Source organism: Rhizobium sp. SAFR-030 (assembly GCF_059415005.1).
This window is the reverse complement of the sequence record NZ_JBPFDO010000007.1, coordinates 56915-114252: the sequence shown is the minus strand read 5'-3', so window position 1 is coordinate 114252 and position 57338 is coordinate 56915. Positions and strand designations below refer to the sequence as shown.

The 57338-nt window shown below is 62.2% G+C and carries 51 protein-coding genes and 2 pseudogenes (2 of these 53 running past the window's edge); 26 read left to right on the top strand and 27 right to left on the bottom strand.

Annotated features, from left to right (window positions below; translation table 11 throughout):
• Both ACR65N_RS20270 and ACR65N_RS20265 read left to right on the top strand, forming a co-directional pair.
• Positions 1-471: the 3' end of an amino acid ABC transporter permease gene (locus ACR65N_RS20270; protein ID WP_440458472.1), read on the top strand. It extends 627 nt beyond the left edge of the window; the window shows 471 of its 1098 coding nt (coding positions 628-1098); the start codon falls outside the window, past its left edge; the stop codon is at positions 469-471.
• Positions 468-1214: an amino acid ABC transporter ATP-binding protein gene (locus tag ACR65N_RS20265; RefSeq protein WP_440458471.1), complete on the top strand. Its 747-nt coding sequence runs from the start codon at positions 468-470 to the stop codon at positions 1212-1214. Before ACR65N_RS20270 ends, ACR65N_RS20265 begins: the two co-directional genes overlap by 4 nt.
• A gap of 125 nt (positions 1215-1339) precedes the next feature.
• Here ACR65N_RS20265 and ACR65N_RS20260 read toward each other — a convergent pair whose 3' ends face one another.
• A complete protein-coding gene (locus ACR65N_RS20260; RefSeq protein ID WP_440458470.1) occupies positions 1340-3091 on the bottom strand; it encodes a hypothetical protein in 1752 nt (583 codons plus the stop codon).
• Between the two features lie 170 nt (positions 3092-3261).
• Here ACR65N_RS20260 and ACR65N_RS20255 point away from each other — a divergent pair, with 170 nt between their 5' ends.
• Both ACR65N_RS20255 and ACR65N_RS20250 read left to right on the top strand, forming a co-directional pair.
• The gene (locus ACR65N_RS20255; protein WP_430307859.1) at positions 3262-3993 is read left to right on the top strand and encodes an FkbM family methyltransferase; all 732 of its coding nucleotides are present in this window, start codon (positions 3262-3264) and stop codon (positions 3991-3993) included.
• Between the two features lie 81 nt (positions 3994-4074).
• Positions 4075-6309 carry an HAD-IIIC family phosphatase gene (locus ACR65N_RS20250; RefSeq protein WP_440458469.1) on the top strand — a complete coding sequence of 745 codons (2235 nt, stop codon included), beginning with the start codon at positions 4075-4077 and terminating at the stop codon, positions 6307-6309.
• Between the two features lie 61 nt (positions 6310-6370).
• On the opposite strand, the gene hydA is transcribed toward ACR65N_RS20250, so the two are convergent.
• The 5 genes from hydA to ACR65N_RS20225 form a co-directional block, all read right to left on the bottom strand.
• Complete coding sequence (gene hydA / locus ACR65N_RS20245; protein ID WP_440458468.1) at positions 6371-7786, bottom strand: dihydropyrimidinase; 1416 nt, start codon at positions 7784-7786, stop codon at positions 6371-6373.
• 28 nt (positions 7787-7814) lie between these two features.
• On the bottom strand, positions 7815-9080 hold the full coding sequence (locus ACR65N_RS20240; protein WP_440458467.1) for a cysteine desulfurase-like protein: 1266 nt from the start codon (positions 9078-9080) through the stop codon (positions 7815-7817).
• A gap of 28 nt (positions 9081-9108) precedes the next feature.
• Positions 9109-9855, bottom strand: coding sequence for an amino acid ABC transporter ATP-binding protein (locus ACR65N_RS20235; protein ID WP_440458466.1), 747 nt, complete (start codon positions 9853-9855; stop codon positions 9109-9111).
• Entirely contained in the window at positions 9855-10526 is a 672-nt protein-coding gene (locus tag ACR65N_RS20230) for an amino acid ABC transporter permease (RefSeq protein WP_440458465.1), read from the bottom strand. Before ACR65N_RS20230 ends, ACR65N_RS20235 begins: the two co-directional genes overlap by 1 nt.
• A gap of 63 nt (positions 10527-10589) precedes the next feature.
• Positions 10590-11387, bottom strand: coding sequence for an ABC transporter substrate-binding protein (locus ACR65N_RS20225; protein ID WP_440458464.1), 798 nt, complete (start codon positions 11385-11387; stop codon positions 10590-10592).
• A gap of 153 nt (positions 11388-11540) precedes the next feature.
• On the opposite strand from ACR65N_RS20225, the gene ACR65N_RS20220 reads away from it, so the two are divergent.
• From ACR65N_RS20220 to ACR65N_RS20185, 8 genes and pseudogenes are all read left to right on the top strand, one after another.
• On the top strand, positions 11541-12239 hold the full coding sequence (locus ACR65N_RS20220; protein ID WP_440458463.1) for a FadR/GntR family transcriptional regulator: 699 nt from the start codon (positions 11541-11543) through the stop codon (positions 12237-12239).
• Between the two features lie 351 nt (positions 12240-12590).
• Positions 12591-13946: an ABC transporter substrate-binding protein gene (locus tag ACR65N_RS20215; RefSeq protein ID WP_440458462.1), complete on the top strand. Its 1356-nt coding sequence runs from the start codon at positions 12591-12593 to the stop codon at positions 13944-13946.
• A 59-nt stretch (positions 13947-14005) separates the two neighbouring features.
• Complete coding sequence (locus ACR65N_RS20210; protein ID WP_440458461.1) at positions 14006-15328, top strand: carbohydrate ABC transporter permease; 1323 nt, start codon at positions 14006-14008, stop codon at positions 15326-15328.
• 9 nt (positions 15329-15337) lie between these two features.
• A complete protein-coding gene (locus ACR65N_RS20205; protein ID WP_440458460.1) occupies positions 15338-16162 on the top strand; it encodes a carbohydrate ABC transporter permease in 825 nt (274 codons plus the stop codon).
• Positions 16162-17217 (top strand): ABC transporter ATP-binding protein, encoded by a 1056-nt coding sequence (locus tag ACR65N_RS20200; RefSeq protein WP_440458459.1) that lies wholly within the window; start codon positions 16162-16164, stop codon positions 17215-17217. Before ACR65N_RS20205 ends, ACR65N_RS20200 begins: the two co-directional genes overlap by 1 nt.
• Before the next feature lie 14 nt (positions 17218-17231).
• A pseudogene (locus ACR65N_RS20195) lies at positions 17232-17975 on the top strand (glycerophosphodiester phosphodiesterase); the annotation flags it as partial.
• The gene (locus ACR65N_RS20190) at positions 17967-18980 is read left to right on the top strand and encodes a LacI family DNA-binding transcriptional regulator (RefSeq protein WP_440458564.1); all 1014 of its coding nucleotides are present in this window, start codon (positions 17967-17969) and stop codon (positions 18978-18980) included. The pseudogene ACR65N_RS20195 and the gene ACR65N_RS20190, both read left to right, overlap by 9 nt.
• Positions 18980-19825: an inositol monophosphatase family protein gene (locus tag ACR65N_RS20185; protein ID WP_440458458.1), complete on the top strand. Its 846-nt coding sequence runs from the start codon at positions 18980-18982 to the stop codon at positions 19823-19825. The genes ACR65N_RS20190 and ACR65N_RS20185 overlap by 1 nt, the downstream gene beginning before the upstream one ends.
• 1 nt (position 19826) lies before the next feature.
• On the opposite strand, the gene ACR65N_RS20180 is transcribed toward ACR65N_RS20185, so the two are convergent.
• The 9 genes from ACR65N_RS20180 to ACR65N_RS20140 form a co-directional block, all read right to left on the bottom strand.
• Positions 19827-20693 (bottom strand): glycerophosphodiester phosphodiesterase, encoded by an 867-nt coding sequence (locus tag ACR65N_RS20180; RefSeq protein WP_440458457.1) that lies wholly within the window; start codon positions 20691-20693, stop codon positions 19827-19829.
• Positions 20694-20791: 98 nt separating this feature from the next.
• Positions 20792-21115 (bottom strand): EthD domain-containing protein, encoded by a 324-nt coding sequence (locus ACR65N_RS20175; protein WP_440458456.1) that lies wholly within the window; start codon positions 21113-21115, stop codon positions 20792-20794.
• Between the two features lie 12 nt (positions 21116-21127).
• Positions 21128-22063 (bottom strand): 2-hydroxyacid dehydrogenase, encoded by a 936-nt coding sequence (locus ACR65N_RS20170; protein ID WP_440458455.1) that lies wholly within the window; start codon positions 22061-22063, stop codon positions 21128-21130.
• A gap of 29 nt (positions 22064-22092) precedes the next feature.
• Entirely contained in the window at positions 22093-22869 is a 777-nt protein-coding gene (locus tag ACR65N_RS20165; protein ID WP_440458454.1) for an amino acid ABC transporter ATP-binding protein, read from the bottom strand.
• A 29-nt stretch (positions 22870-22898) separates the two neighbouring features.
• Positions 22899-23699 carry a transporter substrate-binding domain-containing protein gene (locus tag ACR65N_RS20160; protein ID WP_430307844.1) on the bottom strand — a complete coding sequence of 267 codons (801 nt, stop codon included), beginning with the start codon at positions 23697-23699 and terminating at the stop codon, positions 22899-22901.
• 51 nt (positions 23700-23750) lie between these two features.
• Positions 23751-24407 (bottom strand): amino acid ABC transporter permease, encoded by a 657-nt coding sequence (locus ACR65N_RS20155; protein ID WP_440458563.1) that lies wholly within the window; start codon positions 24405-24407, stop codon positions 23751-23753.
• A gap of 15 nt (positions 24408-24422) precedes the next feature.
• Complete coding sequence (locus ACR65N_RS20150) at positions 24423-25091, bottom strand: amino acid ABC transporter permease (protein WP_430307843.1); 669 nt, start codon at positions 25089-25091, stop codon at positions 24423-24425.
• A 108-nt stretch (positions 25092-25199) separates the two neighbouring features.
• Positions 25200-26237 (bottom strand): LacI family DNA-binding transcriptional regulator, encoded by a 1038-nt coding sequence (locus ACR65N_RS20145; RefSeq protein WP_440458453.1) that lies wholly within the window; start codon positions 26235-26237, stop codon positions 25200-25202.
• 278 nt (positions 26238-26515) lie between these two features.
• On the bottom strand, positions 26516-27457 hold the full coding sequence (locus ACR65N_RS20140; protein ID WP_440458452.1) for a bile acid:sodium symporter family protein: 942 nt from the start codon (positions 27455-27457) through the stop codon (positions 26516-26518).
• Positions 27458-27685: 228 nt separating this feature from the next.
• On the opposite strand from ACR65N_RS20140, the gene mctS reads away from it, so the two are divergent.
• The 5 genes and pseudogenes from mctS to ACR65N_RS20115 all read left to right on the top strand — a co-directional run bounded on the left by mctS (position 27686) and on the right by ACR65N_RS20115 (position 33245).
• Positions 27686-29071: a two-component system sensor histidine kinase MctS gene (gene mctS / locus ACR65N_RS20135; RefSeq protein ID WP_440458451.1), complete on the top strand. Its 1386-nt coding sequence runs from the start codon at positions 27686-27688 to the stop codon at positions 29069-29071.
• On the top strand, positions 29071-29736 hold the full coding sequence (gene mctR / locus ACR65N_RS20130; RefSeq protein ID WP_440458450.1) for a two-component system response regulator MctR: 666 nt from the start codon (positions 29071-29073) through the stop codon (positions 29734-29736). Before mctS ends, mctR begins: the two co-directional genes overlap by 1 nt.
• A 99-nt stretch (positions 29737-29835) precedes the next feature.
• The gene (locus ACR65N_RS20125) at positions 29836-30384 is read left to right on the top strand and encodes a TRAP transporter small permease subunit (protein ID WP_430307838.1); all 549 of its coding nucleotides are present in this window, start codon (positions 29836-29838) and stop codon (positions 30382-30384) included.
• Positions 30385-30399: 15 nt separating this feature from the next.
• A pseudogene (locus ACR65N_RS20120) lies at positions 30400-32047 on the top strand (TRAP transporter large permease).
• A gap of 82 nt (positions 32048-32129) precedes the next feature.
• On the top strand, positions 32130-33245 hold the full coding sequence (locus ACR65N_RS20115; RefSeq protein ID WP_440458449.1) for a TRAP transporter substrate-binding protein: 1116 nt from the start codon (positions 32130-32132) through the stop codon (positions 33243-33245).
• 83 nt (positions 33246-33328) lie between these two features.
• Here ACR65N_RS20115 and ACR65N_RS20110 read toward each other — a convergent pair whose 3' ends face one another.
• Complete coding sequence (locus ACR65N_RS20110) at positions 33329-34204, bottom strand: aldo/keto reductase family oxidoreductase (RefSeq protein WP_440458448.1); 876 nt, start codon at positions 34202-34204, stop codon at positions 33329-33331.
• A 235-nt stretch (positions 34205-34439) separates the two neighbouring features.
• Here ACR65N_RS20110 and ACR65N_RS20105 point away from each other — a divergent pair, with 235 nt between their 5' ends.
• Both ACR65N_RS20105 and ACR65N_RS20100 read left to right on the top strand, forming a co-directional pair.
• A complete protein-coding gene (locus ACR65N_RS20105; RefSeq protein WP_440458447.1) occupies positions 34440-36062 on the top strand; it encodes an ABC-F family ATP-binding cassette domain-containing protein in 1623 nt (540 codons plus the stop codon).
• Positions 36063-36125: 63 nt separating this feature from the next.
• Positions 36126-36581, top strand: coding sequence for a thermonuclease family protein (locus tag ACR65N_RS20100; protein ID WP_440458446.1), 456 nt, complete (start codon positions 36126-36128; stop codon positions 36579-36581).
• Between the two features lie 54 nt (positions 36582-36635).
• Here ACR65N_RS20100 and acs read toward each other — a convergent pair whose 3' ends face one another.
• The gene (gene acs, locus ACR65N_RS20095; RefSeq protein WP_430307832.1) at positions 36636-38600 is read right to left on the bottom strand and encodes an acetate--CoA ligase; all 1965 of its coding nucleotides are present in this window, start codon (positions 38598-38600) and stop codon (positions 36636-36638) included.
• 220 nt (positions 38601-38820) lie between these two features.
• On the opposite strand from acs, the gene ACR65N_RS20090 reads away from it, so the two are divergent.
• Complete coding sequence (locus tag ACR65N_RS20090; protein WP_430307831.1) at positions 38821-39522, top strand: DUF1013 domain-containing protein; 702 nt, start codon at positions 38821-38823, stop codon at positions 39520-39522.
• 54 nt (positions 39523-39576) lie between these two features.
• On the opposite strand, the gene ACR65N_RS20085 is transcribed toward ACR65N_RS20090, so the two are convergent.
• Positions 39577-41505 carry an AMP-binding protein gene (locus ACR65N_RS20085; RefSeq protein WP_440458445.1) on the bottom strand — a complete coding sequence of 643 codons (1929 nt, stop codon included), beginning with the start codon at positions 41503-41505 and terminating at the stop codon, positions 39577-39579.
• Between the two features lie 82 nt (positions 41506-41587).
• Positions 41588-42247, bottom strand: coding sequence for a YggS family pyridoxal phosphate-dependent enzyme (locus ACR65N_RS20080; RefSeq protein WP_440458444.1), 660 nt, complete (start codon positions 42245-42247; stop codon positions 41588-41590).
• Positions 42248-42410: 163 nt separating this feature from the next.
• On the opposite strand from ACR65N_RS20080, the gene leuS reads away from it, so the two are divergent.
• The 3 genes from leuS to holA are packed head-to-tail and all read left to right on the top strand — an operon-like array spanning position 42411 to position 46601.
• Positions 42411-45044: a leucine--tRNA ligase gene (gene leuS / locus ACR65N_RS20075; protein ID WP_440458443.1), complete on the top strand. Its 2634-nt coding sequence runs from the start codon at positions 42411-42413 to the stop codon at positions 45042-45044.
• The gene (locus ACR65N_RS20070; protein WP_440458442.1) at positions 45034-45558 is read left to right on the top strand and encodes an LPS assembly lipoprotein LptE; all 525 of its coding nucleotides are present in this window, start codon (positions 45034-45036) and stop codon (positions 45556-45558) included. Before leuS ends, ACR65N_RS20070 begins: the two co-directional genes overlap by 11 nt.
• The gene (gene holA, locus ACR65N_RS20065) at positions 45558-46601 is read left to right on the top strand and encodes a DNA polymerase III subunit delta (protein ID WP_440458441.1); all 1044 of its coding nucleotides are present in this window, start codon (positions 45558-45560) and stop codon (positions 46599-46601) included. Before ACR65N_RS20070 ends, holA begins: the two co-directional genes overlap by 1 nt.
• 46 nt (positions 46602-46647) lie before the next feature.
• On the opposite strand, the gene ACR65N_RS20060 is transcribed toward holA, so the two are convergent.
• From ACR65N_RS20060 to hemE, 8 genes are all read right to left on the bottom strand, one after another.
• Complete coding sequence (locus ACR65N_RS20060; RefSeq protein WP_430307825.1) at positions 46648-47529, bottom strand: ParB/RepB/Spo0J family partition protein; 882 nt, start codon at positions 47527-47529, stop codon at positions 46648-46650.
• 20 nt (positions 47530-47549) lie between these two features.
• Complete coding sequence (locus ACR65N_RS20055) at positions 47550-48341, bottom strand: ParA family protein (protein ID WP_430307824.1); 792 nt, start codon at positions 48339-48341, stop codon at positions 47550-47552.
• A gap of 20 nt (positions 48342-48361) precedes the next feature.
• The gene (gene rsmG, locus ACR65N_RS20050) at positions 48362-48979 is read right to left on the bottom strand and encodes a 16S rRNA (guanine(527)-N(7))-methyltransferase RsmG (RefSeq protein WP_440458440.1); all 618 of its coding nucleotides are present in this window, start codon (positions 48977-48979) and stop codon (positions 48362-48364) included.
• Positions 48976-50853, bottom strand: a complete 1878-nt coding sequence (gene mnmG / locus ACR65N_RS20045; RefSeq protein WP_440458439.1) for a tRNA uridine-5-carboxymethylaminomethyl(34) synthesis enzyme MnmG — start codon at positions 50851-50853, stop codon at positions 48976-48978. The genes rsmG and mnmG overlap by 4 nt, the downstream gene beginning before the upstream one ends.
• Positions 50854-50890: 37 nt before the next feature.
• Positions 50891-52201, bottom strand: a complete 1311-nt coding sequence (mnmE, locus tag ACR65N_RS20040) for a tRNA uridine-5-carboxymethylaminomethyl(34) synthesis GTPase MnmE (protein WP_440458438.1) — start codon at positions 52199-52201, stop codon at positions 50891-50893.
• Positions 52202-52265: 64 nt separating this feature from the next.
• Entirely contained in the window at positions 52266-53531 is a 1266-nt protein-coding gene (gene rho, locus ACR65N_RS20035; RefSeq protein WP_430307820.1) for a transcription termination factor Rho, read from the bottom strand.
• Positions 53532-53701: 170 nt separating this feature from the next.
• Positions 53702-54244, bottom strand: a complete 543-nt coding sequence (gene hemJ, locus ACR65N_RS20030) for a protoporphyrinogen oxidase HemJ (protein WP_440458437.1) — start codon at positions 54242-54244, stop codon at positions 53702-53704.
• On the bottom strand, positions 54241-55275 hold the full coding sequence (gene hemE / locus ACR65N_RS20025) for a uroporphyrinogen decarboxylase (RefSeq protein ID WP_440458436.1): 1035 nt from the start codon (positions 55273-55275) through the stop codon (positions 54241-54243). Before hemE ends, hemJ begins: the two co-directional genes overlap by 4 nt.
• A 400-nt stretch (positions 55276-55675) precedes the next feature.
• On the opposite strand from hemE, the gene ACR65N_RS20020 reads away from it, so the two are divergent.
• From ACR65N_RS20020 to ACR65N_RS20010, 3 genes are all read left to right on the top strand, one after another.
• Positions 55676-56497 (top strand): pyruvate, water dikinase regulatory protein, encoded by an 822-nt coding sequence (locus ACR65N_RS20020; RefSeq protein ID WP_440458435.1) that lies wholly within the window; start codon positions 55676-55678, stop codon positions 56495-56497.
• 91 nt (positions 56498-56588) lie between these two features.
• Positions 56589-57137, top strand: coding sequence for a Maf-like protein (locus tag ACR65N_RS20015; protein ID WP_440458434.1), 549 nt, complete (start codon positions 56589-56591; stop codon positions 57135-57137).
• Positions 57130-57338 carry the 5' portion of a shikimate dehydrogenase gene (locus ACR65N_RS20010; RefSeq protein ID WP_440458562.1) on the top strand. 643 nt of this gene lie beyond the right edge of the window, so the window shows 209 of its 852 coding nt (coding positions 1-209); its start codon is at positions 57130-57132; its stop codon lies beyond the right edge, outside the window. Before ACR65N_RS20015 ends, ACR65N_RS20010 begins: the two co-directional genes overlap by 8 nt.

Below are 57338 nucleotides of genomic sequence, written 5' to 3'. Positions count from 1 at the left end.
CTGTTCGTGGCCTCCATCCTGCTGCCGCTGCTTCTGCCGGCCGGCTGGTCGATCGACAAGCTGGGCCGTACCCTTGCGGCGCTGACGGTATTTGCCGCCGCCTATCTTGCCGAGGTGATCCGCGGCGGCCTGCAGGGTGTTCCAGCCGGCCAGATCGAAGCCGCCAAGGCCCTGGGCATCCCCGGCTGGAAGGCGGTATGGCACATCGTCCTCCCGCAGGCGCTCCAGAAGGTCATTCCGCCTCTGACCAACACGGCGATCGTGATGGTCAAGAACACCAGCCTAGTCCTGATCGTCGGCGTCTTCGACATGCTGAGCGCTGCGCGCGTCGCCGCCACCGATCCCGTATGGCCTGCCCCCTATGTGGAAAGCTACGTCTTCGTCGCCTTGATCTACTTCCTGATCTGCTTCGGCATATCCAACTACAGCCGCTGGCTCGAAATCCGCGTGCAATCCCGGAGCTACCGATGACCGCCCATGACCTGAATGCCATTGAAGTCGCAGCCCTCGACAAATGGTACGGCAGCTTTCACGTGCTGAGGAACATCGACCTCACGGTCGCGACGGGAGAGCGCATCGTCGTCTGCGGCCCCTCGGGCTCGGGCAAGTCGACCCTCATCCGCTGCATCAATCGGCTGGAGGAACACCAGCGGGGCAGCATTTCCGTCAACGGCATCAAGCTCGGCGACAGCGTCAAGAACCTCGACGCGATCCGCCGTGAGGTCGGCATGGTGTTCCAGCACTTCAACCTCTTCCCGCACCTGACCGTCAAGGAAAACTGTGCCCTGCCGCAGATCCTGGCGCGCGGCAAGCGGCGGCGGGACGCCGAGGAGATGGCCATGCATTTCCTCGGAAAAGTGCGCATCCCGGAACAGGCCGACAAGTATCCCGGCCAGTTGTCCGGAGGGCAGCAGCAGCGCGTGGCGATTGCCAGGGCCCTTTGCATGACGCCGAAGATCATGCTGTTCGACGAGCCCACTTCGGCGCTCGATCCTGAGATGGTGAAAGAGGTGCTCGACACCATGGTGACGCTCGCCGACGAGGGCATGACGATGATCGTCGTCACCCATGAAATGGGCTTTGCCCGCCGGGTCGCCGATCGCGTCGTCTTCATGGAGGCGGGTCAGGTCATCGAGATCAACGAGCCGACGGCATTCTTCGATGCTCCCGAGCAGGAGAGCACCCGACGCTTTCTGGCGAACATCATGCACTGAGGGCCGTTATGCGAGGCGGGCGTTCGATCTGACAAAGGGGCAGCGATTGGGGCCGATCATCGCGCCATCCAGAGCCTTCTGATGAAGCTGCGATGCCGGGCCTCGCCGGCTATTCGCCGTAGTTCCTACTCCGCCGCGATCAGGTTGGTGCGCGCCAGGTTCTTTCCCTGCTCAGACCAGATTGGCTGGAGCTTCATCACCTGCTCCGGCAATTGCGCCACGATGCCTTCCGCCGCCGCCTGCAGGGTTTCGATCGAGGGCATCTCCTTCGGCGGCAGGACGCCGTCGAGATCGACGAGGAATTCGCCGAAGAGGTTGCGCGACAGGGTGATGATACGCTGCATCAGGGGGCCGAACTCGTTCGGCTGCGTAACGATCCTCAAGCCCTGTTGGTCGAAGACCGCGGCCGCGGCCGACCCGTCGAGCGAGGCGTTGAGCGCTTCGATGAACAGCCGGTACCCCATGAAGTCCTTGAGGAGGAGGAAGTCCAGCGCGGAGGGGTTCCGTGCAGCGACCGGATCGGCGACGAGGATGCACGGACGTAAACGGCCGCGAAGGTCAAGACGGTCCACCAGCAAATTGAGGGATTGTCCGGTGCCGACCATGTCGACGAGAAGATTGCGCTCGCCCATGTTCGATCGAAGATAGGCCTCGAATTCCTCCGTGCCGTCGTGGCAGAGCGTCCGCGATATCTTCAGGTAGCGGGCATGCGGCATGCCGGTGCGGGCAAAATGGCTGGACACAAGCATCTCATGCCAGAGGTTGCAGTCCCTGGCGCAGGTGAGAATCCGGTCGGCCTCGAAGGTTGCAGCAAGCTGCCTGATCCACAACGATCCCAGGATCATCAGCGGGATGTTGATCGAGGCCTGCGCCTTCAAGGCGTTGGCGATCTGCGGCTCCCGGTGATGGATACCGAGCCTCAGGCGCCGCACGGCGTGCGCATAGGCCGGCAACCCCGCCTCGTGCAGAATCGTCTCGGTCGCGCTCCACTTCGAGATGCTCACATACATCGGCTGGATGCCGACTTCCGAGGCGCCGACGACGTCCGCATGCAGGTTGTCGCCGTAGTGGCAGCGGATGGCGTGCTTGGCCATCACATCCGGCCAGATCTTGCGCTGGTGCTTCCCGTAATTGCTGAGGTAGAGCTCGTTCTCCAGCCCGCACTTCTCCTTGAGGATCCGCTGGACGAACTCATAGGGCAGGTACATGTCGGAAATGATGATGTCGCCCGGGTTGACGAAGGCGACGACCTCCTGGATCGGAAAGAGCGTGTCCCACTCCTCTTCCAGTTCCATCATGCGCAACATGCCGGCGGCGGCCTCGGTCACCAAACCGTCGCCGACCAGCAATGCGTAGATGTCGTCGAGCCCGTAATCCTGCCGCCCGAAGATCGACATCTCGACCAGGTGACGGCGCTCGGCAAAGCCCGCGATCCCCGACTTCACCTCCACCGCCCGAAAAACCTCCAGCGGATCGTAGCATCGCCGTGCAACCAGCGTATCGAACAGGTCGAAACTCTGGATCTTGCCGTGGTCGTCCGAAGCGTTTTCGCGCAGGACATGGGTGGACCGCGCATCCCCCTCGTTCGGCAGAGGACCGCAATAGGTTCCGGCAAGCTCCAGCCTGCCTCCCTCGGCGAGGCGCGTCTTCATCACGCAGGTAGGCCGGCCGTTGTGATCGAGGATACGAACGGTCTCGCCGTCGATATCCCAGAATCGCTCGTTCGGATGCGAGTAACCTGCGACCGAACCGCTCGCATGAAACAGGAACGTCCGGGAAACCGTGATGTCGTGCGGTTCGATGACGAAGTCGAAGGTTCTCGAAGTAAGCCACTCGCGCGTCGGCGCTGGAGGGCTGATTGCGACAACGGCGTTCATTGGACGTTCCCCAGATTGATGGCAAGAATGCTAGCCGGTTAAACTTGCGTCGGCCTGTATCGCCGGCGCCAGTACGTGCGCGCTGCATAGCTTCGCACCAGTTTCGACGCCTATCTTCTTCGTCATTGCACGGCGAAAACTTGACCGTGTGCACCGGAGCGCAAACAACGATGACGATCGCCCAGAGAGCAGGCTTCCCCAATCCTTTCATCACGCTGGAATGCCAGTCGCATGGGATCGACGCCGCGCCCATTCCGACTCATGTGTACGAGACGTTCGCGCAATGCAATGAAGACCTGATCGTCGAGGCGGTGCTGCGCGCCAACCTTTCGCGCGCCGGCCGGTCGATGGACACCGTCCGCTATATCGAGATCGGCGCCAACCATCCGTTCCAGACGAATTCGACCTACCTGCTCTACAAGATCTACGGCGCACAGGGTGTTCTCGTCGAGCCGATCCCGGCGCTGGCGCAGGTTCTGCAGGCGAAGAGGCCGCGCGACACGGTGGTCAACTGCGCAGTCAGCACCTCGACAGTCGCCACCGTCGACCTGCATGTTCATGAGAAGAACGAACTGTCGTCGGTGTCTGCCGATCACATCTCGCGCTTCAAGAACCTCGGCGGTTCGGACGGCATCCTCGAGACGATCACCTGCACCAACATGCACGTCAACGATTTCATGCGCGCCTATTACGGCCCGTACTGCGACTATCTGTCGGTCGACGTCGAAGGCCTGGATGCGGCACTGCTCACCGAGATGGACAGGGTTTTCCAGCCGACGATCATCCAGTGCGAGCACGAGGGCCGCGTCGAAGAGTTCGACAAGATCCTGCGGCCGCGCGGCTACGGTCTGCTGGCCCAGACCGACGTCAACGTCATCTTCCTGAAGTCGACGGTTCTCTGACACGAACAAAAGGGTCTCGCCGTTCGATCTCGAGCCGGGAGCGGTCGAGTTCGGCGGCGAAGCGCTAGAGGAGCGCTCGCATTGAAGATCGGCTACGACAGCAGAATTCTACCCATCGATGGCGGTCGCCCCGAGTTCGCGTTGATCTTCGTGCATGGAAGTCATGCCGAGGACCTGACGCCCAGGAAACTGGCGGAGCGATGGGGTCCGCATATGGCGACCACGCTGTTTGCCATGCCGGTGTTTAACGGCATCGGCGGGCCGCCTGAGGGCGCGTCGCTTGAGAGTCCTCCCGGAGCATGGCCGGCCGGCAGTCTCGAACCCGCCTGCGCCGCGCTCGGCCGGTACGTGGACCAGATCTGCGAGGAATATGGTCTCTCGCCCGACCGCGTGACGATCGCCGGCCTGATGGAAGGCGCCACGCTTGCATTTCGCTACGGTCTGGAGACGGAGAACGGTCCTGGATCCATCGTCGGCTTCGGCGGCAACGTCACCGGACTTTCGATCACGAAGGAGACGGTGAAAAGCCGTCCCGCCGTTCTCCTCGTCCACGGGGAAACGGATGGCGTCGTTCTTCCAGCCGACTTCCTGCAAGGCTACACGATGCTCGCCGAAGCCGGGATCCCGGTCACCACCTGCTTCCGGCCGCAGGTGGGCCGGGTCGTCGACGGCGTGGGTGCCGACGCGACGATGTTCTTCCTGAGGGGCATGCAATCGACGAAGCCGCCTGTCGTCATCCGCCGGGACGCGGCGCCGAATGTCGAGAAATCCGTCAAGCTGGTGATCTGGGATCTCGACGACACCTTGTGGAGCGGGACACTCGACGACGAGGATGCGCTGGTTCTCTACGATAGACGGGTCGAGGCGCTCCGACGGCTCAACCGATCGGGCGTGGTGTCGGCCATCTGCTCTAAGAACGACTTTGAGACGGCGCGCCGGAAGCTGGAGGAGTTGGGGCTGTGGGACGAGTTCGTGTTTCCGCGGATAGGCTTTGTTCCGAAGGGGCCGGCACTGCGGTCCTTGATCTCGGACATGCAGCTGAAGGCAAAGAACTGCGTCTTCATCGATGACAACGACGTCAACATTGCCGAGGCGAAAGCCGCCCTTCCCGACCTGTTCGTGGTCGACGCGAAGTCTCCCGACTGCGACGCGTTCCTGGAACGGCTGGTCGACGCGCATGCTCATGTTAAAAAGTCACGGGTCGAGGAATATCGAAGCCTCGAAAGCCGGGTGACGGAGAGCCGCAGCTTCGACGGCGACCGGGAAAACTTCCTCAAAGGCTGCGACATCCATGTGGCGATCGCCAGCAGCGCCGATCTTGTCGATTTCGCACCGCGCATCGAGGAACTGATCAACCGCACCAATCAGCTCAACTACCTGAAGACCCGGGTTCAACCGGGCTCGATGGTCGATTTCGTCTCGGAGCCGTCCCTCCGAGAGGGCTTTGCTCTCTTCGCCTGGGACAAGTTCGGCTACCACGGTCTGGTCGGCTTCATTGCCGGCGATGTCCGGACCGGGACCCTGCTCCACATGGCGTTCTCGTGCCGCATCATGCACATGGGCATCGAGAACGTTCTGCTGCACCGCGCCTTCCAGCGGTTCCCCAGCCTGCAGGTGCCGGCGAGCGTGCCCGTCGTGCCGGAGATACCCGACTGGATCACCGTCGATCACGTCGCACACCCTGACGTGCGGGCTCGCATACTTGCCGAGGAGAAGAGCCTCGGCCCCGACACGCGCGACGTCCGGATCCGTTTCATGGCCAACTGCCAGTCGGGCGTGTTCAGCCATTTCTCCGGGCTTCGCGACGTCGCGGAGGTAGACAGCCATCCGCGGATCTTCGTGATGTCGCTGGTGCTGGACAAGTCGTACCGACAGCAGAATTTCCCGCCGGCCGTCGTCCACTATATCGGCTCCGATTTCTACGACATCATGTGGCCCGCGGAGCTGCGGCACAGGCTGGACAGCGAAGTCTACGAGCAGTGCGTCACGGAATTCTGCGACTATCTGAAAGCGATGGGGCGACGGCTGCTGGTGATCGGCAATCCACGCGGTACCGAGGTCAACCACGACCACGTCATCCGCGGCGTTACACGCGAACGGATGAACGCCTTCAACGACATCTGGAGACGCATGGCCGCGCACCGGACTGAGGTCGATTACCTCGACGTCGACGGCTTCGTCGGTCCAGACAGGATGGCCGATTGCGTACACTTCAGGGTGGATGCAAGCCGCGACATCGCCGAGCGGATCCGGCAGTGGCACGACGATCTGCCTGAGAGCGTCTTCATGACCGGCCCGCTCCTCGAAACGGCCTGAGCGGGCGAACCGGCTATCTGTCGTCCCGAAGCGCGCCGCGGCATGCGCGGCGTTCTTCCTGTCAGAATGAGCGGTTCACCACCAGCGAAGATCGCTCGCGGGACAGATAGGTCCCGCCGGCTTCGGACACCGCGACTGCGGCTTTGCCGACGATCGTCTTTCCGCGCAGCAGCACACGGACCGGCCAACCCTGAACCTCAAGCCCCTCATAGGGCGTGTAGTCAGCGCCGTGCTGCAGCAGGTCGTTGGTCAGCGTCACCCGGCTGTTGGGATCCCACAGCGCCAGGTCGGCATCGGCGCCGATGGCGATCGTTCCCTTGCGCGGATAGAGCCCGTAGAGCCTGGCATGGTTGGTCGATGTCATCGCGACGAACTGGTTGACGGTAATCCGGCCCTTCATCACGCCTTCGGAAAACAGGATCGGCAGGCGGGTCGCAACACCCGGTATGCCGTTCGGGATCCAGCGGAAGTTTCGCTTGCCCTTATCGTTCAGCTTGCCCTGTGGATCATCGAAGCGGAAGGGGCAGTGGTCGGACGAAAACAGGTCGAAGACCCCCTGCTCCAGCCCTTCCCAGCAGGCCTCCTGGCTTTCCTTGTCGCGCGGCGGCGGCGAGCAGACATATTTGGCGCCTTCCATCGCGTCCTGGTCGAGGTCGTCGGCGGTCAGCATCAGGTATTGCGGACATGTCTCTCCGGCGATCTTCTGGCCGCGCTGGCGCGCCCGGCGGATCTCCTCCATCGCCTCGCGGTTGGACACGTGCACGATGACGATCGGCACATCGACGATCTCGGCCAGCGACAGTGCCCGGTGCGTGGCCTCACGCTCGGCGGCGATGGGACGCGTCGTGGCATGCGCTTTTGGCGAGAGCTTGCCCTCCTCCTCGTGCCGGCCGATGAGATAGCGGATGGCGTCCTCGTTCTCGCAGTGGACCATCACCAGGGCGCCGGTGCGCCGTGCGGCATCGAGCGTCGCCAGGATCTCGTCGTCGCGCAGCCGTAAGCCGTCATAGGTCATGAACACCTTCAGCGACGTGTAGCCGTCCTCCACCAGCGCCGGCAGTTCCTGGCCGAGAACGTCGGGCGTCGGATCGGTGACCACCAGGTGGAAGGCGACGTCCACATGGCATTTGCCGTCGGCCTTGGCGTGATAGACCTTGAGCGCCTCGCGCAGCGTCTGGCCCTTTTCCTGCATGCAGAACGCCAGAACGGTGGTGTTGCCACCGACCGCCGCCGAGCGGGTGCCGCTGTCGAAATCATCGGCCATGACGATGCCGTTGCCGGACGGCTGATCGAGATGCACATGGCTGTCGATACCGCCGGGCAGCACGAGAAGACCCGTCGCGTCGATCACCTCGTCGGCATCGGTGAGCTCGGCAGCCAATGCCGCGATCCGGCCGTCCTTGATGCCGATATCACTGACGAAGGTGTCGCTGGCAGTGACCACCGTGCCGTTGCGGATGACCGTGTCGAAGCGCATCGTCTCTTCCCTTTGTCCAGGTTGCCGCTTAGCTGGCCTTGGCGAGACCGGTCTCGCCCGAGAGGATGGTGTCGAGGGCGGCGGTGAAGCGATCCACCTCCTCCACCGTGTTATAGTGCACCATCGATACCCGCAGCATGCCGCCATCCTCGGTCACGCCGAGATATTCGGCGAGCCGCCGCGAATGGAAGTCGCCGAACCGCATGGCGATCGTCTGCGCATCCATCGCCACGCAGAGCTCGCCCGCCTGACGGCCGTCGAAGCGGAAGGCAATGGTCGGAACGCGGCTGCCGTCGCGATTGTAAGCCTGGCCGACGATCTGGCAGTCGTTGCGTGACCTCAGATAGCCGAGCAACCGTTCGGTCAGCAGGTTTTCCTGAGCCGTGATGGCGGTGAATGCCGCCTCGATCTTCCGGCGAATCGATCCCGTCTCGCCGGCCTGTTCGCCAAGCGTCACCAGGTAGTCCACGATCCCGCAGGTGGAGTAGGCAAGCTCATAGTTCGGATTGCCCGGCTCCAGCTTGCCCGGCACTTTGTCCTTGCCGTAAAAGTAATGGTAGAGCGTATCGAGTTCGAGCAGCAGGTCGTACTTGCCATACATCAGCGCGTAGTGGGGGCCATAGGTCTTGTAGAGGCTGAAGACATAGTAGTCGGCATCGAAGGCCTGCACATCGACCGCCCGGTGCGGCGCATAGGCCACCGCATCGACGCAGATCTTGGCACCGCGGGCATGGACGAAATCGGCGATCTCGCGGATCGGGTTGATCGAGCCGAGGATGTTGGAGACGTGCGTGACGCAGACCAGCTTCGTGCGCTCGCTCATCAGCGGGACGAGATCGTCGAGCTCCAGCGTCAGGCTGTCCTTGTTCAGCGGCCAGATCTTCAGGACGATGCCGCGCTCCTGCAGCCGATCCCATGGCCCGATATTGGACTCATGGTCGCTGACGGTGACGATGATCTCGTCGCCCGGCGACAGCTGGCTATGCATGGCGCGCGCGAGGTTCTGCAGCAGGGCCGTGGTCGAGTTGCCGAAGACGATCTCCTCGGGGCGGCTGGCGTTGACCAGATGCATGGCGGCGGTGCGCGCTTCGTAGAGTGCAGCGGCTGCCGCCTGCGACACCGCATAGGAGCCGCCGATCTGCACGTTCTTCTCGATCAGGAAGGTATTGATACGCTCCACCGAACCCTTGAGGATCTGCGAGCCGCCGGCATTGTCGAAAAATGTCCAGCCGCGGGAAAGCCCGGGAAACTGGCTGCGCACGTAGTCCAGGTTGAGCGGCGCCGTGTTGGTCATGCTAATCGTCCTTCGGATAATGTCTTGTTCAATGATCGAGAACGGCGCGCAGGAAGCCCCGCGTCCGATCTTCCTTGGGTGCATCGAACACCTCTGTGGGCGTACCCGCTTCCACCAGCCGTCCGCCATCCATGAAGATGACCCGGTCGGCGACCTGGCGGGCAAAGCCCATCTCGTGCGTCACGACCACCATGGTCACGCCCGTCCCGGCAAGCTTTCGCATGACGTCGAGGACTTCGCCGACCATTTCCGGATCGAGCGAGGAGGTCGGCTCGTCAAAGAGCAGCACCTTCGGCTCCATCGCGAGCGTCCGGGCGATCGCCACCCTTTGCTGCTGACCGCCGGACAGTTGCTCCGGATACTTTTCCGCCTGCTCGGCTATGCCGACGCGTGCCAGCAGTTCGCGCGCCTTGCGCTCGGCCTCAGCCGGCGTCGTGCCGCGCACCCGCATGGGAGCGAGCATGACGTTCTTCAGCACGGTCATGTGGGGGAAGAGGTTGAACGACTGGAAGACCATGCCGACCTCGGCACGCACCCTGGCAAGGGCCGGGCCGGGTTCCACGCGGATGCCGTCGACGATGATGCGGCTCTCCGGTGTCGCCGCTTCGAGATGGTTGATGCAGCGGATCAGTGTCGACTTTCCCGATCCCGACGGACCGATGACGCACACGACTTCGCCCTCGGCGATATCCAGATCGATGCCGTGCAGCACGGTGAAGGTGCCATAGGCCTTGGTCAGGCCGCGGATGGAGATGAGCGGTTGAGGCCTGTCCATCAGCGTCTCCCCCGGCTGAAGTGTTTTTCAAGCCGCTGCACTACCGCAACCATCGGCCAGAGCAGGATGACGTAGATGAGCGCGGCGCCGATCAGCGGCGTGGGGTTGGCGGATAGCGCCTGCGCCTGCGTCGCCTGCTTCAACAGGTCCGGCATGGCGACGACCGAGGCGAGTGCTGTATCCTTCAACACGTTGATGCAGTTGTTGGTGAGCGGTGGAATGACGATGCGGATCGCCTGCGGCAGGATGACATCGACCATCGTGTGCCTGCTGGACAGGCCAAGCGCCGCCGAGGCCTCGAACTGGCCATGCGGGATCGCCTCGATGCCGGCGCGGAAGATTTCGGCCGTGTAGGCAGCCGAGACAAGCGACAGCGCGGTTACCGCCGACAGGAAGGGAGACAGCCGGATGCCGACGAAGGGCAGGGCGTAGTAGACGACGATCAACAGCACCAGCAGCGGAATGGAGCGGAACACATCGATATAGATGCGGATGAGAGCCTGGGCGAATCTGGGCGCATACATGCGCGCCACGGCGAGAAACAGACCGCCGACAAGCCCGCAGACGATGCTGACGGCACCGATCTGCAGCGTCACCACGAGGCCGCGCAGCAATTGCGGCAGGCTTTCGAGAAACACGTCGAGGTTGAAGAAGGTATTGATCAGGTTCATGCCGGTGAGGCTCCCTTTGGCAGGCCGGCGGAGCAGTGGTGCCCCGCCGGCTGCGAGACGGCCTTACTTGGCTTTCGGCATGTCCATGACCATGACGGTCGAGGTCGTGGCTTCAGCCTTGGCACCGAACCACGTCTCGTGAAGCTTGGCGAGGTAGCCTTCCTTCTTCAGCGTGGTGATCACGTCGTTCACCTGGGATGCCAGCGGATCACCCTTGTTGAACATGATCGAGTATTTCTCACCCGTCGGGATGCGCTCGACCACCTTCAGCTCGGGCTTGTCCTTGACGTAGTAGAGGAGGGCCGGGATGTCGGAAATGTAGCCGTCGATACGGCCGGCAACGAGATCGAGCATGGCCGGCTGCAGGCCCTCGAACTTGCGGATCTCGCCAAGCTTGTAGTCGCCCTTGTGGGCTTCGGCCCACATGTCTCCCGTCGAGCCGGTATCGACGCCGACAACCTTGCCGCTCATCGCCTTCAGCCCGTCGATGCCGGATTTCGCCGTTGCCGTCAGCGACTGGTCGCTGTCATAGTAGGGCTGGGCGAAGCTGACGGAGGCAAGGCGCTTTTCCGTGATGGTGATCGACGAGACGGCCATGTTGATGCGGCCGGACTGGACGGCGGGGAAGAGGCCGGCGAACGGCGTGTTGACGAATTCGACCGTTTTGCCGAGGCGTTTGGCGACTTCGTTGACGAGGTCGACCTCGAAGCCGACGGTCTTGCCGCTGGCATCCTGGAACTCCCAGGGCACGTTGCCGATGTTGGCGCCGACGGTCAGGTCGGCCGATTGCGCGGAGGCCGCACCCAGCAGCGCCATCAGGCCGGACAGAAGTGTTGTCTTGAAGGTGTTGGAGCGTGTCATGAGAGTTCCCCTTGTTATTGAACATGACTCAATCTACAGTGGCCTGACTGGTCAGACCAGTCGGGCCAAACAAGCATGTGGCTTCCATCTTGGCAATGGGCGTGGAAAAAATAGATCGGGTGCTGCGGTCCCGCAGCCTGATTGGGAATTTCGATGTTAAGCAAAACGCTCGTACCGCAGTCGGTCGCCCGCGAAATCCAGACGATGATCCGCAGCGGTGTGCTGAAGGCTGGTGAAAAGATCCCCTCGCAGCGGGAGTTCTCGCAGACCCTCGGCGTCAGTCGGGCGTCGCTGCGGGAGGCGCTGCTGACCCTCGAAACGCTCGGCCTGCTGAAGACAGAGATGGGACGCGGCACCTTTGTCGCGACGCCTGCCGAGGGCGAAAGCCAGAGCGGCGCGCACATGGCGCCGTGGCGCTATTCCGACAGCTACTCAGTCTTCGACGTCTTCCAGACCCGCATCCTGCTCGAAGGCGAGATCGCCCGCCTTTCCGCGGGCCGGCTGACCCAACTGCAGCTCGAGAAGATGGAGAAGGCAACGCAGACCATGGAGGAATGCTGGGCCGGCCAGGATCTACTCGCCAATGTCGAGGCCGACCTGGAATTTCACGGCATCATCGTCTCCGCATGTTCCAACGCAATGCTCAGGGCGCTCTACCAGAACGTCCGTGACCAGGTGACGGAAACGCAGCGCCAGCCGATCCCAATCACCGATCCGCAGCGGATGCGCGATTCCATTGCCGAGCATCGGCGGATCATCGCGGCGCTGAGCCAAAACGACGCCGCTCTCGCCCGCCGGGAGATGGAAGGACACATCCGCAACACAGCTCGTTGCGCTGGCCTCAAGCCCTGATCGCACCCGCTCGGACGTGCCCGCGATAGCCGCCTGGATTGCGGAGGCGCGTCACACCTCGGACAACCGGTCGCGCGCCCGGCACTGCCGGTTCGACCCAAGCTTTGGCTCCGGTTAGGCAAGGCCCGCGGCCGCCCGCCTGGCTTGAATTGCACGCCATCCAGGTCCTGCTGCACCCCTCCAGGAAACAGCCGAATGACAAAATGTACACGTGTGCATTTTGTCATTCGGCTGTTGTGAAGCGGCTCTAGGGTCCGCCCTGTTCAGGATCAACTCGTTGCTTTTCGGACCGGGCGTGCTGCTCTCACCAAGGTCGACGAAATGCAGGATCGCTCTTCGGGGGACCACACCATGACCGTACTTCCGCGCCTCAAATTCGCCGTGCTGGCATCAATATTGCTGGCATCCACCGCCGTCCTTGCCGAGGCGAGAGACGTCACAATCTCCGTTTGGGCCGGCGGCACCGGGCCGACCAACAACTACCGGATCGAAGCCATCAAGATGGCTGCCGACGTCGTCGAGCGCGAAGCCGCCATTCGCGGCGAAGATCTCAAGATTACCATCGACGGACAGGCCTGGAACGGCTGGGACGACTTCAAGCAGGCGGTGACGCTGGCGGCCGAATCCAAGAAGGCACCGAACATCATCGTCACCGGCCATGAGGACATCGGTCCCTGGTCGCAGTCGGGCCTGTTGCGCCCGATCCAGGATTACGTCGATTTCGGCGCGTGGCCGCTCAACCAGCTCTATCCGAACCTCATCGCCGTCTCATCCTATGACGGCCGCATCTGGGGCATCCCGCAGGATGCCGAGGCGCGCGCATTCTACTTCTCGCGCAGCCACCTCAAGGCGATCGGCTATTCGGAAACCGATATCGATGCGCTTCCGGGCAAGGTCGAGCGCGGCGAATACACGCTCTACTCGATGCTCGACGACGCCAAGAAGATGCAGGACGCCAAGGTCGTCGAGCCGGGCAAGGGCTTCATGCCGCGGCCCAACAACGGCACCGACTACTGGCAGTTCTACCAGAGCTTCGGCGGCGAACTGGCGGACGCCGAATCCGGCAAGCTGGTGCTCGACCGAACGGCGCTGACCGGCATGTACCAGTTCTTTGCCGATGCCGTCGCCAAGGGCGTCGTGCCGGCCACCTATCTCGGCATGACCTGGGACACCTGGCACCAGGCCGTCGCCGGCGACAAGGCCGGCATCACCCATGGCGGCACCTGGCACAAGGCGGAATGGGAAGCCAAGTGGGGCATGAAGGACTTCTTCGGCCAGATGCAGTACAGCCTCGTGCCGGCAGGCAACGAGAAAGGCCGCGCCAACACGATCACCCATCCGCTCGTCTACCTGCTGTCCACCGGCGGCACCGACGAGGACGCGACGCTTGCAGCCGAACTCATCACCATCGCATCGGAGCCGCACATCAACGCGCTGCACGCGGTGAAGTCGGGCCACCTGGCAATCGGCTCCGCCGAGGCCGGCATTCCACTCTATGCCAATGACCGCTGGACGACGATCGCCACCGAAAGCCTGCTCCCGCACGCCAACGCGATCCCCAACAACAGCGATTTCGGCGTCTACTGGAAGGCGATGTACAAGGGGCTCGAAGCCTCCTGGACGAAGACCTCTTCCGTCGCCGACGCCGTCAAGGCGGTCGAGGCGGAAGTGCGTGCCGCACTTGGCGACAAGATCATCATCCGCTGATCATCCCTCCACCGGGCGGAGCTTCTCCGCCCGGTCTCTCCTGCCATATCCGGTGTCCCATGCGCATCTTCAGCTCTCTCAGGGCAAACCTCCTCGGCCTTGCCTTCATGGCGCCGGCGCTCGTGCTGCTGTTCGGCTTCTTCTTCCTGCCGGCGATCCTCACCAGCGTCTTTGCCTTCACCAATATGAGCACCGCGACCGGCATCACCGGCGGCTCCTACGTCGTCACCGGCAACCTGTTGCGGGCGCTGGGCGAAGAAGGTGTTGATCGCAATACCCTGGACAGGCTCGGCCAGTCGATCTACCGGATCGACGGTGCCGGCCTCGACAGGGCGCGCGTGGCCAAGGTAGATCCGAAACTGATCTTGGAGATCGACGGGCGGTTGAACGGTCGATCCTTCTCGAGCGCAGCCGACTTTGAGAAGGAATTGAAAGCCCTGCCGTCGCGTCCGAGCAGGATCCGCGACCTCAAGATCGCCGAAGCGTCGTTCGAGCAGTCGGTCCTCAACCAGCGCTACGCGGGCCGCGCCGACATGAATGCCGCCCTGTCGACGATGCTGCCTGACGCGCCGGCGGCCACAGTCGCTAGAATCGCCGATGCCAGCTATACGGGCTGGACCTGGACGAGCGAGAACTTCACCCATCTGGCATCGACGCCGGACACCTGGAGGATCGTGGCCAACACCGTCTTCTACGTGGCGGTGACCCTCGCCTTCAACGTGCTGGTCGGCCTGTTCCTGGCAATCACCACCTTCTACCTGCCGCCCACGGGCGCCGGAATTTTCAGCGTGCTGTGGCTTCTGCCGCGCATCACGCCGGTGGTTCTCTACACCGTGCTGTGGAAGTGGATGACCTGGGAAGACGGCTTCCTCTTCAACGTCGCCAGCCATCTGGGCCTGCCCGCCTTCAACTACATGAAGGGGTCGGTGGAGAGCGCCTGGACAGTAGTCATCCTGGTCAACGGCTTCGTCGGCGCCTCGTTCGGCATGATCCTGTTTTCCGGCGCGCTGAAGGCCATCCCAAGCCAGCAGCTTTGGGCGAGCGAGGTCGATGGCGCCAGTCGCTTCCAGCAGATCCGCTACATCATCCTGCCGCAGATGCGCTGGCCGATCCTGTTCGTCACCAGCTACCAGACGCTGTCGCTTCTGTCCTCCTACCAGGAGATCTGGCTGACCACCAATGGCGGGCCCGGCAGCACAACGACGGTCTGGGCGCTGGAAGCCTTCAAGACCGCGCTCAACAACTATACCGGCAATCTGCAATACGGACTGGGTGCCGCCATGGCGCTGGTGCTCGTCGCCGTCGGGCTGCTGCTCTCCGTCGTCTACCTGCGTCTGTTCCGCTTCGACGACATGATGTCGAAGCCCAAGATCGAATTCTGAGGAACGGCCATGACACGCAACTTCGCAGCCTGGCCGGTTATCCTGCTGCTCACCATTCTGAGCCTGCCGCTGGCGATCATGTACCTGTTCCTGGTCGTCGACACGTTCAGCAACACCGCCACAGGATCGATCCTGCCCAACGCCTTCACCCTTGAGCATTGGCGGTTCCTGATCGACCCGACGATCACGGGCGATGTCTGGAAGCCGACGCTCACCACCTTGCTGTTTGCCGTCAGCATGGCGGTGATCGTCGTCAGCGTCTCGGCGACAGCCGGTTATGCGCTCTCGCGCCTGGCCCTGCCGTTCCGCCGCTTCGTACTCTCCGGCATCATGGTCATGCATGCCTTCCCTTCCGTCACCCTCATCATCGGCGTCTTCCTCGTGCTGCAGTTCGCCGGCCTCTATAACTCGCTGATCGGCGTCATCCTGGTAAAGTCGAGCCTGATGCTGCCCTTCGGGATCTGGATCATGAAAGGCTTCTACGATGCCGTCCCGTGGGAGATCGAAATGGCCGGCGTGCAGGATGGCGCATCCCGTTTCACCGTCTGGCGGCGACTGATCCTGCCGCAGGTCAAGCCGGGCCTCCTGTCGCTGGCTATCTTCGCCTTCATCGACGGCTGGAGCGAGTACATGCTGCCGCGGATCCTTGCGCCATCGGCGGATTTCGAAGTCCTGTCGATGTATCTCAACACCGTCTCCGATCCCAATTCCAGCACCTACAACTTCAACATCTTCAAGTCGGTCGGGCTGTTCTACACGCTCCCGGTTCTGGCGCTCTTCGTGCTGTTCCAGAACCGGCTGATGAACATCTTCGGCGGAGGCACCAAGGGCTAATGCAGATCTCCATCCGCAATTTCACCAAGACGTTCGACGCCACACCGGTCATCGACAACATGAACCTGACCATCGAGGACGGCGAGATGCTGGCGCTTCTCGGGCCGTCCGGCTGTGGCAAATCAACGACGCTGTTCACCATCTGCGGCATCCACCGCATGAACGGCGGCCGCATCCTGTTCGGCGATCGCGACGTCAGCCATCTGCCGAGCCAAAAACGCAATGTCGGCGTGGTGTTTCAGAACTATGCCCTCTACCCGCATCTGAGCATCTTCGAGAACATCGCCTTCCCGCTGACCGTCCGTCGCGACAGCAGGGCGGACATCGACCGCGCCGTGCGGGCGATCGCCGAGCTGACGCATATTTCCGAGCTGCTGGAGCGTCGTCCGGGGCAGCTGTCTGGCGGCCAGCAGCAGCGCGTCGCCCTGGCACGCGCCCTAGTGCGCAGGCCGGACGTGCTGTTGCTCGACGAGCCGCTTGCCAACCTCGACGCCAAGCTTCGGCTGGAGATGCGCTCCGAAATCCGTCGCATTCAGCGGGAAACCGGCATTACCGCCGTGCTCGTCACCCATGATCAGGTCGAGGCAATGTCGATGTGCGACCGCATCGCCATCATGAAGAAGGGCGAGATCGTCCAGATCGACACGCCCTCGGACATGTACCGAAATCCGCGCACCGCTTTCGTTGCGGGTTTCCTCGGCAATCCGCCGATCTCGTTCCTCAACGGCGTTGCAACGGACGGGGCCTTCGCGATCGCACCACTTGGCCTGCGTATTCCGCTGGTGGCCTTGGACGGGATCGCCGACGGCACGCCCCTGACGCTCGGCGTTCGGCCGGAGGATTGCGGCCCGCAGGGCAATGTGCAGATCGAAGGAACGGTGACGTTTGCCGAGACGCAAGGGCGCGAGAACCTCTATGACGTGACATTGGCGGACGGCTCGGTGCTGCGTTCGATCCAGCCCTCCGGGCGAACTGTGGCAGTCGGCGACAGCGTTCGCTGGCATATCGACAGCAAGGCCGTGTTCGTGTTTGCCGAGGATGGCGAGAGGCTTTGACCAGGGCGAGCGACATGGCCGGAACGCAACGTGATCTTTCAGCCTTCTTCAGCCGTTTCGGCTGGCCGGAGAACCGCCGCCTGCCGTTCTGCATTGCCCATCGCGGCGCCAGCGGTCACGCGGTGGAGAACACGCTCATTGCCTTCCGGCGCGCTGCCGAACTGGGCGCCGAGATGTGGGAGATCGACACGCAGCTGACCGCCGACGGTGTGGTCGTCGTCTCGCATGACGATCACCTTGAGCGCGTGTTCGGTGCCGATCTGCATATCTCGCAGCTGAGCTTTGAGCAGCTGCGGGAGGCGGTGCCCGAGGTGCCGCGCTTTGACGAGGTGGCAATGCTCGCCCGCCAGACCGGCTGTGGCCTCTATGTGGAATTGAAGCGCGCCGGAACCGGTCCGCTGTGCTGGCGCCACCTGCAGGCGATGGGACAGCGGTTTGCCTGTTTCGGCTCGTTCGACGTGACGCAAGTGCGAGAACTGCGCGACCTGGGCTGTGATTATCCCTTGTCGGTGCTGGTTCGGGTCGGTGCCGATCCGCATGGGCTGGGTGATGAGGCGGGCGCCGATATCCTGCATCTGTGCTGGGAACGCGCCGGTGACACGCCACAGCAACTGGTGACCGACGACTTGCTGAAGCAGGTCTTCTCGCAGGGTCGGGAGGTCGTTCTCTGGCATGAGGAGCGGCCCGACGTTCTGGCGCAGATCATTGTGCTGCCGGTCCTCGGCATCTGCACCAATCTGCCGGATTTGATGCGACCGCGCGAAACCAGCACCTTGGAGCGTCCGGCGAGGCGGGTTACCTCGCACGATGTCGCGCGTGCTGCCGGCGTGTCGCGTGCCGCGGTGTCGCGCACATTCACCCCCGATGCCAGCGTCTCCGAAAAGACCCGCGAGAAGGTTCATCAGGCGGCGAGGGATCTTGGCTACCGGGTAAACTACCTCGCCCGCGGCCTCACCAACAAGCGGTCCGATTTCGTCGGACTTGTCGCCGCCGGGCTCGATAACCCGTTCCGCACCCAGCAGCTCGAGCATCTGGCCCGGGCACTAATTGCCCGCAACTACCGGCCCATCCTGCTGCCGACCTCGAAGGAAGCCGACAGCGCCACGGTCATCGGGCAGCTGCTGCACTATGCAGTCTCGGGGGTCATCGTGACCTCCGACGCGCCGCCATCGCACATCTGCGAGGAATGCGCCGCCGAGGGCGTGCCGATCGTCCTCATCAACAAGGGCGAGGACTATCCGTTCGTCGATCGCGTCGTCTGCGACGATCGCAATTCGGGCTACCTCGCAGCCGATCACCTCGTGCAGGCGGGAGCGACAAGACTGGCGGTGGTCGCTGGCACAGCAATCTCCTCTTCGTCGCGCCGTCGCGCCGAGGCGTTCCGGGCACGCTGTGCGGCAAGCGGTATCGATGCGGCGCTCGTGCCGGTGGCACAGAACGACTACCGCTGTGGGCGAGAGGTCGTGCCGACCCTGCTCGACCTCGGCATCGACGGCATCTTTTCCGTCAACGACTACATGGCCTGCGGCATTCTGGATGGCCTCAGCGATGCAGGCCGGCGCGACGGCTCGGTCCGGGTGATCGGCCACGATGACATCCCCCAGGCGGCCTGGGGTGCCTACGACCTGACCACTTTCCTGCAGCCCTGCGATATCCAGGCCGAGCAGGTCATCGATCTGCTGACAACCCGAATTTCCGATCCGGAGGCCGTCGCCCGTGTGGAATTCACACCGACAACCTTCATCAACAGAAGAAGTGCCTGATGACATTCGCATTCGATACTGCCGCACTGCGTCAGCGTGCCGAACTTGCAATCGCCGTGGCCCGAAGGGTCGGAAGGGACGCCGCCGCCTTCAGAGCCGATGCCGGCAGCGAGGAGCTGGCTGTCGAAAACAAGGGCCTGCAGGATTTCGTCACCGTCGCCGACAAGCGTGCCGAACAGACGATCCGCGCTGCGCTTCAGGAAAGCTTCCCAGACGATGCCTTCATGGGCGAGGAGGGCGGCAGCGCCCGCCCTCAGACGGCGCGGATTGATACGCCTCCGGGGACCTGGGTCGTCGATCCGATTGACGGCACGACCAATTTCATCCGCGGTTTCCGACACTGGGGCGTGTCCATCGCGTTCGTTTCCGGCGAAGACATCCTGGTCGGCGTGATCTATGACGCGACGCGTGATGTGGTGTTCAGCGCGATAAGCGGCGAGGGGGCACTGCGCGACGGCAAGCCGATCAGAGCCGCGAGGACCACGGACCCGGCCCGCGGCATCGCCATTCTCGGTCACTCGCGGCGGACCGATTTCGAGGATTACCTCGCGGTATCCCGCCGCCTCTTTGACACCGGGATGGACTATCGCCGCATGGGTGCCGCGGCCATCGGCCTCGTCCGGGTCGCCGAAGGCGTGGCGGATCTCTACTACGAACGCCATCTGTCACCCTGGGACGTGCTGGCCGGGGCGCTCATCGCACGCGAGGCTGGCGCTGAAGTCGCCATTCCACCGGTCGAAAGGCTCCTCGCCGAGGGTGGGCCAGTCTTTGCCTGCGCGCCGGGGCTGGCTCAGGCACTTGCCTTCCTGGTCGAGACGGAAAGAGAGGCGTTCGAGCCGGCCTAGACTACGGCGCGACCGAGCCGCTGCGCTGCAGCCAGGCACGCTCCATGGCGGGCGCCCGATCGGTGGTGATCTGGTCTGGTCGCAACGCCATCAGCGCTGAGAATTCCGCCCACTCCGGATCGGTGAAGCCCGCCTCCGGAGTTCGCAGATTGTAGGTCCACGCGTCGACGACCTTTCCGTGCCGATGGCAGAGCCCGATCAGGTCGAGACCGTTTTTGGCTGCGTGGAGCAGCAATTGCCACGACAGATAGATGGTGTCGGGCTCGGTCGGACCTGCAAGATCGGCCACGAGCTCGCGCTCGACAGCGGCCCATCCATCCTGGCGCTGGATCTCGACCAGCTTGTCCGTAGGATCGATACCGCGCTTCAGATCGGGCATGGATTGCCGGAGCGCGATGATCAGAGGAAGGTCGGAGCCACTGACGATAAGCCGGCTAAGGGATACGCTGAAGTAGTCTCTGAGGTGATCGATTCCGCGTTCGCCGATGCGGTCGAGACCGTCCTTCATGTCGAACTGCAGCAGGGCGTCCGGATGCGCGTCGGCGATCAGCCCGGCAAGCTCCTCGCTCAGCATGACGCGACTGCCGCCCTCGAGCATGGTCAGACCGTCGAAATCGACTTTGGCCTGCTCCCGGACGGAACCCCGGCCGGTGGTCTCGCCCTCAAGCACCTCGTCATGCAGGACCGCGAATCCACCGTCGGCGCGCACCCGCAGATCGATTTCCATAGATGCTCCGAGCTTGAAACCGTCAGCCATGACGGCCGGCGAGAACAGCGGATCGCCCGGGTGGCGGCGAAGGCGATGCCACTTGAGGCGGGTCTGAAAATCCTGGTGTCGGATGAAAAGGCCGGATTCTGAAGGCGTCATGATATCTGCACTGTCCGATCGGAGGGAATCAGCCGACGATCCTATCGGACCTACTTGTCAGCAGGATAACAGAAGCTGCCGCCGGTCTCTTCCTCCACTCAACCGAGTGCCAGGTCGAACACGTGATGGTGGATGTGCCCGTCGAACATCTCGAGCAGACCCTTGGTGGCTTCACGGCTCTCGTAGCGGATCGGCGAATCCAGCGCGACGGCCAGCGCCTCGCGGCTATCATACATGGTCGACAGCACCATCGGGTAGCTTGGAGCGCCTTCGTCCCGCTCGATGTCGTAGAGCACCCTCACTTCGCGGATCCCTGGAAAGGCGAGCCACATCGGCATCAGCTTGTTGCGGACATAGGCTTTGAAAGCCTCCTCCTGTCCCTCTCGGATAGTGCCTTCGAAAAAGGCCTGGCGAATGATCATTCGAATGTCCTGTCAGTTGACGGTGGTCGCCGGCGTCTCGCCGCCGAAATGCGCGGCCAGGTTGGCGAGCACCATCTCGCCCATGGCAAGCCGCGTTTCGATCGTCGCGCTTCCCTGGTGCGGCATCAGCACCGTGTTCGGCGCGGTGAAGAATTCCTCGCGGATGTTCGGTTCATTGACGAACACGTCTAGGCCGGCGCCGGCAATGGATTCGTCGTTCAGCGCTGCAAGAAGCGCGTCCTCGTCGATGACCGTGCCGCGGGCGATGTTGATGACGACACCCTTTGAGCCAAGCGCCCGCAGAACATCCGAGTCGACCACTTTACTGGTCGCAGCACTTGCGGCGATCGCAACGCAAAGCACGTCACTGTCTGCCGCAAGTTCGACCGGCGATGCGCAGGACTTCCACGGCGTATCCGCCACCGGTGACCGGTTCCAGTAGCGGACCTGCATGCCGAAGGCCTCCGCACGACGGGCAAAAGCCTTGCCGATCTGCCCGAGCCCGAGAATGCCGACGCGCTTGCCCGTCGGGCTTGTACCGAGCGGAAACGGCTCGTTGCCCCACTGGCCGCCACGAACATAGGCGTCGCCGCGCGGTACGTGCCGGAGCACAGCCAGCATCAGCGCGATGCCAATATCTGCGACGTCATCGGTAAGGACGCCGGCGGTAATGGCCACATCGATGCCGCGGCTGCGGGCGAATGGGAGATCGACCTTGTCGGTTCCGACGCCGTTGACGGAGATGACGCCGAGAGCCGGCAGCTTCTCGATCCACTCGTTGGAGATCCCGGTGCCGCCGCCAGTCACCACGCCGCGGATATTCGGCAGCGCCGTTTCAATTGATGACACCTGCGCCGGATCGTACAGCCGGTGCACGGTGTAGAGCGCTTCCAGCCGTTCCTCGAAAGGCGCCATCATCGGTTCAAGCAGCAGGACTTCGGGTTTCATGTCTGCATCCACTGTGAGATTGGTTCGGATCAGGAAATCTGGCCGAGGAAGGTTTTCAGCCGCTCGTTTTTCGGATCTCCGAAAAACGCCTCGGGCGTGCCGGTTTCGAGGATTTCGCCACGGTCCATGAAGATCACCCTGTCGGCCACCTGCCGCGCAAAGCCCATCTCGTGGGTGACGCACAGCATGGTCATTCCCTCGCTGGCGAGGTCGATCATCGTGTCGAGAACCTCCTTGACCATTTCCGGATCGAGTGCCGAGGTTGGCTCGTCGAACAGCATGATCTTCGGGTTCATGCAGAGCGCCCGGGCAATCGCGACGCGCTGCTGCTGTCCGCCCGACAGCTGGGCAGGGTACTTTTCGGCCTGCTCGGGGATCCGGACCCGCTCCAGGTACCGGCGAGCGATCTGTTCAGCCTCGACCCTGGAGATGCCCCGCACCTTCATCGGCGCAAGGGTGCAGTTCTCCAGCACGGTCATGTGCGGGAAGAGGTTGAACTGCTGGAACACCATGCCGGTTTCCTGCCGGACGATGTCGACGTTCTTGCCGCCGGCGGTCAGGTCATGGCCGTCGACGACAATCCTGCCCTTCTGGATCGTTTCCAGCTGGTTGATGCAGCGGATCAGCGTCGACTTGCCCGAGCCGGAGGGTCCGCAGATGACGATCCGCTCGCCGCGCTGGACGGAGAGATCGATGTCCTTCAGGGCGTGGAAGGCGCCATACCACTTGTTGACGCCTTCCATCCGCACCACGAGGTCGGAAGCTCCTCGCACATCCGTCGCTGCGTTCGTTCCAACTTCACTCATGCGAGGACCTCCTTTCGTTGATCGGGTGCTTACTTCTTGGTGGCGACGAAATCAGGCAGCGGCGCACCAAGCCACTTTTCGTGGATCTTGTTGAGTTCGCCGCTTGCCTTCGCCTTGTCGATGAAGCCGTTGACGGCCGTCAGCAGTTCGGTGGACCCCTTGCGCACGGCAATCCCCTGAACCTGCTGGCTCAGCTGCAGCTTCTGATCGAAACGACCCGGCGCGGCCTTCTCGATCTGTGCGGCGACGACGTTGGAGACGCCAATCAGTTCGACCTGGCCGGACAGCAGGGCCTGCACGGCACTGGCATCATCATCGAAACGCTGGATCTTGGCATCCTTCGGCGCCACCTTGGTGACGGCGGTATCCTGCGTCGAGGCACGCGCCACGCCGACGGTCTTGCCGGAAAGATCCTCCGCCTTCGAGACGCTCGTGCCGGTGGCGCCGAAGACGCCGATCGAGATGCCGGCGTAGGGCTGCGAGAAATCGACGCTCTTGGCACGCTCCTCGGTGATGCCGAGCGAGGCGACGAGAAGATCGACCTGGTTGCTCTGCAGGTAGGGAATGCGGTTTGGCCCGGTGACCGGCACGATCTGAACCGTCACGCCCCATTCCTGGCCGAGGAGCTTGGCAACGTCGGCGTCATAGCCGTCAGGCTGGTTGGAGGTATTCATGATGCCGAACGGCGGGAAATCGACGAGCATGCCGACCTTCAGCGTGCCGGCGGACTTGATGCTTTCGACCGTCTGCGCCGAAGCCGTGGAAGCGGCAGCGCCGACCACCAAACCCGCGCCGATTGCGGCCATCACCATGCGTCTGGAGAAATTCATGTTCCTACCCTTTGCTGTTGTGCCGGCGTCCTCCCCCGGCGTTTGATCCCGTCAACGCGTGGTCGCGCGGGAGAATCGTACTTCCATCCGCCGCGCCAGCACCGACAGCGGCCAGCACAGAACGAAGTAGACAGCCGCCACGGTGCCGAACACCATGAACGGACTGAAAGTGGCATTGTTGATGATCTGTCCCTGACGGGTAAGCTCGGTAAAACCGATGATTGCCGCCAAGGATGTGCCCTTGATGAGCTGCACCAGAAAACCGACGGTCGGCGCGACGGCAATCTTCGATGCCTGCGGCAGAATGATGTAGCGCATGCGATTGAAGTAGCGCAGCCCGAGAGCAGTCGCAGCCTCCCGCTGGCCAGGCGGCACCGCGTCGATGCAGCCCCGCCAGATTTCGCCGAGGAAGGCGCTGGCGTGCAGCGTCAGGGCGACGGTTGCAGCAAGCCAGGGATTGATCGCGAAGCCCACGATGTTCATGCCGAAGAACACCAGGAAGAGCTGCATCAGCAGCGGCGTGCCCTGGAAGACGCGGATGAAAGCGGTGGCGATCAGGCGTGGCCATCGCGCATCCGAAACCCGCATCAGGGCGACGAACAACCCGCCGATGCCGCCGCCCGCAAAGGCGATCGCCGACAGTGCGATCGTCCACTGTGCGGCATAGACGATGATCCAGAATTCATTGATGCCGAAAGGTCTGATCAAAGGCATGTCAGGCTCCTAGCGGCTCAGGGGATATTTGAAGGCGGCCTTCTCGATGACCGAGAAGATCAACGAAAAGCCGATCGACATGACCAGGTACATCGCCGTGATGACGATATAGACCTCGAAGCTGGCAAACGTCTGCGACTGAAGATTATTGCCGGCAGCTGCCAGATCGTCGGCGGAGATGGCCGAAACGACGCTTGAGGTCAGCATCAGATAGATGAACTGGCTGGTCAGCGACGGGTAGACGGTTCTGAGCGCCGGCTTCATGACGATGTAGCGAAACACCTGAAGCTTGGAGAGGCCGAGCGCGGTCCCGGCTTCGACCTGGCCCTTCTGAATCGATTCGATGCCGGCGCGAATGATCTCCGTGCCGTAGGCGCCGAAATTGATGACCAGCGCCAGAAGTGCTGCACCATCCGGCGACAGGCGAAGGCCGAGCGATGGCAGGCCGAAGAAGATGAAGAAGATCTGCACCAGGAACGGCGTGTTGCGGATGATCTCGATATAGGCGTTGATGACCCACCGCAGCGGCGCCACGCCGGATGTCTTGCCTGCCGCGCAGATAACCGAAACGATCAGTCCGAGGATCATCGACGCGACGGACAGCTGAATGGTCAGCCAGGCTCCGAGCAACAACTGGTCGAACCCCGCAAACACGGGCTCAAAGTTAAACACGTACAACTTGGGACCTCCCCCGCGGTTGTCGAAAGGGAAGCGCTCCTCCGCACATCCTCTTCGTTTAGATCGATCTAAAAGCTTTCGAGGCCGGTCGTCAACACCTCTCCTTGCCTATTGTAGAGCGGAGAGGGCGATCGGCCCACATGTCTGTCGGATGTGCAGGACACTTCGCATCACGAGCCTGCGAGCCTCACGCCGCGGATCTGACACCCGGTCGAGCAGCAACTGCGCCGCCGTCTGGCCGATCGTCACCGGTGCCGTCGAAACCGAGGTCAGGCGCGGGCGCATGGTTTCGGCGTCGCTGACGTCGTCGAAACCGATCAGAGAAATATCTTCGCCGATCCGCAGTCCGCGATCGTGCAGCCCGGCGGAAAGGCCCAGTGCCACGACATCGTTGAAGCAGATGACGGCCGTCGGCTGCTGATGGCCGTCAAACAGCAGCGATGCTGCTCCGGCGATTTCCCCGACAGGATTCGGTACCCGGATGATCCGTTGCGGATCGAGGCCACGCGACAACATGGCGTCGCGGAAGCCATCGACCCTTTCGTTGTAGGCAGAGTGGACCGGACCGTGCACGGCAAACGCGATCCTGCGATGACCGAGCGCCGCAAGATGATCGACGGCGTGGGCGATGCCGCCGGCGTAATCGGCGCCCGCATAGTCGAACTCGTCCGAGACGTGACGAAGAGCCTGCACCAGCGGCAGGCCCGACTGGGCAAACTGCCGCATGAATTCGGGTCCGGTGTCGGCTGCCGGGCAGATGATGACGCCGTCGACGCTGTGTTCGCGCATCCGACGCATCATCATGTCCTGACGTTCGGCGCTATCACCGCTATTGCCGAGGATCACGACCATCCCGGCCGCATCGATGACGGCCTCGATCCCCGACAACAGTTCGGCAAAGAAGGGATTGGTGAGATTGGGCACGATCACGCCGGCGGTATAGCTGCGCTCCGCCCGCAGTCTGGCGGCGCCCATGTTGTAGACATAGCCGAGGTCTCGCATCGCCTTTTCGACGCGCAACCGCGTTTCCGCACCGACCAGCGGGCTCTTGCGGATGACGAGCGAAGCGGTCGCACGCGACACGTTGGCGTGCTGCGCAACGTCGATCAGCGTGATGCGGGGCTTTTTTCGCTCTTCGAACGGCATCCTCATCTCTTAGCAGAGATCCGGCGATCTCGAACAGGTCTCACGTCACCACGTGCAGCACCGTCAACCGAGCGACGTGTGACCGTTGATCAGTAGCGGCTTCGGCGCTGCGATGTGGCGTGCCTGCTGCGGCTGTCGCAGCCAGCGCCGCATCCAAGGTCCGCGGTTCCTGGCAGGCGCTGATGTATTGCCGACGACGACCTCTCCCTCAGCCTGCATGCGTTTCGATGTGTTGCAGGTGACGACCGGACGTGTCGAACAACGTCCGGTCTGCGGCATCAGGCCTTGTCGGCCTCATCCACCCGGCCCGAAAACCAGTTGGCCAGCAGTGCGCCGGAGATGTTGTGCCAGACGCTGAAGATGGCGCTCGGCACGGCGGCGAGCGGCGAGAAGTAGGCGGTGGCCAGTGCCGCGCCGAGGCCGGAATTCTGCATACCGACCTCGATGGCGATCGCCTTGCGCTTGGCAAGCGACAGGCCGGACGCTCTGGCCGCGAAGAAGCCGAGCAGATAGCCAAGGCCGTTGTGCAGGACGACGACAGCAAAGATCATCAGGCCGGACTGGACGATGGCGCCCTTCGAGGCACCGACGACGGCCGAAACGATGAGCACGATGCCGATGACGCTGACGAGGGGCAGGGCAGGGACCGCTGCCTTGACGAGGTTCGGCAAAAGCTTCTGCAGCGCCGCGCCGAGCGCCAGCGGCACCAGCACCACCTTGACGATGCTGAGGAACATCGCCCAGCCGTCGACCGGCAGATACTGGCTGGCAAACATCCAGACCAGGAACGGCGTCACGATCGGCGCCGCGAGCGTCGTCACCGAGGTGCAGGCGACCGACAGGGCCACGTCGCCCTTCGACAGGTAGGTCATGACATTGGACGAGGTGCCGCCGGGGCAGCAGCCGACGAGGATGACGCCTGCGGCGACTTCCGGCGGCATCGGGATGATCCAGGTCAGCAGCACTGCGAGCAGCGGCATGATGATGAACTGGCCAAGCACGCCGATCGACACGTCGAAGGGCCGCCGCAGCACTTCTCGGAAGTCGTCGACGGACAAGGTGAGACCCATGCCGAACATGATGATCGACAGCAGCGTGACGATCCAAGGCGCGATCTGCTTGAACGTATCGGGGAAGAAGAAACCCAGAACTGCAAACAGGATGACCCAGGCCGCAAAGGTTCGACCGACGAAAAATGAGATGGATGCCAGAAGCTTCACGGGCGCACTCCGAAACAAAACAGATGGCGAGGTCTATGCTGCAAGATAGGCAAGTCAAGGCCACCCGAAGCCCGACCCGGCCTGTCGCTGCGTTTCCCGCATCCGCCGCGCCCGAAATGCCCTGTCTCTCAGCAGCCAACTGGCAAAGTCGAATCCGACTATTCGGCATCCGCCCTCGAAATGTGGTATCCGACATCAAGTCTGACCAATGCCTTGGAGGAAGCAGCGGTGCACCTACGCCACCAGATCGTCGCCCTTGCCATCGTTCCGCTCGTCGTCGCGATCCTGACGATCACCGCCTTCATCACTTGGCAATCGACGCGGCTGGCCCAGAGCAGCATCGAGACCTTCGAGCGCAACATGTTGAAGGCGAAGGAGACCGAGCTCCTCAATCTCACCAACCTGGCGCTTTCCGCTATCCGCGATGTCTATGAGGGTGCCGGCACGGACGATCAACAGGCCAAGGATCGCGTAAGGTCCATCCTTACCGCGCTCGACTATGGCAAGGACGGCTATTTCTTCGTCTACGACTATGACGGCAACAATATTGTTCATCCCCGCCAGGCCTTCCGCGCCGGACACAACTGGTTCGACCTTGTCGATCCGGACGGCGACCAGGTGATTGCCAACCTGATCGGCAAGGCGATCGAAGGCGGTGGCCTGCACCAGTACAAATGGGAAAAACCGTCCAGCGGCGAGATGGCCGACAAGCTGTCGTTTGCGGCAGGGCTGAACAAGTGGCGCTGGATGGTCGGCACCGGCGTCTATCTCGACGACGTCTACGCCCAGACCACTGCCGCCAAGGCCGACATGCGGCAGAACATCCGCCGGACGTTTACCATTGTTGCGATGATTGCCGTGCCGGCTGTGCTCGTGGTGTTCGCCACCTGTATCTGGATCACGCTGCACGAACGCCGGCTTGCGGACGAAAAGCTGAGGGCGCTGACGCAGCGCGTCATCGATACGCAGGAAGAGGAACGCGCAAGGCTTGCCCGCGAACTGCACGACGGGATCTCGCAGAGCCTGGTGGGCGTGCGCTATGCCATCGATCTCGCCAGCCGCAAGACGAGCAGCCAGGCGGACGATGCCGCAGCGGCTATCGGTCGGGGCGCCGATGCATTGAACGGAGCAATCAAGGAGGTGCGGCGGCTGTCGCACGAGCTGAGGCCGCGAGTTCTCGACGATCTGGGTCTGACGCCGGCGCTGAAATCTCTGACGGAGAACTTTGCCGAGCGAACCGGGATCGCCGTCGCCATCGAAGCGGAGACGCCCGACAGGCTGAAGCCGGAGGCCAGCACCGCGCTCTACCGCATCGCCCAGGAGGCGCTGACCAATGTCGAGCGGCATTCCGGCGCCACCCGCGTCGAGATCCGCCTGTGGAGCGAGCGGGGACGGATGCGGATGACGATCGCCGACAACGGCAAGGGGTTCGGCGGTGCGGGCGGCGGAGACCAGCCGATGTCGCGAGGCCTCGGCCTGCGAAACATGAAGGAGCGCATTGGGCATTTCGGCGGCATCTTCCTGGTCCGCTCCTCCGATACCGGAACGACACTGACCGCCATGCTGCCGAAATCCGCCGGTCAACCTGCCGCGCCATTGCAGGAGGCGAGCTGATGGCATCCCGCCGCATCACGGTGCTGCTGGTCGACAACCATCCCCTGGTTCTCGAGGGGCTGAAGGCGCTTCTGGATACCTATGGCCATATCGAGGTGGTGGGCACAGCGGTTCATGCGATCGCGGGGTTGGAGGAGGCTAGACACACTCTGCCGCAGGTGGTGCTGATGGACATCAACATGCCCAAGATGAACGGCATCGATGCCATCGAGCTGTTCAAGTCGGCAGTCCCCGACACCCGTATCCTGATGCTCTCCATGCACGACAACCGCGAATATATTTCGGCCTCGGTAATGCGGGGCGCCTCCGGCTACATCCTGAAAGACGTCCCGACGGAAGAGATCGTTGCGGCGATCGAAACGGTCGCAGCCGGCGGCACCTACTTCTCGTCGGGAGTTTCCGACGCATTGCTTGCGGGCAGGCGACAAGAGAGTGACGACAGGCTGACGTCTCGAGAGCGCGACGTGCTGATCAGGCTTGCGGCCGGGAGCAGCAATCGCGACATTGCCGATGCGCTGTCGATATCGCCGGCAACCGCGGAGACGCATCGCAAGAACATCAAGAAGAAGCTCGGCATCGCAACGACCGCAGGCCTGACCCGCTACGTGCTGGAAAATGGATTGTCGGCAACCGACACGCGACCGGATCTACCCAGTTCTGGGTAGCAGGCCTCACTTGCCGCCAACCTCAGCTTGTTCTGCTAAAACACGAGACGTACCAGTGCATCCATGGCTCTTCCGACAGGGCTTTGGGAGGATACTGATATGTCTGGGCTGCTGGCGCTGTCGCGTTTCATCGACGCGGCGAACACGTTTATCGGCAAGGCGGTTTCCTGGCTGATCCTGCTGGCGATCGTCATCAGCGCGGTCAACGCTACGACCCGCAAGCTTTTCAACATGAGCTCCAACGCCTGGCTCGAAGCACAGTGGTACCTGTTTTCGGCGGGTTTCCTGGTAGCGGCCGGCTACACGCTGCTGAACAACGAGCACGTCAAAGTCGACCTCGTCTATGGCCGCCTGTCGCGCCGGACGCAGCTGTGGATCGAGATCCTCGGCACGCTGTTCTTCCTCTTCCCGTTCTGCCTCATCACGATCTACCTGTCCTGGCCCCGCGTGACCTCCAAGTTCATCAGCGGCGAAATCTCCAACAACACCGGCGGACTCTTGCTTTGGCCCGTCTGGGCGCTGATCCCGCTGGGCTTCGGGCTGCTGGCTCTCCAGGGTCTGTCCGAACTCATCAAGCGGATCGCCATCCTGCGCGGCGACATGCCGGACGCCATCGCGCTGGCCGACGCCGAAGCATTGACCCTCTAAGGCAGGATCACCTCCATGTTCGCATTCTTTGCAGAGAACCTCGCGCCGATCATGTTCCTGTCGCTGATCGTCGTGCTGCTGCTCGGCTATCCGGTTGCCTTCGCGCTCGCCTTCGTCGGCTTTGTCTTCGGCTTCATCGGCATCGAAATGGGTCTGCTGCCGGTCAACCTGTTCGGCGCCATCCCCGATCGCATCTTCGGCCAGATGTCCAACGAGACGCTCCTCGCCATTCCGTTCTTCACCTTCATGGGACTGATCCTCGAGCGAAGCGGCATGGCCGAGGACCTGCTCGATACGATCGGCCAGCTTTTCGGTCCGGTGCGTGGCGGCCTTGCCTTTGCCGTCATCTTCGTCGGTGCCATCCTTGCCGCCACCACCGGCGTGGTCGCCGCCTCGGTGATCTCCATGGGCCTGATCTCGCTGCCGATCATGCTTCGCTACGGCTATGATCGGCGCGTGGCTGCAGGCACGATCGCGGCATCTGGAACGCTGGCGCAGATCATTCCGCCGAGCCTGGTGCTGATCATCCTTGCCGACCAGCTCGGTCGCTCGGTCGGCGACATGTACAAGGGCGCGCTGATCCCGGGCCTGCTGCTGGTCGCCGCCTATGCCGGCTACATCATCCTGATGTCGTTCATCCGCCCGGCGAGCGTCCCGGCGCTTCCTCCCGAAGCGCGTTCGCTGCGCGGCTGGAAGCTGTTCCAGAAGGTCATCATTTCGCTCGTTCCGCCGCTGGTGCTGATCTTCCTGGTTCTCGGCACGATCTTCATCGGGCTTGCCACCCCCGACGGAAGGCGGCGCGATGGGTGCCGTCGGCGCGCTTGCACTTGCAGCGCTCAACCGCCGTCTGAACCTCGACATGATCAAGTCGGCGCTCTACGCGACCGTCAAGCTGTCGTCCTTCGTCATCTTCATCCTGCTCGGCGCCCGCGTCTTCTCGCTGACCTTCTACGGCGTGAACGGCCATGTCTGGGTCGAGCACCTGATGACGTCGGTGCCGGGCGGCGAGGTCGGCTTCCTGATCGTCGCCAACCTGCTGGTGTTTTTCCTGGCCTTCTTCCTCGATTATTTCGAGCTGGCCTTCATCATCGTGCCGCTCCTGGCGCCGGTGGCCGACGCGCTGGGGATCGACCTCATCTGGTTCGGCGTCATGCTGGCGATCAACATGCAGACCTCGTTCATGCATCCGCCCTTCGGCTTCTCGCTGTTCTACCTGCGCTCCGTAGCGCCCACCCGGGCCTACAAGGATCGGATCACCGGAGCAACGATCCAGCCGGTGACCTCCGGGCAGATCTACATGGGCGCCCTGCCGTATCTCGCCATCCAGCTGGTCATGGTCATCATCGTCATCTCGTTCCCGGGCCTCGTGACGCACTACAAGTCAGGCGCGGTGGCGGTTGATCCGTCGACGATCCAGCTGAACGTTCCGATGCCCGGCAGCGACGGCTCTAACCCGTTCGGCACGCCGACGCAGCCGTTCGGAGCACCCGATCCGTCGACGGACACCCCGGCGGCGCCGACATTCGGTGCCCCGCCCCCAAGCTTCGGGGCTCCTGCACAGTCCACTGAACCGGCACCGCCCAGCGAACCGGCACCGCCAAGCTTCGGGTCGCCAACCCCCAGCTTCGGCGCACCGCCGGCGACAGGCGGGACCAACCCCTGACGAATTCCGACGCAACGCGCGTCGGCGTGAATGACCACGGCCGGATCTGCCGGCCATGGATACCCAAACGGAGGAGGATGAAATGACGAAGGACGTAAGCCGTCGTGGCTTTCTGACCAAGGGAGCGATTGCCGGAGCCGCGACAGCGGCGGGCTCTGCGCTTGCCGCACCCGCCGTTGCGCAGGAGATGCCATCGATCCGATGGCGCCTGACATCGGGCTTTCCGAACAACCTCGACACCATCTATGGCGGCGCTGTCGTCATGGCCGAGGCGCTGTCGAAGATGACCAACGGCAAGTTCCAGATCCAGGTGTTCCAGGCCGGCGAAATCGTACCGGGTGCCCAGGCCATCGATGCGGTGAAGGAGAACACCGTCGAGCTGGCGCATACCTGCGGCTACTATTTCACCGGCAAGGATCCGACATTCGCCATCGGCTCGACCATTCCGTTCGGCCTCAACGGCCGCCAGCAGAATGCCTGGCTCTATCACGGCGGCGGCAACGAGGCCTATAACGAGTTTCTCTCCAACTACGGCGTGGTGGGCATTCCCGGCGGCGCGACCGGCGCCCAGATGGGCGGCTGGTTCCGCAAGGAGATCAAGAGCGTCGCCGACCTTAAGGGCATCAAGATGCGTATCGCGGGCGTTGCCGGCGAGGTGATGTCGCGGCTCGGCGTCGTTCCGCAGCAGCTTCCCGGCGGCGACATCTATCCGGCACTCGAACGCGGGACGATCGATGCGGCTGAATGGATTGGTCCGTATGACGACGAGCGGCTCGGCTTCTACCAGATCGCCAAGAACTACTACTATCCAGCCTATTGGGAAGGCGGGCTGACGATCCACTTCTTCATCAACCAGGCGCAGTATGCCGGCCTGCCGGACGCCTACAAGGCCGCTCTCGACACCGCCTGCAAGGCGGCGAACATCAACATGCAGGCGCTCTACGACGTCAAGAACACCTCGGCCATCCGGTCGCTGGTCGGTAAGGGCGTCCAGCTTCGTCCGCTGCCGCGCGACGTGATGGATGCCGCCTACAAGGCGTCGTTCGACCTCTATGCCGAGTACAGCCAGAAGCACCCGGCCTGGGCGAAGATCTATCCTGGCTGGAAGAAGTTCCGCGACGAGAGCTTCGAATGGTTCCGGGTCGCCGAGTACAGCTACGACAGCTACATGTACGCGGCGCAGGCATCCGGTCGATAGGCCGGGCGCCGAACCAAATCCCGGCCCAACGAAACAGCTCCGCGACGACAAGCTGCCGTCGCGGAGCTTTCAACATGACTGGCTTATGCCGCCGCCGCGATGCCCTCGAGCTCGCGCATCACGTCGTCGGAGAGCATCACGTCCGCTGCCGCGCAGTTTTCCCGCAGATGTCCCCGCGAGGATGTACCAGGGATCAGCAGGATATTCGGCGAGCGCTTCAGCAGCCAGGCCAGAGCCACCTGCATCGGCGTTTTGCCGAGCCGCATCGCGACATCACTCAGCGTCGAGGATTGCAGCGGCGAGAAGCCGCCGAGCGGGAAGAACGGGACGTAGGCCATGCCTTCACGTGCAAGCTGGTCGATCAGGGCATCATCCTCCCGGTGCGCCAGATTGTACTGGTTCTGCACGCAGACGATGTCGGTGATCGTGCGGCCGTCGGCGACCTGCTTTGCGGTGACGTTCGACAGGCCGATATGACGGATGAAGCCCTGCTGCTGCATCTCGGCAAGAACCGTCAGCGGCTCTTCCAGCGACCCTTCCGCCGGCCCGTGGATGTCGAACATGGCGCGCAGGTTGACCACCGCGATCGAATCGAGCCCGAGGTTCGTCAGGTTGTCATGGATGGCTTTCGTCAGCGCCTCCTTCGAGAAGGCTGGGTCCCAGGACCCTTCCGGACCACGCGTCGCACCGACCTTGGTGACGATCACCAGATCGTCCTTGTAGGGGTGCAGTGCCTCGCGGATGATCTGGTTGGTGACATTCGGGCCATAGAAGTCGCTGGTATCGATATGGTTGATGCCGCTTTCCACCGCCTCCCGCAGGACCGCGATGGCTTCCGCCCTATCCCGCGGCGGACCGAAAACGCCCTTTCCGGCAAGCTGCATGGCGCCATATCCGAGGCGGCGAACGGTGAAGCTGCCGAGATTGAAGGTGCCCGAGGATTGGATGCTGCTGGTCATGCTCGACCTCCTGTTGCTGATGAGCGCAAGGTAAGGCACCGGCTGCTGGATGATAATCGGGTACAATCCGCACGGCTTGTCCGGCCTGGCGCACAATGGCAACAAACTGATCCATCGTTCACCGCTGCTGCTGGCGCTGCCGCCACGCTCCGGTTTTTTCAGCCGCAGGACGGCGACAGGCGGTAGTCCCCCGTGCCATAAGGCGCGCTGACAGACAGACCGGGCCGACAAAGACATGATCCGCATCGAGAATATCAGCAAGTCCAACAGCCATCGCATCCTCTACATCGAGGCCTCCGCTGCTCTCAATCGCGGCGAAAAGATCGGTCTCGTTGGCCCGAACGGCGCCGGCAAGACGACGCTGTTCCGGATGATCACCGGCGAGGAGATGCCCGACGAAGGGCAGGTGGCGGTCGAGAAGAACGTCTCCATCGGCTACTTCAACCAGGACGTTGGCGAGATGTCCGGGCGTTCGGCGGCAGCCGAGGTGATGAACGGTGCAGGCCCGGTGAGCGAGATCGCCGCGGAGCTTCGTGACCTCGAGGCGGCGATGGTCGATCCGGACCGGCTGGACGAGATGGACCAGATCATCGAGCGCTACGGCGAGGTTCAGGCTCGTTACGAGGAATTGGACGGCTATGGGCTCGAAGGCCGGGCACGCGAGGTTTTGGCTGGCCTCAGTTTCACCCAGGAGATGATGGACGGCGACGTCGGCAAGCTGTCGGGCGGCTGGAAGATGCGCGTCGCGCTCGCCCGCATCCTGCTGATGCGCCCAGACGTGATGCTGCTCGACGAGCCGAGCAACCACCTCGACCTGGAAAGCCTGATCTGGCTGGAGGATTTCCTCAAAGGCTACGACGGCGCACTGCTGATGACCTCGCACGACCGCGAGTTCATGAACCGCATCGTCACCAAGATTATCGAGATCGATGCCGGTGCGCTCAACACCTATTCCGGCGACTATGGCTTCTATGAGCAGCAGCGGGCGCTGAACGAGAAACACCAGCAGGCACAATTCGAACGGCAGCAGGCCATGCTCGCCAAAGAGCTGAAATTCATCGAGCGCTTCAAGGCGCGCGCCTCGCACGCCTCCCAGGTGCAGAGCCGGGTGAAGAAGCTCGACAAGATCGAACGCGTCGAGCCGCCGCGTCGCCGGCAGACCGTCGCGTTCGACTTCCTGCCAGCACCGCGATCCGGCGATGACGTCGTCAGCCTCAAGAAGGTGCACAAGCGCTACGGCAGCCGGGTGATCTACGAAGGCCTCGACTTCATGATCAAGCGGCGCGAGCGCTGGTGCATCATGGGCGTCAACGGCGCCGGCAAGTCGACGCTGCTGAAACTGGTGACCGGCTTTACCGATCCGGAAGAGGGCAGCGTCAACGTCGGAGCGAGCGTCAAGACCGGCTACTTTGCCCAGCATGCGATGGATGTGCTGGACGGCGACAGCACCATCCTGCAATGGCTTGAGGAGCGTTTTCCCAAGGCGGGCCAGGCGCCGCTGCGCGCGCTCTCGGGCTGCTTCGGGTTTTCCGGCGACGACATCGACAAGCGGTGCCGGGTGCTGTCGGGCGGCGAGAAGGCGCGGCTGGTGATGGCCGCCATGCTTTTCGATCCGCCTAACTTCCTGGTGCTCGACGAGCCGACCAACCACCTCGACCTCGACACCAAGGCGATGCTGATCAAGGCGCTGTCTTCCTATGAAGGAACGATGCTCTTCGTGAGCCACGACCGGCATTTTCTCAGCGCGCTCTCGAACCGGGTGCTGGAGTTGACGCCGGACGGCATCCACCAATATGGCGGCGGCTACACCGAATACGTCGAACGCACGGGCTACGAGGCTCCGGGAATTCTGCGCTGACAGATCGACTATAGGCGCGCATTCCTATTGACGTCGGCAGCTATTAAGGAATATTTTCCTCTTATGCTGTTACGCCCTCACCAAGTCCTGGTTTTTCTCCCGGCGCTGATCCTGGCGCCGGTGTCGGTGCACGCCGAAAACATCATAGACGGGCCGGTGATCGCTGAAATCCTGCGGGTGATCGACGGCGACACGATGCTGGTGACGGCGCGGCCTTGGCCGCAGCAATCCATCGAAGTCTATGTTCGGCTGCGTGGCATCGATACGCCGGAGCTGCGATCGTCCTGCACGGCGGGGCGTGACGCTGCTGCGGCCGCCAAGCAGCGGCTGGAAAGCCTGGCAGCCGCCTCGCCGCGCGTGAAGCTGACGCGGATCGCCGCCGACAAGTATTTCGGCCGCATCATTGCTGACGTGGTGATGGCGGATGGGCGTGATCCCGCCAGGGACATGCTGGAGGCGGGGCTAGCCGCTGGCTACTCCGGCAGCGGCCGCAAACACGACCTGTGCCGCGACGGCTGATCATTCAGGCGGCGACGACCGGGTAAGGCCACCGCCGCTTGGAGTGTTCGGGGTTCACGCCGCCGGTGCAGCCGCCTTGTTCTGGCGGTTCTCGATCAGGTCGTCGACAACCGCCGGATCGGCGAGCGTCGAGGTATCCCCCAGCGCTCCGAAATCGTCCTCTGCAATCTTGCGCAGGATCCGCCGCATGATCTTGCCCGAGCGGGTTTTCGGCAGGCCGGGCGCGAACTGGATCTTGTCCGGCGTCGCGATCGGTCCGATCTCCGAGCGCACGTGCTTGACGAGATCCTGGCGCAGCGCCTCGTCTCCCTCGTGGCCAGCCATCAGCGTGACATAGCAGTAGATGCCCTGGCCCTTGACCGCGTGCGGATAGCCGACCACGGCCGCCTCGGACACCAGTGCATGCGATACGAGCGCCGATTCCACCTCCGCCGTGCCCAGCCGGTGACCGGAAACGTTCAACACGTCATCGACGCGGCCGGTAATCCAGTAGTAGCCGTCCTCGTCCCGTCGGCAGCCGTCGCCGGTGAAGTACTTGCCCTTGTAGGTGGAGAAATAGGTTTGCACGAAACGCTCGTGATCGCCGTATACACTGCGCATCTGGCCTGGCCAGCTGTCGGCGATGCACAGATTGCCGTCCGCCGCACCCTCAAGGACATTGCCTTCGTTGTCGACGAGTTCCGGCTTGACGCCGAAGAAGGGCAGGGTGGCCGATCCCGGCTTCAGGGCGGTTGCCCCCGGCAGCGGCGTGATCATGTGGCCGCCCGTCTCGGTCTGCCACCAGGTGTCGATCACGGGGCAGCGCTTGTCGCCGACGACATTGTAGTACCATTCCCAGGCTTCCGGGTTGATCGGCTCACCGACCGTACCGAGCAGCCTGAGGCTTGAGCGGGAGGAACGGGTGACGAAGTCGTCGCCTGCACCCATCAGCGATCGGATCGCCGTCGGCGCCGTGTAGAAGATGTTGACCTGGTGCTTGTCGATGATCTCCCAGAACCGTCCCTGGTCAGGGAAGTTCGGCACGCCTTCGAACATCAGCGTCGTGGCGCAATTGGCGAGCGGCCCGTAGACGATATAGGAATGGCCGGTCACCCAGCCGACATCGGCCGTGCACCAGTAGATGTCCCCGTCATGGTAGTCGAAGACGTATTCGTGAGTCATCGCCGCGTAGACGAGGTAGCCGCCAGTGGTGTGCAGGACACCCTTTGGCTTGCCCGTCGATCCGGAGGTGTAGAGGATGAACAGCGGATCTTCCGCCTTCATCTTCACCGGCTCGCAGTGGCCCTTCACGGCCGCGATTTCCTGATGGTACCAGAGGTCGCGGCCGGGCGCCCAGTTGGTCTTGCCGCCCGTGCGGCGAACGACCAGCACGTTGTTGACGGTCACGTACTGGCGCGCGGCGATGTGGATCGCCTTGTCGGCATTTTCCTTGAGCGGCACCGGCTTGCCGCCGCGCACGCCCTCGTCGCAGGTGATGAGGAAGGTCGACTGGCAGTCGACGATACGGCCCGCCAGCGCTTCCGGCGAGAAGCCGCCGAAGACCACCGAATGCACGGCACCGATGCGCGCGCAGGCAAGCATCGCATAGGTCGCTTCAGGTATCATCGGCATGTAGATGGTGACCCGGTCGCCCTTCTTCACGCCACGCTTCTTCAGCACGTTGGCAAGCCGGCAGACCTGATCGTACAGCTGGTTGTAGGTAATCTTCTTGTCGATGTAGGGGTTGTCGCCTTCCCAGATGATCGCGGTGCGCTCACCATGCGTCTTCAGGTGCCGGTCGATGCAGTTATAGGAAACGTTGGTGAGGCCATCTTCGTACCACTTGATCGGTACCTTGCCCCTGAAGGACGTGTTCTTGACCTTGGTATAGGGCTTGAACCAATCGATCCGCTTGCCGTGCTTGCCCCAGAACTTATCCGGATTCTCGATGCTTTCCTCGTACCATTTCAGGTAGGTATCGCGATCGATCAGCGCCTGGGACTTGACCTGCTTCTGTACGGGATAGAGCTTCTCGGACATCCATTCCTCCTCATGCAATCCACCGCCCGTCGCAACGAAAACGGCTCCCTCGGTTACTTCATATCAGGTGGGGCGATGGCGACAATTAGACAAACGGTCATTGCGCCGGAAGAATTGCAATTTCATCTTAATGCAGTTATAGAGCCCCATAATTCCCGGAAATTTGTGGTTACAGCCCACGGCCCGCGACACCGGCGCGGACGATAGAAGGATCATATCCATGGCTCAACAATTGCTCATGCCGAAAGCAACGGCGGTCTGGCTCGTCGATAACACGGCGCTGTCCTTCGATCAGATCGCCCAGTTCTGCAAGCTGCACCCCCTGGAAGTGAAAGCGATTGCCGACGGCGAAGCTGCACAGGGCATCAAGGGGCTGGATCCCATTGCTACCGGCCAGCTGTCGCGCGATGAAATCGGCCGCGCCGAACAGGACGTCAATTACCGTCTGAAGCTGTCCGATCCGAAGGTTCGCGTTCCCGAATCGAAGCGCCGTGGGCCGCGCTACACGCCGGTTTCCAAGCGCCAGGATCGTCCGAACGCCATTCTCTGGTTGGTTCGCAACCATCCGGAACTGAAGGACATGCAGATTTCGCGGCTGGTCGGCACGACCAAGTCGACGATCGAGCAGATCCGCGATCGCAGCCACTGGAATTCGGCGAACCTGACGCCGATGGACCCGGTGACGCTCGGCCTCTGCAGCCAGATCGATCTCGATCTTGAAGTCGAACGCGCTTCGAAGAACCGTCCGTTGCCGACCGCGGCCGAACTGGGCGCAACCCTCCAGGCTGCCGCCGAGACCGAGAACCTCGGCTATCGCTATGAGCGCCCGGAAGAGAAGGAAATCGACGCGGATGCCGTGTTCGCCAAGCTCTCGTCGCTGAAGTCGACGACCCGCGACACGGACGAAGACGAAAACTTCTGATCCGTTCTGTCAGCCACGCCTCTGAAAGCCGGCCATGTGCCGGCTTTTTGCTGCTCAGCCCGTCGGTGCTGGAGCACGCATGTAGCCGTTCCTTGCCAGGATCTCGGCAATCTCATCGAGCACTGCGGGATCCTCAAGCGTTGCCGGCATCTTCCACGGCAGCCCGTCGGCCATCTTCTGCATCGTGCCGCGAAGGATCTTGCCGGACCGGGTTTTCGGCAACCGCTTGACGATCATCACCGTCTTGAACGCTGCCACAGGACCGATCTGCAGCCGGACAAGATCCACCACCTCCGCAACGATCGTTGGCGGATCGCGCGCCACCCTGTTCTTCAGCACCAGGAAGCCGCAGGGGATCTGTCCCTTCAACGGGTCCGACACACCGATGACGGCGCACTCGGCAACATCCGGATGCATGGCGCACACTTCCTCCATCGCGCCGGTGGAGAGACGGTGGCCGGCGCAGTTGATGATGTCGTCGGTGCGCGCCATGACAAAGACATAGCCGTCCTCATCGATTATCCCTGCATCGGCCGTCTTGTAGTAGCCGGGAAACTCCGCCAGGCACGCCGCGCGGAACCGCTCGTCGGCGTTCCAGAAGCTGACGAGGCAACCCGGCGGCAGCGGCAACCTGATGACGAGGTTGCCGAGCGTGCCGGCCGGCTGCGAATGACCGGCATCGTCGACGACCTCGACGGAATGGCCCGGCATCGGAAGGGTCGGTGATCCGTACTTGAAAGGCAATGCCCCAAGGCCGATAGGATTGGCGGCGATTGCCCAGCCGGTTTCCGTTTGCCACCAGTGATCGACCACCGGCACCTTCAACATCCGCTCCGCCCATTTCAGCGTTTCAGGATCGGCCCGCTCGCCGGCGAGAAACAAGGCCTTGAGGCCGGAGAGATCGTGAAGGCCGACGAGATCGCCGTCCGGATCGTCGCGGCGGATGGCGCGGAACGCGGTCGGCGCCGTGAACAGCACCTTCACGTCATGTTCGGCGATCACCCGCCAGAACGCGCCGGCATCCGGGGTCCCGACCGGCTTGCCTTCGAAGACGACTGTCGGATTGCCAGAGAGCAACGGCCCGTAGACGATGTAGGAGTGTCCGACCACCCAACCGATGTCCGAGGCTGCCCAAAACGCCTCACCAGGCTTCACGCCATAGATGTTGCGCATCGACCAGTGGAGCGCCACCATGTGCCCGCCATTGTCGCGCACGACGCCTTTCGGTCTGCCCGTCGTTCCCGATGTGCAGAGGATATAAAGCGGGTCCGTCGCGGCCAGAGGTTCGCAGGCTATCTGAGTGCCGGCCATCTTCTCGGCGAGGATTGCCTGCCCCAGATCCAGATCGCCGCGGTCCGCCCAAAGCTCTGCCGGCAACTGTTCGCGCTGCAGGATCAGGCAGTGCTCCGGCTTTGAACCTGCCAGATCCACCGCTCGGTCAAGCAGCGGCTTGTAGGCTATGACGCGCCCCGGCTCGAGGCCGCAGCTGGCGCTGATCGCTACCTTGGCCTGCAGATCGTCCAGTCGCGTCGCCAATTCGTGAGCGGCGAAACCTCCGAACACCACCGAATGAACCGCGCCGATCCGGGCGCAGGCAAGCATCGAGAAGATCGCCTCCGGCACCATCGGCATGTAGATGACGACACGGTCGCCCTTGGCGACGCCAAGGTTCTTGAGAACCGCGGCAATCGCCTGCACCTCTTCCAGCATCGCATCGTAGCTGAAGATCTTCTTCTCGCCTGTCAGCGCGCTATCGAAGATCAGGGCCCGCTCAGCGCCGCGTCCGGCGGCTATATGCCTGTCGAGGCAATTATAGCAGGTGTTGGTCTCACCGCCGACGAACCACCGTCCATACACGCCGAGATCCGGGTCGAAGATACGGTCCGGCGGCTTGAACCATATCAGTTCCGTCGCAGCCTCGGCCCAGAATCCTTCCGGGTCGTTCTGCCAGTGCTGATAGACCGCTTGATATCGGCTTTCCATCTGCTCCTCCCAAAGCTGTGCGTCAGCTTAGGAGGATGCCTGGGAGTGTTGAAGCCCGACCAAGGGTGCAGGCGCAAATTTATCAGCGGTGCCCGAAGATGGCGGACCCTACCCGCACGCTGGTGGCACCCATTCCGATAGCAATCTCGAAGTCACCGGACATGCCCATCGACAACCTGTGCAGGCCGCATTCATCGGCAAGCTTGGCCAGCAGCGCAAAATACGGTCCGGGATTGCCCTCCGCCGGCGGGATGCACATCAGCCCCTCGATCTCAAGCTCAAGCTCCCGCCGGCAGAAATCGACGAAAGTCACCGTCTGCTTCGGCTCGATGCCGGCCTTTTGCGGCTCCATCCCGATGTTGACCTGCACGTAGAGCTTCGGATGACGCGCCTGTCTGGTCATCTCCTCTGCCAGGGACCTGGCGATCTTTTCGCGATCGACAGTCTCGATCACGTCGAACAGGGCAACGGCGTCAGCCGCCTTGTTCGACTGCAGCGGCCCGATGAGATGCAGCTCAATGTCCGGTGTCTCGGCCTTCAGCTCCGGCCACTTGGCCTGGCTCTCCTGCACCCGGTTCTCGCCAAAGATCCGCTGTCCGGCTGCGATGACGGGGCGGATCGCATCAGCATCGAAGGTTTTCGACACAGCAACAAGCGTGGCCGAACCGGGTGTGCGTCCGGCTTCGCGCTCAGCCGCTTCGATCCTGTGGCGTACCTCTACCAGGCGCTCCTCGACCGTCATGCTTTTCATCCTCGCCATTGCTCTTGTCACGCGATTACCGGCACATCACATGAAAGCCAAGCGCCGATCGGTGAACTTGCACCGGAGTGGCCTCAAAACTTGACGCTTCCTGCCATTCGTGGTGAAGGTCAACCATCTTATTCAGACCCGGAATTTCATTGAAATGGCGAGCGAACGTTACAATCCGCGGGATGCCGAACCCCGTTGGCAGCAGACCTGGTCGGAGGGCAAGACCTTCGAGACCGACAACAGCGATCCCCGCGACAAGTACTACGTGCTCGAGATGTTCCCCTACCCGTCGGGGCGCATCCACATGGGCCACGTGCGCAACTATGCGATGGGCGATGTGGTTGCCCGCTACAAGCGCGCACGCGGTTTCAACGTTCTCCACCCGATGGGATGGGATGCATTCGGCATGCCGGCCGAGAACGCCGCCATGCAGAACAAGGTTCACCCGAAGGACTGGACTTACCAGAACATCGCCACCATGCGGACCCAGCTGAAATCCATGGGTCTGTCCCTCGACTGGTCGCGCGAATTCGCCACCTGCGACGTCGAATACTATCACCGCCAGCAGTACCTGTTCCTCGACATGATGGAAAAGGGTTTGGTCTACCGCAAGCAGTCGAAGGTAAACTGGGATCCGGTCGACCAGACGGTATTGGCCAACGAGCAGGTGATCGACGGTCGCGGCTGGCGCTCCGGTGCGCTGGTCGAGCAGCGCGAACTGACCCAGTGGTTCTTCAAGATCACCGATTTTGCCGAGGATCTTCTGGAAGCGCTGGACGGTCTCGACCAGTGGCCGGAAAAAGTCCGGCTGATGCAGAAGAACTGGATCGGCCGCTCCGAAGGCCTGACCATTCGCTGGGAGCTCGGCGATGAAAGCCGGGCGAAGGCCGAATGCAACGAGATCGAGGTTTACACCACCCGGCCTGACACCTTGTTCGGCGCCTCATTCCTCGCCATTTCGGCCGATCACCCGGTTGCCAAGGCGCTCTCCGTCGACAACACACAGATCGCGGAGTTCTGCGAAGAGTGCCGCCGTCAGGGCACGTCGCTGGCAGCTCTCGAAACCGCCGAGAAGAAGGGCCTGGCGACGGGTCTGATGGTCAAGCATCCTCTGGATCCTGCGTGGGAACTGCCGGTCTACATCGCAAACTTCGTGCTGATGGACTACGGCACGGGGGCGATCTTCGGCTGCCCGTCCGGCGACCAGCGCGACCTGGATTTTGCCCGCAAGTACGACCTGCCGGTCGTGCCTGTCGTGATGCCGGCTGATGGCGACGCGACGAGCTTCACCGTTGGTGCCGAGGCCTATGTCGGCGACGGCGTGATGATCAACTCGCGCTTCCTCGACGGCCTGTCGACGGACGATGCATTCGATCAGGTCGCCTCCCTGCTGTCCGATCAGCAACTCGGCAACGCGCCGCAGGCCAGCCGCAAGGTTAACTTCCGCCTGCGAGACTGGGGCATTTCCCGCCAGCGCTACTGGGGTTGCCCGATCCCCGTCATTCACTGCGAAGTGTGTGGCGTGATGCCGGTGCCGAAGAAGGACCTGCCGGTCAGGTTGCCGGACGATGTGACCTTCGACGTGCCGGGCAATCCGCTCGACCGTCACGCCACTTGGCGCCATGTGTCCTGCCCGCAATGCGGAAGCGACGCGCGGCGCGAGACGGACACGATGGATACGTTCGTCGATTCCAGCTGGTACTATGCGCGCTTCACCGCGCCGTGGGAGGATGCACCGACCAATCCGGCCGTCGCAAATCACTGGCTGCCGGTGGACCAGTATATCGGTGGCATCGAACACGCGATCCTGCATCTGCTGTATTCGCGCTTCTTCACCCGAGCGATGCGCGAGACCGGCCATGTGGGCGTAAGCGAACCGTTCAAGGGACTGTTCACCCAGGGCATGGTGGTCCACGAGACCTACCGGCAGGGAAGCGGCCAGTCAGGCCAGTGGGTCGCTCCGGCCGAGATCCGCGTCGAGGACGTCGATGGCGGCCGCAAGGCCTACCTCCTGTCGACCGGCGAAGAGGTGGCGATCGGCTCCATCGAAAAGATGTCGAAGTCGAAGAAGAACGTCGTCGATCCGGACGATATCATCGCGTCCTATGGTGCCGACACGGCGCGTTTCTTCGTGCTTTCCGATTCTCCCCCGGATCGCGACGTGATCTGGTCGGAAGCCGGCGTCGAGGGTGCCCACCGCTTCGTCCAGCGTGTCTGGCGTCTGGTGTCGGAAGCCGTGCCGGCACTGCGTGCCGTGTCGGCAGAACCCGCCACGCAGGGACCGGCGCTGGCAATCTCGCAGGCCGCCCACAAGACGCTCCAGGCCGTGCAGGGCGACTACGACAAGCTGGCCTTCAACAAGGCCGTTGCCCGCATCTACGAACTGGTGAACACGCTGGCATCGCCACTCACCCAGGCCGCCAATGGCGAGGCCGACGAGACCCAGCTCAGGGCGCTGCGCAATGCCGTGGAGATCCTCATCCAGCTGGTGGCTCCCATGACGCCGCACCTGGCCGAAGAATGCTGGATGGCGCTCGGCAATCCGGGTATCGTCGCCGAAGCCGCATGGCCGGTGTTCGATGCGGCGCTGGTCGCTGACAATGAGGTCACGCTGCCCGTTCAAATCAACGGCAAGAAGCGCGCCGAATTGACAATCGCCCGCGACGCGGATCAGAATGCCGTACAGCAGGCCGTTTTGCAGCTTGAGGCGGTTCAGTCGGCACTGGCCGGGGGCCAGCCGAAGAAGATCATCATCGTCCCACAGAGGATCATCAACATTGTCGTTTGAGATCTCGCGCGTCATCCGGCGTGTCAGCCGCGTCTTGCTGGTTGCGGCTGCCGTCACTTCGTTGGCGGGCTGCCAGGTTCGTCCGCTCTATTCTTCCGTGGACGGAGCAGGCCCGAAGCTGGCCGCGGTGAAGATATCGCAGCCCCGCGATCGCGTGGAGCAGCTGGTTCGAAACCACCTCGTCTTCCTCACCAACGGTGGGGCAGGGGAGCCGGCGCATGCCGACTACCAGCTTCAGCTGTATGTCACCTCGGTGCGCGCGGACGTTCTGGACGAGCAGGTTGCACGCAACACACCGACCCGTGTTACCGTTTCGGCCACCTTCAGCCTCACCCGAATCAGCGACGGCAAGGTGCTGAAGACCGGCGCGCGCTCGATCACATCGTTGGCCGACGTGGGGCTCCAGGAATTCGCCAAGCTTCGCGCTTACCGCGATGCAGAAGATCGGGCCAGCCGTGAACTGGCAGAGTTCCTGCGCGGCGAGATGGCGACCGTTCTTGCTCGCAACGGCTGATGGCGGAGATAAAGGCACATGAATTCGACCGCTTTCTGCCGAAGGCGGTCGACCTCTACCGGATTTTCCTGATCTACGGTCCGGACCGCGGCCTGGTGTCCGAGCGCGCAGCGGAAATCGCTGCAAAGGCCGGCGCCAGACTGGACGACCACTTCTCCTATACGCGGCTCGATGTCAGCGATCTCCAGGGCGATCCCGGTCGGCTGGTGGACGAGGTCAACTCACTCGGCCTGTTCGGTGGCTCGGGCCTGATTTGGGTCAAGGGCAGCGGACCGGAGAAGGTGATGGCCGACGGCCTGCAGGTGTTGACCAGCGGGCCGGCGCCGGAGAACCGACTGATCATAGAAGGCGGCGACCTGAAGAAAAGCGGCCTGCTGCGCAAGCTCTGCGAGCAGGCAAAATTCGCGGTCGCCATTCCCTGCTACGCCGACGATGTGAGGGCGTTGAACGGGCTTGTCGATCAGGAGCTGGCGGCCGAAGGTCTGCGCATCTCGTCGGCCGGCCGTGAGCGGCTGCTCGAAACGCTTGGCGGTGACCGGGTAGCGTCTCGCAACGAGATCCGTAAGCTGGCGCTGTATTGCCGGGGCGGCAGCTTGGTCGAGGAGGAGCATGTCCTCGACATCATCGGCGATGCAAGCGCGATCTCGACCGACGATGCCGTCGATTGTGTCCTGAAGGGCGACGTCGCGGGTCTGCACCGGGCGATCAACAAGATCGTCACGTCCAAGACACCGATCTTCCTGGTACTGCAGTCCTGCCTCAAGCAGTTTCAGCTGCTGGATCTGATGCGTGCCGAGATCGACGAAAAGCGCGCCGCCGTTCCGCAGGTCATGCAGACCATGGGACGGCACATCCATTTTCGTCGCAAGCCCTTGTTTGAAAAGGCGCTTTCCAGCTGGCGGGCTGACGGACTGGCGCGTGAGACAAGCCGTTTGCAGGGCGCCATCCTGCAGTCACGGCAGAAACCGGCGCTTGAAGATACGGTCGCCTTCCAGACCCTGCTCGCAACGGCACTTCAATCGGCGCGGGCGAATGGCCGCTAGGCAAAAGGCGTCCTGCGACCAGGACCTGATCTAGCGAGCGCCGGCGCTAACGACGCTCCAGCAGCCGGCAGATATCATCGAGCTGATCCAGCGATCGGTAACTGATGCGGATCTGGCCGCCCGTACCCTTGTAGCTAATCTTGACCTCGAGACCCAAAGCATCCGACAGCGTCCGCTCCAGAGCAAGCGTATCGGAATCCTTCTCCTGCGCACGCAGGGCCGACTGCGGCTCGTTCTGGGCCTTGATGTCGTTCTGTGCCAGTCGTTCCGCATCCCGCACCGACATACCTTTGGAGACGATCGTCTTGGCCAACATTGCCGGGTCGGACGTGGAAACGAGTGCACGTGCATGGCCTGCCGACAGATCCCCGACCGACAGCATGTCGCGAACCGGTTCGGGAAGCTTCAAGAGCCGAAGGCTGTTCGCCACATGGCTGCGGCTCTTGCCGATGATCTCGCCCAAATCGTTCTGCGTGTAGCCGTGCTCGGCAATCAGCTGCTCGTAGCCCAACGCTTCTTCAAGCGGATTGAGATCCGAGCGCTGGACGTTTTCGACGATCGCTATCTCGAGCGCCGTCCGGTCGTCCACATCCCGCACAATAACCGGAATTTCAACCAGCCCAGCGAGCTGGGCGGCGCGCCAACGCCGCTCGCCTGCAATGATCTCGAAGTCGGATCCACGCGGACGGACAACAACCGGCTGAACAATGCCGTGCTGCCGCAGCGAGCTGGCAAGATCCTGCAGCTCCTCTTCCTTGAACATCCGACGCGGGTTGCGCGGATTGCGCAGGACATGCTCGATCGGCACCATCCGATCGGCGCTCACGGCCTTGGACGGCAGATCACCAACCGGCGCTGTCTGATCCATCTCTCCAATGAGAGCCGCGAGCCCGCGACCCAGGCGCCGCTTGGAACTATCTTCGCTCATGTTCTTCAACCCTTAGAAAATCAGGCAGCCTTGCGGCGCCGCTCGCGTTGGATCACTTCCGACGCCAACTGCAGGTAGGCCTGGCTTCCGGCGCACTTCAGATCATAAAGGATAGCCGGCTTACCATATGACGGCGCTTCCGAGACCCGGACATTCCGCGGGATCAGCGTATGATACACCTTGTCGCCCAGATAGGACCGGACGTCGTTGACAACCTGCTGGGCGAGGTTGTTGCGCGCGTCAAACATCGTCAGGACAACTCCCTGGATATCGAGCCGCGGATTGACCGTCTGCTTTACCTGGTTGACCGTATCGAGCAGCTGGCTCAGCCCTTCGAGCGCGAAGAACTCACACTGCAACGGAACCAGAACGGAGTGGGCAGCGGCCATCGCGTTGACAGTCAGAAGATTGAACGAGGGCGGGCAATCCAGAAGAATGTAGCTGAACCGGCGGGCTTGCGCCGTCTCTAATGCGCGGCGAAGTTTGAAGGCGCGGTCGGCATCACGTCCGATTTCCATCTCCAAGCCCAATAGATCCATCGTTGAGGGAACGATGAACAGGTTCGGCACGGCCGTCGGAACAGCGGCCTGCTGAATATCACTCGTTCCCATCATCACGTCGAAGGATGAAAGCTTCCGATCCCGCCGATCGATGCCAAGCCCGGTGCTCGCATTGCCTTGCGGATCCAGATCAACGATGAGGACGTTCTCGCCGATCGCGGCAAGCGCCGTCGCCAGATTGATGGCGGTGGTCGTCTTACCAACCCCGCCCTTTTGATTGGCAATGGTTATGATGCGATTGGTCTCGTACATTGAGCACCTGCTTGGGAAGGTCAAACCTTGCGGTGCAGCTTCGAGATTTCGAGAATGACGGAATCATCTTCAACCGCACTGGCATGTTGTAACAGATCGAATTCCCAGCGACTATTCGCTTTAACGATCTCAGCCTGATAATCCCGGCCTTTGTGCAGGTAAGCGACGGTATCCGGGCGGTCTCTCATCCACGGACTGCAGTAGTCCAGGAGTTGCGGCAACTCCGCCAGTGCTCGCGCGGAGATGCGATCACATTCAGAAATCGTCTGAGCTGCAGATTCGATTCGGACAGGGTGGACCGAGCCGCGTCCGCCGGTCTCCATCAGCGCAGTTCGGAGAAACGATGCCTTCTTCTGGTTGCTCTCGACAAGATGCACCCAGCCATCTCCGAGTTCGGCGAGGAAGATCGAGGTGATGATGCCAGGGAACCCGCCTCCGGATCCGAGATCGACCCAGGTCAAGGGATTTGGTGAGAGCTGGAATATCTGCGCGCTGTCGGCAATATGGCGTTGCCACAGATCATCCTTGGTGGAAGGAGCAACCAGGTTGATCGAACGCGCCCATTTTGCGAAGAGGGTGGAAAAGACTTCGAGTCTTTCCGTTGTTTCACGTGAAACACTTATTCCGTTCAGTTTCATGCGGAGACTCGCGACAGGCGATCTTGCGCGTCCGCCTTCTTGATTAGAGACAAGATCAGAGCAAGTGCGGCCGGCGTCATCCCGTCGATCTTGGCAGCTTGCGCGATGTTTGAAGGCGCCGCATTTGCCAGCTTAGCCCTCAGCTCGTTCGACAGCCCCGACAGACGGTTGAAGTCGAACCCGACCGGAATCGCCCTGTTCTCGTCTTTCTGCACGCCCGCTATATCGATGCTTTGGCGCTCCAGATAGACAGAATAGCTCGCCTCGATCTCCAGCGCCTCTGCGACAGCAGGCCTTAACGAGCCGAGTTCAGGCCAGACCCTGCGCAATACCGCCAAATCGATCCCGGCGTGGGAGAGAAGGGTATAGCCGCTTCGGCGCTGGCCGTCCTGATTGAGATGAATGCCGTGAACCTGTGCCTGGTTCGGGGTCAGGCTGAGATCCGCCAGCAATCCGCGCGCCGTTGTCAGCTCGCTCTCATACTGTTCGAAACGCGTGCGGCGCGCATCCTGGACTAACCCAAGCTCAGTCCCGACGGGAGTAAGCCTAACGTCGGCGTTGTCCGCCCGCAACGACAGCCGATACTCTGCCCGTGATGTGAACATCCGGTACGGCTCGCTGACGCCGCGCGACGTAAGGTCATCGATCATGACGCCGATATAGGATTCAGTCCGGCTGAAGACGTGTGGTGACCGGTCACCCGCGCGTCGCGCAGCATTGAGCCCGGCAACCAGACCCTGAGCGGCGGCCTCTTCATAGCCGGTCGTGCCGTTGATCTGCCCCGCGAGATAAAGACCCTGCAGCCGCCGGAGCTGCAGGTCCTGCGTCAGCTCTCGTGGATCGACATGATCATACTCTATGGCATAGCCCGGCTGCAGGATTTCCACCTGCTCGAGGCCTGGGATCGTACGAATGAAGGCTTCCTGAACCTCGACCGGCAGCGACGTGGAGATGCCGTTCGGGTAAACCGTGTGGTCCGAAAGACCTTCAGGTTCGAGGAAAATCTGGTGACCATCCCGCTCCCCGAAGCGGACGATCTTGTCCTCGATCGATGGGCAATAGCGTGGACCGACCCCGGTGATCTGTCCCGAATACATCGCCGAGCGCGTGATATTGTCGGCAATGATCTTATGTGTGGCTTCGGTTGTGCGCGTAACACCGCAGGCAATCTTTCGGTTGGTGATCCGGTCAGTCATGAACGAGAAGGGGACCGGGTCCTCGTCAGCTTCCTGCTGACCGATACGGTCCCAGCCAATGGTGCGGCCATCGAGACGAGCAGGAGTGCCCGTCTTCAGACGTCCCAGCGCCACACCGGCGCGTTCCAGGGTTCCAGACAATCCGATGGATGGCGCTTCGCCAACGCGGCCGGCCGAGGTCGTCTCGTTGCCGATATGAATAACGCCACGCAAGAAAGTCCCGGTGGTCAGTACCACGGAACGGCAAGTGAAGGTTCGGCCATCTTTCATGATGACCCCGTTCACGACACCTTCGGACTGCTCCAGATCAAAGGCGTCGCCTTCAATGACGGTCAGATTGGGACATGCGGCTATCTCTGCCTGCATCGTCTCACGGTAGATCTTTCGATCGGCTTGAGTCCGCGGACCACGCACGGCCGGGCCCTTCTTGCGGTTGAGCAGACGGAACTGGATACCGGCGGCGTCTGCCACCCGTCCCATCAGTCCGTCGAGAGCGTCAACCTCGCGAACTAAGTGGCCTTTGCCAAGGCCGCCAATCGCGGGATTACAGGACATCACTCCGATTGTTGCGCGATTATGCGTCACCAATGCGGTCTTCGCACCCAGCCGCGCTGCCGCGCTTGCAGCTTCGCAACCCGCATGTCCGCCACCTATCACGATCACATCGAAATCGTTCATCGTCATCACCAACTGCTTCAGCAGTGTTTCACGTGAGTCATTTACCGATACAGAACTCGGAGAAAATCACATCCAGGAGATCTTCAACATCAACGCGTCCGGTAATTCGGCCCAGTGCCATCGCAGCCAACCGAAGGCTTTCCGCGCGGATATCCAGTTCGGCACCAGATAACGCTTCTGCAAGGAAATTGAAAGCCCGCGTCAGGTGCTCGACATGCCGCATGCGTCCGGCACCCAGTGAAGCAATGGAAGCCCAAGCCAATTCGACGTGGGCCAGGATTTCCTTCCTTACATCGTCCAGACCGACGCCCGTGGAGGTCGACACGACGAAATCAAAAGCGTCTCGACTCCCGGGATGCAGATCACGCTTCGTACCGATACGAAGAGTGGGAACATTGAGTTCATGCCCCGCCGACCATTTCGAGTCCGAATCGATCTCGGTGAGCGCCAGTAGAAGATCAGCTTTCTGAGCGGTACCAAGGGCGCGTCTCACACCTTCTCGCTCAACTACATCTGTGGTTTCGCGCAGGCCGGCTGTATCTGACAGCCGGACGAGAAAGCCCTGAAGATCAAGCTCAACCTCGAGGACGTCGCGCGTTGTGCCGGCGACCTCGGTCACAATCGCCACATCCCGTTTCGCGAAGGCGTTCATGAAGCTGGATTTGCCGGCGTTCGGAGGCCCGATGATGACAACCTTGAAGGCATCACGCACGGCATCTGCCTTTTGGGTCGCGTCGATCTGCAGAGCTATCTCGCGCTGCACCTGAGCAACTTCCGCCCAAACTTGCTCGGAGACGGAGCCTGGGACGTCGTCTTCGTCGGCAAAGTCGAGCTCCGCCTCGATCAGCGCCCGGGCCTTGGTCAGACGCTTGGCCCAGGCTGCATAGCGGGTTGAGAGACCTCCAGCGCTTTGCTCGATGGCAAGCCGCCGTTGCATCTCGGTATCGGCCGCGATTAGATCGCCCAGGCCTTCCACCTCGACAAGATCCATCTTGCCATTGTCGAAGGCCCGATGAGTAAACTCTCCAGGCTCCGCTATCCGCAGACCGAGATGGGTCAGCTCAGCAGACACGGCAGCCACCACGGCACGCCCGCCGTGCAGTTGCAGTTCGATACAGTCCTCTCCCGTGAAAGATCGTGGACCCGGGAAGGAAAGCACCAGACCTTTGTCGATAAGGTCTCCGTCCCGGTTTCGAACGGCTCGGAGCAACGTTGCTCTCCGTTTGGGAAGGTCTCCAGCCAGTCGGACGACAGCGTCGAAAGCGGCAGGTCCACTAATGCGAACGACCGCCACCCCGGAAGGTGGCGGTCCGCTGGACAGCGCGAATATGGTGTCTGAGTTCATCATCCGATGGACGATCCTGAATCCGGCTAATCAGTAGCGGCGAGCCAGAAGTGACTCCGGCTATCGATCAGGTATTCATGGAGTCGAAGAAGTCGCCGTTATTCTTCGTCTGCTTCAGCTTGTCGATGAGGAACTCGATTGCATCGGTTGTGCCCATCGGCGCGAGAATGCGGCGCAGGACAAAGATCTTCTGCAGATCCTGGCGCGGCACGAGCAGGTCTTCCTTACGCGTACCGGACTTAAGGATATCCATCGACGGGAAGATTCGCTTATCGGCAACCTTGCGATCGAGGACGATTTCCGAGTTGCCGGTGCCCTTGAATTCTTCGAAGATCACTTCGTCCATGCGGCTGCCGGTGTCGATCAGGGCCGTGGCGATGATTGTCAGCGAGCCGCCTTCTTCGATGTTACGGGCCGCACCGAAGAAGCGCTTGGGACGCTGCAACGCGTTTGCGTCCACACCGCCGGTCAGCACCTTGCCCGACGACGGAACGACCGTGTTGTAGGCGCGACCGAGACGGGTGATCGAATCCAGCAGGATGACGACATCGCGACCGTGCTCGACGAGACGCTTGGCCTTCTCGATCACCATTTCGGCGACCTGGACGTGACGGACGGCAGGTTCGTCGAAGGTCGAGGATACGACCTCACCCTTGACCGAACGCTGCATGTCGGTGACTTCCTCGGGCCGCTCGTCGATGAGCAGCACGATGAGGTAGCACTCCGGATGGTTGGCAGTGATGGAGTGAGCAATGTTCTGCAGCAGAACGGTCTTACCCGTGCGCGGCGGAGCGACGATCAGACCGCGCTGGCCCTTGCCGAGTGGCGCCACCAGATCGATGACACGCGCCGACAGATCCTTGGACGTCGGAATGTCGAGCTCCATGCGGAAGCGATCATTCGGATAGAGCGGCGTCAGGTTGTCGAAATGGACCTTGTGACGGATCTTTTCCGGGTCATCGAAATTGATCGTGTTGACCTTGAGAAGAGCGAAATAGCGTTCGCCTTCCTTGGGTCCGCGGATCGGGCCTTCAACCGTATCGCCGGTCTTCAGCGAGAAACGGCGGATCTGCGAGGGGGAGATGTAGATATCGTCCGGACCAGGCAGGTAATTGGCATTGGCGGAACGCAGGAAGCCAAATCCATCCTGCAGAAGTTCGACCACGCCCTCGCCGATGATCTCGACATCCTGGCTGGCCAGAACCTTGAGGATCGCGAACATCAGTTCCTGCTTGCGCATGGTGCTCGCGTTCTCAACCTCCAGCGACTCGGCGAAGGTCAGCAAATCAGTCGGGGACTTGCTCTTGAGTTCTTGAAGCTTCATTTCAGCCATGAAGGGGGACCGTCTTGGAATTGTGAGGGAAATTGGCGTGTCTGTGGAACTGGCTTCCGCGGAAAGCACGGAGGTCTTTGAATTACACACGAGCCACGAGAGAAGAGGTGGCGCTGAAAATAGCGAGTTCATCGCAAGGCCGCAAGGGGGCAGCCGACAAATCGTCGCCGTCAGAACGGCTTGACGACGACCAGGATGACGATCAGCATCATCAGAACGGTCGGCACCTCGTTCATCATCCGCCAGTAGCGCGCCGGCTTACGCGGACCATCGGCGCCAAACTGCCGCACCGCCCGGCTCTGATGCATATGCGCCACCGTCAGCAGAACGACGAGCGCGATCTTGGCATGCAGCCAGCCGCCCTGAAAGCCGTAGACCGACCAGGCGAGGTAGAGGCCGAGCACCCAGGTGATCATCATCGCCGGGTTCATGATCACCTTCAGCAGGCGGTATTCCATCACCTTGAAGGTTTCGGACTGGGTGGAGCCGGGCTCTGCATCGGTGTGGTAGATGAACAGGCGCGGCAGGTAGAACAGTCCAGCCAGCCAGGCGATAACCGCGATCACGTGAAACGCCTTGATCCACAGGAAGAAGTCGTCCGGCCGCAGCACCGAGATCGCCGCCAGCATTGCTGCAAAACCGCACAGCGCAATGCCGGCCCGTAGTGCTGCGCGGCGCCCAAGTCGACGATCGGTCTGCTTCTCCGCAGTCATCGATGCATTCCGCGAACGCGATCGACCAGGTGGGTGACGTGATCGGGATCGGCTGCCGGCGTGATGCCATGGCCGAGGTTGAAGACGAGCGGCCCCTGGCCGAGCGCCTCGAGGATGGCGTCGATACCCTCGTCGAGAGCTTTTCCGCCGGAAACCACGCGCATCGGATCGAGGTTTCCCTGGACCGGTCCGTCCTTCTGCAAATCCTTTGCGAAGCTGAGCGGCACCGACCAGTCGAGGCCGATCATGTCGGCACCCGTCTTCTGCCGGTAGGTCACAAGTTGCAGGCCTGCGCCCTTGGCAAAGGCGATCACCTTGGCCTGGGGCCGCCTGGCTTTGACGGAGCGAATGATCCGCGCCACCGGCTCGACGGCATAGGCCTCGAATTCGGCTTCGCCCAGCACGCCTGCCCAGGAATCAAAGATCTGCACCACATCCGCGCCGGCATCGATCTGTGCCACGAGGTAATCGGCCGACAGATCCGCAAGCACCGCAAGCAGATGCGCGAATGCCTTCGGGTGCCGGTAGCCGAACAGTCTGGCGGGAGCCTGATCCGGTGTGCCGTGGCCGGCGATCATGTAGGTGGCAACCGTCCAGGGCGCACCACAGAAGCCGAGGAGGGTGGTTTCAGCGGGTAGCTCCGCGCGGATCTGCCGGACGGCCTGCATCACTGGCGCGAGATGACCTAGAACCCCGTCCGGAGCCAGGGCCATGATCGCATCCTCGTCGATCGGATCCATGCGAGGTCCGGAGCCTTCAACAAAGTGCACGTTCCGCTTCAGCCCGTCCGGGATCACCAGGATGTCTGAAAACAGGATCGCGGCATCGAAGCCGTAACGCCGGATCGGCTGGAGGGTTACCTCGGTTGCCAGATCCGGCGAATAACAGAGATCGAGGAAGCTGCCGGCTGCTGCGCGGGTCCTCCGGTATTCCGGAAGATATCTGCCTGCCTGTCTCATGAGCCAGATCGGTGGTGGTGATACGGTCGATCCCTCAAGGACCTCCATCACTTTGCGGCGTACTGCAGCCAAGAGGACGTTCCCCTAAATAAAACAAATGAGATTCTTAGGTTTTTGATTCTTAGAGTCTGTGACTATCAAGGATCCTCAGCTTTGCACAGTCAGAGCGGCATCGGTGCGACATCAGGTCAACGGAGGGCTAGTTTCCCGACCACGCAGCGGGGATCTGTGGATAGCCGGAATCGATGTGCAGGATCAGCGGGTTGTAAAGGCCGTGCCGATAGCGGTCTTGTGGACAACAGGTGAGGCGGATCGGGATATCCGAAGCTCATCCCCGTTTTCAACAAGCTGGTAAAAAGGCTCGCCATCCGACGGCCGATGTGGATAAATCGCGACTTATCCCGCGTCGGGTTCGAGCGACCGGCACCGGTCGATGTTTGTCCCGCATTATCAACAGAGGAGGAAGTTTAGCGTGGAGAACCGCAAAAGCTTCTTTCATCTGCACCTGATTTCTGACTCGACGGGCGAGACGCTTATTTCAGCGGGGAGGGCAGCATCGGCGCAGTTCAACTCGGCATTGCCCATCGAGCATGTGTATCCGCTGATCCGTAATCGCCGCCAATTGATGCCGGTGTTGGAATCGATCGACGAAAAGCCCGGCATCGTCCTTTATACGGTGGTCGACCAGGAACTTGCCGATTGCATCGATGAACGCTGCAAGGCGATCGGAGTTCCGAGCGTCAACGTTCTGGAGCCGGTTCTTGCGACGTTTCAGACCTACCTCGGGACTCGGTCGCGACGCCGCGTCGGTGCGCAGCACGCATTGACGGCGGAGTACTTCCAACGAATTGAGGCGCTGAACTTCGCCATGGATCACGATGACGGTCAGATGGCGGAAAGCTATGACGAGGCCGATGTCGTTCTGATCGGCATCAGCCGGACCTCGAAGACGCCGACCAGCATCTATCTCGCCAATCGTGGCATCAAGGCCGCAAACATCCCGATCGTTGCGCATGTGCCGTTGCCGGAAAGCCTGCTGAAGGCGACGAAGCCGTTGATCGTCGGCCTGATCGCAACGACAGACCGGATCTCGCAGGTTCGCGAGAACCGGGAGCTTGGAACCGTCCTCGGTTTTGATCGCAGCCATTATACGGACCGCGCCAACATCAACGAAGAACTCAAATATGCGCGGGCGCTCTGCGCGCGGCATCAATGGCCGCTGATCGACGTCACGCGCCGGTCCATTGAAGAAACCGCCGCGGCTATCGTTGCCCTGCGCCCGAAGTTACGGTAATCGCCGCAGCGATCCCCGTGCACATGACTGGAAGGCTGTCTTGACCCAACCACTCGTGCTGGCCTCGTCCAGTCCCTTTCGCCGGATGCTGATGGAAAATGCGGGTCTTGTCTTCCAGACACGTGCCGCATCCATTGATGAGCGAGCGATAGACCAGAAGCTTAAAGCGGCGGGCGCGACGCCGCAAGAGGTGGCGCTGGCGCTTGCGCGCGCAAAGGCTCTCGATGTCTGCCATCATTATTCGGGAGCATTCGTCATCGGCTCTGACCAGACGATGTCGCTGGGCGAACGGGTCTATCACAAGCCATCGTCGCGTGCCGAAGCGCGAGAAGCGATCCTGTCGCTGTCGGGCAAAACGCACCACCTCAACAGCGGCGTGACGATTGCGCGCGACGGCGAGGTGCTGTGGGAAACGGTATCACGAGCGGCACTGACGGTACGGCCGCTGACTGAAGCTTTCGTCGATCGCTACCTGGACATGGCCGGTGACGCTGTTCTGGGAAGTGTCGGTGGCTATCAGCTGGAAGGGCAGGGGATACAATTGTTCTCGGCGATCGATGGTGACTATTTCACGATCCTTGGTCTGCCCATGTTGCCTGTCCTCAATGCCCTGCGCGAGCTTGGAGCTATCGATGGCTGATTCACGTGAAACAGCGCACGCCTTCGTTGTCGGATCGCCAATCCGGCATTCGCGCTCGCCGATCATTCATGGACATTGGCTGAAACACCTCGGGATCGATGGTAGCTACACGGCGATCGACGTTCCCGAGGGACAGTTCGTCGGGTTCATCGAGGAGCTGAAGCGTGGGCGACAGTTCCGTGGCGGCAATGTCACCATCCC

What these genes read in the sequence shown, in the direction of transcription:
- ACR65N_RS20235 (WP_440458466.1), bottom strand. Translation starts at nt 9,855, where the DNA reads ATGGACAGGCCTCAACCGCTCATCTCCATCCGCGGCCTGACCAAGGCC.
- ACR65N_RS20160 (WP_430307844.1), bottom strand. Translation starts at nt 23,699, where the DNA reads ATGAATTTCTCCAGACGCATGGTGATGGCCGCAATCGGCGCGGGTTTG.
- mctR (WP_440458450.1), top strand. Translation starts at nt 29,071, where the DNA reads ATGGCATCCCGCCGCATCACGGTGCTGCTGGTCGACAACCATCCCCTG.
- ACR65N_RS20180 (WP_440458457.1), bottom strand. Translation starts at nt 20,693, where the DNA reads ATGACGCCTTCAGAATCCGGCCTTTTCATCCGACACCAGGATTTTCAG.
- ACR65N_RS20205 (WP_440458460.1), top strand. Translation starts at nt 15,338, where the DNA reads ATGACACGCAACTTCGCAGCCTGGCCGGTTATCCTGCTGCTCACCATT.
- ACR65N_RS20085 (WP_440458445.1), bottom strand. Translation starts at nt 41,505, where the DNA reads ATGGAAAGCCGATATCAAGCGGTCTATCAGCACTGGCAGAACGACCCG.
- ACR65N_RS20125 (WP_430307838.1), top strand. Translation starts at nt 29,836, where the DNA reads ATGTCTGGGCTGCTGGCGCTGTCGCGTTTCATCGACGCGGCGAACACG.
- ACR65N_RS20145 (WP_440458453.1), bottom strand. Translation starts at nt 26,237, where the DNA reads ATGCCGTTCGAAGAGCGAAAAAAGCCCCGCATCACGCTGATCGACGTT.
- ACR65N_RS20100 (WP_440458446.1), top strand. Translation starts at nt 36,126, where the DNA reads ATGCTGTTACGCCCTCACCAAGTCCTGGTTTTTCTCCCGGCGCTGATC.
- hemJ (WP_440458437.1), bottom strand. Translation starts at nt 54,244, where the DNA reads ATGACTGCGGAGAAGCAGACCGATCGTCGACTTGGGCGCCGCGCAGCA.
- ACR65N_RS20210 (WP_440458461.1), top strand. Translation starts at nt 14,006, where the DNA reads ATGCGCATCTTCAGCTCTCTCAGGGCAAACCTCCTCGGCCTTGCCTTC.
- ACR65N_RS20230 (WP_440458465.1), bottom strand. Translation starts at nt 10,526, where the DNA reads ATGAACCTGATCAATACCTTCTTCAACCTCGACGTGTTTCTCGAAAGC.
- ACR65N_RS20090 (WP_430307831.1), top strand. Translation starts at nt 38,821, where the DNA reads ATGGCTCAACAATTGCTCATGCCGAAAGCAACGGCGGTCTGGCTCGTC.
- ACR65N_RS20260 (WP_440458470.1), bottom strand. Translation starts at nt 3,091, where the DNA reads ATGAACGCCGTTGTCGCAATCAGCCCTCCAGCGCCGACGCGCGAGTGG.
- ACR65N_RS20215 (WP_440458462.1), top strand. Translation starts at nt 12,591, where the DNA reads ATGACCGTACTTCCGCGCCTCAAATTCGCCGTGCTGGCATCAATATTG.
- ACR65N_RS20165 (WP_440458454.1), bottom strand. Translation starts at nt 22,869, where the DNA reads ATGAGTGAAGTTGGAACGAACGCAGCGACGGATGTGCGAGGAGCTTCC.
- ACR65N_RS20115 (WP_440458449.1), top strand. Translation starts at nt 32,130, where the DNA reads ATGACGAAGGACGTAAGCCGTCGTGGCTTTCTGACCAAGGGAGCGATT.
- holA (WP_440458441.1), top strand. Translation starts at nt 45,558, where the DNA reads ATGGCGGAGATAAAGGCACATGAATTCGACCGCTTTCTGCCGAAGGCG.
- rho (WP_430307820.1), bottom strand. Translation starts at nt 53,531, where the DNA reads ATGGCTGAAATGAAGCTTCAAGAACTCAAGAGCAAGTCCCCGACTGAT.
- hydA (WP_440458468.1), bottom strand. Translation starts at nt 7,786, where the DNA reads ATGCGCTTCGACACGGTCATCCGCAACGGCACGGTGGTCACTGCCAGC.
- ACR65N_RS20185 (WP_440458458.1), top strand. Translation starts at nt 18,980, where the DNA reads ATGACATTCGCATTCGATACTGCCGCACTGCGTCAGCGTGCCGAACTT.
- ACR65N_RS20110 (WP_440458448.1), bottom strand. Translation starts at nt 34,204, where the DNA reads ATGACCAGCAGCATCCAATCCTCGGGCACCTTCAATCTCGGCAGCTTC.
- ACR65N_RS20240 (WP_440458467.1), bottom strand. Translation starts at nt 9,080, where the DNA reads ATGACCAACACGGCGCCGCTCAACCTGGACTACGTGCGCAGCCAGTTT.
- ACR65N_RS20055 (WP_430307824.1), bottom strand. Translation starts at nt 48,341, where the DNA reads ATGTACGAGACCAATCGCATCATAACCATTGCCAATCAAAAGGGCGGG.
- mnmE (WP_440458438.1), bottom strand. Translation starts at nt 52,201, where the DNA reads ATGATGAACTCAGACACCATATTCGCGCTGTCCAGCGGACCGCCACCT.
- ACR65N_RS20225 (WP_440458464.1), bottom strand. Translation starts at nt 11,387, where the DNA reads ATGACACGCTCCAACACCTTCAAGACAACACTTCTGTCCGGCCTGATG.
- leuS (WP_440458443.1), top strand. Translation starts at nt 42,411, where the DNA reads ATGGCGAGCGAACGTTACAATCCGCGGGATGCCGAACCCCGTTGGCAG.
- ACR65N_RS20060 (WP_430307825.1), bottom strand. Translation starts at nt 47,529, where the DNA reads ATGAGCGAAGATAGTTCCAAGCGGCGCCTGGGTCGCGGGCTCGCGGCT.
- ACR65N_RS20175 (WP_440458456.1), bottom strand. Translation starts at nt 21,115, where the DNA reads ATGATCATTCGCCAGGCCTTTTTCGAAGGCACTATCCGAGAGGGACAG.
- ACR65N_RS20265 (WP_440458471.1), top strand. Translation starts at nt 468, where the DNA reads ATGACCGCCCATGACCTGAATGCCATTGAAGTCGCAGCCCTCGACAAA.
- ACR65N_RS20220 (WP_440458463.1), top strand. Translation starts at nt 11,541, where the DNA reads ATGTTAAGCAAAACGCTCGTACCGCAGTCGGTCGCCCGCGAAATCCAG.
- mnmG (WP_440458439.1), bottom strand. Translation starts at nt 50,853, where the DNA reads ATGAACGATTTCGATGTGATCGTGATAGGTGGCGGACATGCGGGTTGC.
- ACR65N_RS20255 (WP_430307859.1), top strand. Translation starts at nt 3,262, where the DNA reads ATGACGATCGCCCAGAGAGCAGGCTTCCCCAATCCTTTCATCACGCTG.
- acs (WP_430307832.1), bottom strand. Translation starts at nt 38,600, where the DNA reads ATGTCCGAGAAGCTCTATCCCGTACAGAAGCAGGTCAAGTCCCAGGCG.
- ACR65N_RS20080 (WP_440458444.1), bottom strand. Translation starts at nt 42,247, where the DNA reads ATGACGGTCGAGGAGCGCCTGGTAGAGGTACGCCACAGGATCGAAGCG.
- ACR65N_RS20015 (WP_440458434.1), top strand. Translation starts at nt 56,589, where the DNA reads ATGGAAAATGCGGGTCTTGTCTTCCAGACACGTGCCGCATCCATTGAT.
- ACR65N_RS20170 (WP_440458455.1), bottom strand. Translation starts at nt 22,063, where the DNA reads ATGAAACCCGAAGTCCTGCTGCTTGAACCGATGATGGCGCCTTTCGAG.
- ACR65N_RS20105 (WP_440458447.1), top strand. Translation starts at nt 34,440, where the DNA reads ATGATCCGCATCGAGAATATCAGCAAGTCCAACAGCCATCGCATCCTC.
- ACR65N_RS20200 (WP_440458459.1), top strand. Translation starts at nt 16,162, where the DNA reads ATGCAGATCTCCATCCGCAATTTCACCAAGACGTTCGACGCCACACCG.
- rsmG (WP_440458440.1), bottom strand. Translation starts at nt 48,979, where the DNA reads ATGAAACTGAACGGAATAAGTGTTTCACGTGAAACAACGGAAAGACTC.
- ACR65N_RS20190 (WP_440458564.1), top strand. Translation starts at nt 17,967, where the DNA reads ATGCGACCGCGCGAAACCAGCACCTTGGAGCGTCCGGCGAGGCGGGTT.